The 57,671-nt window shown below is 64.6% G+C and carries 41 protein-coding genes (1 of these 41 running past the window's edge); 27 read left to right on the top strand and 14 right to left on the bottom strand.

Translation table 11 applies throughout. From position 1 onward, the window contains the following. Positions 1–73: 73 nt before the first annotated feature. Entirely contained in the window at positions 74–1,063 is a 990-nt protein-coding gene (fcl, locus tag VWZ87_RS01975; protein ID WP_374015687.1) for a GDP-L-fucose synthase, read from the top strand. Between the two features lie 126 nt (positions 1,064–1,189). Next, positions 1,190–2,611, top strand: coding sequence for a mannose-1-phosphate guanylyltransferase/mannose-6-phosphate isomerase (locus VWZ87_RS01980; protein WP_416535208.1), 1,422 nt, complete (start codon positions 1,190–1,192; stop codon positions 2,609–2,611). 16 nt (positions 2,612–2,627) lie between these two features. On the opposite strand, the gene VWZ87_RS01985 is transcribed toward VWZ87_RS01980, so the two are convergent. After that, positions 2,628–3,896, bottom strand: a complete 1,269-nt coding sequence (locus VWZ87_RS01985; RefSeq protein ID WP_416535209.1) for a DUF2793 domain-containing protein — start codon at positions 3,894–3,896, stop codon at positions 2,628–2,630. A 278-nt stretch (positions 3,897–4,174) separates the two neighbouring features. Here VWZ87_RS01985 and VWZ87_RS01990 point away from each other — a divergent pair, with 278 nt between their 5' ends. After that, complete coding sequence (locus VWZ87_RS01990; RefSeq protein ID WP_416535210.1) at positions 4,175–6,361, top strand: calcium-binding protein; 2,187 nt, start codon at positions 4,175–4,177, stop codon at positions 6,359–6,361. A gap of 95 nt (positions 6,362–6,456) precedes the next feature. On the opposite strand, the gene VWZ87_RS01995 is transcribed toward VWZ87_RS01990, so the two are convergent. Beyond that, positions 6,457–7,803: a M10 family metallopeptidase gene (locus VWZ87_RS01995; protein ID WP_416535211.1), complete on the bottom strand. Its 1,347-nt coding sequence runs from the start codon at positions 7,801–7,803 to the stop codon at positions 6,457–6,459. Between the two features lie 425 nt (positions 7,804–8,228). Further along, positions 8,229–9,680 carry a M10 family metallopeptidase C-terminal domain-containing protein gene (locus tag VWZ87_RS02000; RefSeq protein WP_416535212.1) on the bottom strand — a complete coding sequence of 484 codons (1,452 nt, stop codon included), beginning with the start codon at positions 9,678–9,680 and terminating at the stop codon, positions 8,229–8,231. A 211-nt stretch (positions 9,681–9,891) separates the two neighbouring features. On the opposite strand from VWZ87_RS02000, the gene rfbC reads away from it, so the two are divergent. The 5 genes from rfbC (at position 9,892) to rfbA (ending at position 13,814) form a co-directional block, all read left to right on the top strand. Next, on the top strand, positions 9,892–10,446 hold the full coding sequence (gene rfbC / locus VWZ87_RS02005) for a dTDP-4-dehydrorhamnose 3,5-epimerase (RefSeq protein ID WP_416535213.1): 555 nt from the start codon (positions 9,892–9,894) through the stop codon (positions 10,444–10,446). A gap of 3 nt (positions 10,447–10,449) precedes the next feature. Continuing rightward, positions 10,450–11,502, top strand: a complete 1,053-nt coding sequence (gene rfbB, locus VWZ87_RS02010; protein WP_416535214.1) for a dTDP-glucose 4,6-dehydratase — start codon at positions 10,450–10,452, stop codon at positions 11,500–11,502. 124 nt (positions 11,503–11,626) lie between these two features. Continuing rightward, positions 11,627–12,100, top strand: a complete 474-nt coding sequence (locus VWZ87_RS02015; protein ID WP_416535215.1) for a metal-dependent hydrolase — start codon at positions 11,627–11,629, stop codon at positions 12,098–12,100. Continuing rightward, a complete protein-coding gene (gene rfbD, locus VWZ87_RS02020) occupies positions 12,097–12,945 on the top strand; it encodes a dTDP-4-dehydrorhamnose reductase (RefSeq protein WP_340547816.1) in 849 nt (282 codons plus the stop codon). The genes VWZ87_RS02015 and rfbD overlap by 4 nt, the downstream gene beginning before the upstream one ends. Next, entirely contained in the window at positions 12,942–13,814 is an 873-nt protein-coding gene (gene rfbA, locus VWZ87_RS02025) for a glucose-1-phosphate thymidylyltransferase RfbA (RefSeq protein ID WP_340547817.1), read from the top strand. The genes rfbD and rfbA overlap by 4 nt, the downstream gene beginning before the upstream one ends. A gap of 51 nt (positions 13,815–13,865) precedes the next feature. Here rfbA and VWZ87_RS02030 read toward each other — a convergent pair whose 3' ends face one another. Beyond that, positions 13,866–15,005, bottom strand: a complete 1,140-nt coding sequence (locus VWZ87_RS02030; RefSeq protein WP_340547819.1) for a polysaccharide biosynthesis/export family protein — start codon at positions 15,003–15,005, stop codon at positions 13,866–13,868. Between the two features lie 98 nt (positions 15,006–15,103). Between VWZ87_RS02030 and VWZ87_RS02035 the strand changes: the two genes are divergently transcribed. From VWZ87_RS02035 to VWZ87_RS02060, 6 genes are all read left to right on the top strand, one after another. Next, a complete protein-coding gene (locus VWZ87_RS02035; protein WP_416535216.1) occupies positions 15,104–16,084 on the top strand; it encodes an NAD-dependent epimerase/dehydratase family protein in 981 nt (326 codons plus the stop codon). Beyond that, on the top strand, positions 16,081–16,692 hold the full coding sequence (locus VWZ87_RS02040; RefSeq protein WP_416535217.1) for a sugar transferase: 612 nt from the start codon (positions 16,081–16,083) through the stop codon (positions 16,690–16,692). Before VWZ87_RS02035 ends, VWZ87_RS02040 begins: the two co-directional genes overlap by 4 nt. 509 nt (positions 16,693–17,201) lie before the next feature. Then, complete coding sequence (locus tag VWZ87_RS02045; RefSeq protein WP_340547822.1) at positions 17,202–19,076, top strand: polysaccharide biosynthesis protein; 1,875 nt, start codon at positions 17,202–17,204, stop codon at positions 19,074–19,076. Positions 19,077–19,423: 347 nt separating this feature from the next. Beyond that, the gene (locus tag VWZ87_RS02050; protein ID WP_416535236.1) at positions 19,424–21,598 is read left to right on the top strand and encodes a YjbH domain-containing protein; all 2,175 of its coding nucleotides are present in this window, start codon (positions 19,424–19,426) and stop codon (positions 21,596–21,598) included. Continuing rightward, on the top strand, positions 21,595–22,332 hold the full coding sequence (locus tag VWZ87_RS02055; RefSeq protein ID WP_416535218.1) for a YjbF family lipoprotein: 738 nt from the start codon (positions 21,595–21,597) through the stop codon (positions 22,330–22,332). Before VWZ87_RS02050 ends, VWZ87_RS02055 begins: the two co-directional genes overlap by 4 nt. Positions 22,333–22,513: 181 nt before the next feature. After that, positions 22,514–22,720, top strand: coding sequence for a hypothetical protein (locus VWZ87_RS02060; protein ID WP_340547824.1), 207 nt, complete (start codon positions 22,514–22,516; stop codon positions 22,718–22,720). Between the two features lie 184 nt (positions 22,721–22,904). Here the strand turns inward: VWZ87_RS02060 and VWZ87_RS02065 are convergent, their stop codons facing one another. The 5 genes from VWZ87_RS02065 to VWZ87_RS02085 all read right to left on the bottom strand — a co-directional run bounded on the left by VWZ87_RS02065 (position 22,905) and on the right by VWZ87_RS02085 (position 32,027). Further along, complete coding sequence (locus VWZ87_RS02065) at positions 22,905–23,660, bottom strand: amino acid ABC transporter ATP-binding protein (RefSeq protein WP_416535219.1); 756 nt, start codon at positions 23,658–23,660, stop codon at positions 22,905–22,907. Then, the gene (locus tag VWZ87_RS02070; RefSeq protein ID WP_340547826.1) at positions 23,657–24,331 is read right to left on the bottom strand and encodes an amino acid ABC transporter permease; all 675 of its coding nucleotides are present in this window, start codon (positions 24,329–24,331) and stop codon (positions 23,657–23,659) included. The genes VWZ87_RS02065 and VWZ87_RS02070 overlap by 4 nt, the downstream gene beginning before the upstream one ends. A gap of 8 nt (positions 24,332–24,339) precedes the next feature. Continuing rightward, on the bottom strand, positions 24,340–25,071 hold the full coding sequence (locus VWZ87_RS02075; RefSeq protein WP_416535237.1) for an amino acid ABC transporter substrate-binding protein: 732 nt from the start codon (positions 25,069–25,071) through the stop codon (positions 24,340–24,342). A gap of 283 nt (positions 25,072–25,354) precedes the next feature. Continuing rightward, positions 25,355–29,602, bottom strand: coding sequence for a non-ribosomal peptide synthetase (locus tag VWZ87_RS02080; protein ID WP_416535220.1), 4,248 nt, complete (start codon positions 29,600–29,602; stop codon positions 25,355–25,357). A 415-nt stretch (positions 29,603–30,017) separates the two neighbouring features. Continuing rightward, complete coding sequence (locus VWZ87_RS02085) at positions 30,018–32,027, bottom strand: polysaccharide pyruvyl transferase family protein (RefSeq protein WP_416535221.1); 2,010 nt, start codon at positions 32,025–32,027, stop codon at positions 30,018–30,020. Between the two features lie 315 nt (positions 32,028–32,342). On the opposite strand from VWZ87_RS02085, the gene VWZ87_RS02090 reads away from it, so the two are divergent. Further along, positions 32,343–33,587, top strand: a complete 1,245-nt coding sequence (locus VWZ87_RS02090; RefSeq protein ID WP_340547830.1) for a glycosyltransferase family 4 protein — start codon at positions 32,343–32,345, stop codon at positions 33,585–33,587. A gap of 147 nt (positions 33,588–33,734) precedes the next feature. Here VWZ87_RS02090 and VWZ87_RS02095 read toward each other — a convergent pair whose 3' ends face one another. Next, complete coding sequence (locus VWZ87_RS02095) at positions 33,735–34,511, bottom strand: helix-turn-helix transcriptional regulator (RefSeq protein WP_416535222.1); 777 nt, start codon at positions 34,509–34,511, stop codon at positions 33,735–33,737. A gap of 1,025 nt (positions 34,512–35,536) precedes the next feature. On the opposite strand from VWZ87_RS02095, the gene VWZ87_RS02100 reads away from it, so the two are divergent. From VWZ87_RS02100 to VWZ87_RS02120, 5 genes are all read left to right on the top strand, one after another. Next, positions 35,537–36,730 carry a helix-turn-helix transcriptional regulator gene (locus VWZ87_RS02100; protein ID WP_416535223.1) on the top strand — a complete coding sequence of 398 codons (1,194 nt, stop codon included), beginning with the start codon at positions 35,537–35,539 and terminating at the stop codon, positions 36,728–36,730. Next, entirely contained in the window at positions 36,727–37,542 is an 816-nt protein-coding gene (locus VWZ87_RS02105; protein ID WP_340547834.1) for a hypothetical protein, read from the top strand. Before VWZ87_RS02100 ends, VWZ87_RS02105 begins: the two co-directional genes overlap by 4 nt. Before the next feature lie 405 nt (positions 37,543–37,947). Then, entirely contained in the window at positions 37,948–40,272 is a 2,325-nt protein-coding gene (locus VWZ87_RS02110; protein ID WP_416535224.1) for a calcium-binding protein, read from the top strand. A 162-nt stretch (positions 40,273–40,434) separates the two neighbouring features. Next, on the top strand, positions 40,435–42,201 hold the full coding sequence (locus VWZ87_RS02115; protein WP_416535225.1) for a type I secretion system permease/ATPase: 1,767 nt from the start codon (positions 40,435–40,437) through the stop codon (positions 42,199–42,201). Continuing rightward, positions 42,198–43,601 (top strand): HlyD family type I secretion periplasmic adaptor subunit, encoded by a 1,404-nt coding sequence (locus VWZ87_RS02120; protein WP_416535226.1) that lies wholly within the window; start codon positions 42,198–42,200, stop codon positions 43,599–43,601. Before VWZ87_RS02115 ends, VWZ87_RS02120 begins: the two co-directional genes overlap by 4 nt. Before the next feature lie 242 nt (positions 43,602–43,843). Here the strand turns inward: VWZ87_RS02120 and VWZ87_RS02125 are convergent, their stop codons facing one another. After that, positions 43,844–44,860 carry a replication initiator protein A gene (locus tag VWZ87_RS02125; protein ID WP_340547838.1) on the bottom strand — a complete coding sequence of 339 codons (1,017 nt, stop codon included), beginning with the start codon at positions 44,858–44,860 and terminating at the stop codon, positions 43,844–43,846. Between the two features lie 497 nt (positions 44,861–45,357). Between VWZ87_RS02125 and VWZ87_RS02130 the strand changes: the two genes are divergently transcribed. Both VWZ87_RS02130 and VWZ87_RS02135 read left to right on the top strand, forming a co-directional pair. Next, positions 45,358–46,773, top strand: a complete 1,416-nt coding sequence (locus VWZ87_RS02130) for an AAA family ATPase (RefSeq protein ID WP_340547839.1) — start codon at positions 45,358–45,360, stop codon at positions 46,771–46,773. A 101-nt stretch (positions 46,774–46,874) separates the two neighbouring features. Next, the gene (locus tag VWZ87_RS02135) at positions 46,875–48,002 is read left to right on the top strand and encodes a ParB/RepB/Spo0J family partition protein (RefSeq protein ID WP_416535227.1); all 1,128 of its coding nucleotides are present in this window, start codon (positions 46,875–46,877) and stop codon (positions 48,000–48,002) included. Between the two features lie 82 nt (positions 48,003–48,084). Here VWZ87_RS02135 and VWZ87_RS02140 read toward each other — a convergent pair whose 3' ends face one another. Both VWZ87_RS02140 and VWZ87_RS02145 read right to left on the bottom strand, forming a co-directional pair. Next, the gene (locus VWZ87_RS02140; protein WP_260107657.1) at positions 48,085–49,389 is read right to left on the bottom strand and encodes a UDP-glucose dehydrogenase family protein; all 1,305 of its coding nucleotides are present in this window, start codon (positions 49,387–49,389) and stop codon (positions 48,085–48,087) included. A gap of 334 nt (positions 49,390–49,723) precedes the next feature. Further along, entirely contained in the window at positions 49,724–50,734 is a 1,011-nt protein-coding gene (locus VWZ87_RS02145; protein ID WP_416535228.1) for an NAD-dependent epimerase/dehydratase family protein, read from the bottom strand. 153 nt (positions 50,735–50,887) lie between these two features. Here VWZ87_RS02145 and VWZ87_RS02150 point away from each other — a divergent pair, with 153 nt between their 5' ends. Next, on the top strand, positions 50,888–51,928 hold the full coding sequence (locus VWZ87_RS02150) for a glycosyltransferase (protein WP_416535229.1): 1,041 nt from the start codon (positions 50,888–50,890) through the stop codon (positions 51,926–51,928). A gap of 12 nt (positions 51,929–51,940) precedes the next feature. On the opposite strand, the gene VWZ87_RS02155 is transcribed toward VWZ87_RS02150, so the two are convergent. Further along, positions 51,941–52,849 (bottom strand): ABC transporter permease, encoded by a 909-nt coding sequence (locus VWZ87_RS02155; RefSeq protein WP_416535230.1) that lies wholly within the window; start codon positions 52,847–52,849, stop codon positions 51,941–51,943. 116 nt (positions 52,850–52,965) lie between these two features. Between VWZ87_RS02155 and VWZ87_RS02160 the strand changes: the two genes are divergently transcribed. The 4 genes from VWZ87_RS02160 to VWZ87_RS02175 form a co-directional block, all read left to right on the top strand. Continuing rightward, positions 52,966–54,396, top strand: coding sequence for a sugar transporter (locus VWZ87_RS02160; RefSeq protein ID WP_416535231.1), 1,431 nt, complete (start codon positions 52,966–52,968; stop codon positions 54,394–54,396). Positions 54,397–54,413: 17 nt separating this feature from the next. Then, complete coding sequence (locus VWZ87_RS02165) at positions 54,414–55,070, top strand: ABC transporter ATP-binding protein (protein ID WP_340547845.1); 657 nt, start codon at positions 54,414–54,416, stop codon at positions 55,068–55,070. A gap of 159 nt (positions 55,071–55,229) precedes the next feature. Further along, the gene (gene glf, locus VWZ87_RS02170; RefSeq protein WP_416535232.1) at positions 55,230–56,393 is read left to right on the top strand and encodes a UDP-galactopyranose mutase; all 1,164 of its coding nucleotides are present in this window, start codon (positions 55,230–55,232) and stop codon (positions 56,391–56,393) included. 141 nt (positions 56,394–56,534) lie between these two features. Beyond that, positions 56,535–57,671 carry the 5' portion of a hypothetical protein gene (locus VWZ87_RS02175; protein ID WP_340547847.1) on the top strand. 162 nt of this gene lie beyond the right edge of the window, so only the first 1,137 of its 1,299 coding nucleotides appear in the window; the start codon lies at positions 56,535–56,537; the stop codon falls past the right edge of the window.

Here is a 57,671-nt window from a genome sequence, read left to right on the forward strand (position 1 = left end):
AAAACCGCCCGCCGCCACGCCCTGCTGAAAGAACACGGCATGGACCTGCCGGTCAGCACCGAGGGCTGAGGATATGGGCACCAGCGCTGTGAAAATCTATGTGGCCGGCCACCGTGGCATGGTGGGGGGCGCCATCCTGCGCCGCTTGCAGGCGCGCCGCGCGGCCGGAGACGACATCCAGCTGATCACCCGGACCAGCGCCGAGCTGGATCTGACCGATCAGGCCATGGTGCAGGCTTTTTTTGCCGCAGAACGCCCCGATCAGGTGGTGCTGGCGGCGGCCAAAGTGGGCGGCATCCATGCCAATAACACCTATCCGGCGGATTTCATTTATGAAAACCTGATGATCGAATGCAATGTGATCCATGCCGCCCATCAGCATGGGGTTGAGCGGCTGTTGCAGCTGGGATCCAGCTGCATCTATCCCAAACATGCCCCCCAGCCGATGGCCGAAGCGGCGCTGCTGACGGATCGGCTGGAGGCCACCAATGAGCCCTATGCCATTGCCAAGATCGCGGGCATCAAGCTCTGCGAAAGTTACAACCGCCAATATGGTCGCGACTACCGCTCGGTGATGCCGACCAATCTTTATGGGCCGGGCGACAATTTCCACCCCGAAAACAGCCATGTTCTGCCGGCGCTCATTCGCCGTTTTGATGCGGCGGTACGGGCGGGCGAGGATCATGTGACGATCTGGGGCACCGGCACGCCGCGGCGCGAATTCCTGCATGTGGATGACATGGCGGCGGCCTCGCTGTTTGTGCTGGATCTGGACCCGGCGACCTACCAGCGCGAAACCAGCCCGATGCTGAGCCATATCAACGTCGGCTGCGGGCAGGATATCTCGATCCTGGAGCTGGCCGAGATGGTGGCCGGGGTGGTGGGCTTTGACGGCGAGATCCGGACCAACCCGGAACAGCCCGACGGCACCCCGCGCAAGCTGATGGATGTCTCGCGGCTGGCCCGGCTGGGCTGGCAGGCCGAGATTGCGCTGCGCGACGGGATTGCCCAGACCTATGCGTGGTATCTGCAGCAGGATCCGGAGCGGTTGCGCAGCAAATGACCAGCCCGCTGGCCATCGCCGCAAAAAAGGCCCAGAAAAGACAGGGAGATGGCCTGAAAAATGGGCAGACATTTGCCTCAAACAGGTCAGACTAAGACCCGCAGACCGGTCGGAAAGGGACAGCTCATGATCACCCCCATTCTTCTGTGCGGCGGCTCGGGCACACGGCTGTGGCCGCTGTCGCGCAAAAGCTACCCAAAGCAATTTGTGCCCCTGGTCGGGGAGACCACGCTGTTTCAGGCCTCCGCCCTGCGCCTGTCGGGCGAGGGGTTTGCGGCTCCGATGGTGCTGACCAATTCCGATTTCCGCTTCATTGTCACCGAACAGCTGGCCGAGGCGGGCATTGATCCGGGCGCCATCCTGATCGAACCGGCGGGACGCAACACCGCGCCTGCGGTGCTGGCGGCGGCCCTCTGGCTGCGGGCGCGCGACCCGGAGGGGCTGATGCTGGTGGCGCCCTCGGATCATGTGGTGCCCGATGCGGCGGCCTTTCGTGCGGCGGTGGCGGCGGCGGAACCGGCGGCGCGGGCAGGCCAGCTGGTCACCTTCGGGATCAAACCGGACCGGGCCGAGACCGGCTATGGCTATCTCGAACTGGATGGCGATCCCGGTGATTTCAGCCCCAAGGTGATCGGCCTGAAACGCTTTGTCGAGAAACCGGATCTGGCCACCGCCGAGGATATGCTGGCCTCCGGTCAGTTCCTGTGGAACGCAGGCATCTTCCTGTTCTCGGTGAAGGCGATCATCGCCGCCTTTGAGACCCATGCGCCGGATCTGATGGCGCCGGTGCAGGACGCCGTGGAGCAGGGGGAGCCGGATCTGGGCTTTCTGCGGCTGGACCCGGCGGCCTGGGACGGGGCCGCGGATATCTCCATCGACTATGCGGTGATGGAGCGGGCAGAGAATCTCGCCGTGGTGCCCTATGCGGGCGGCTGGTCCGATCTGGGGGGCTGGGATGCGGTCTGGCGCGAAAGCGGGCCGGATGGCGATGGCATTGTCACCCAGGGCCGCGCCACCGCCATTGAGTGCAGCAACAGCCTGCTGCGCTCGGAGGATGACGGGCTGGAGGTTGTCGGCATCGGGCTGAAAGACGTGATTGCCGTGGCAATGCCCGATGCGGTGCTTGTTGCGCATGCCTCCCGCGCGCAGGACGTCAAACAGGCGGTCAGCGCGCTGAAGGCGAAATCCGCCCGCCAGGCCGAGGCCTTCCCCAAGGATCACCGGCCCTGGGGCTGGTTTGAGAGCCTGGTGGTGGGCGAACGGTTCCAGGTGAAACGCATCCATGTCCACCCCGGCGCGGCGCTCAGCCTGCAGAGCCATCACCACCGTTCGGAACATTGGATCGTGGTCGAAGGCACCGCCAAGGTGACGGTGGATGACAGGGTACAGCTGGTGAGCGAAAACCAGTCGGTCTATATTCCCTTGGGCGCGGTGCACCGGATGGAGAACCCCGGCAAGGTGCCGATGGTCCTCATCGAGGTGCAGACCGGCAGCTATCTCGGCGAGGATGACATCATCCGCTACGAGGATATCTACGCCCGCAAGTGACAACCGCCTGCCCTGGCTAACGGATCAGCCATTCCTCCAGCCCTTCGGCGGGGGTGTCCTGGCTGGTGGGCAGGGCGCGCAGGCGGATCCAGCGGGGATCGGTGGGCTGGCCTGTGCGCAGGCGCAGCCGGCCCAGAAGCCCGACCATGGCCCATTCCGCACGTTCGGCGCGGCTGCGATAGGGGCGGGTGGGGTCATAGGCCGGGTTGAGGCAGGGCGCGCCGCCGGCATCGCGCAGCATGGCGCCAAAGCCATCGCGCAGGCTGCGACCCTGCCAGCGCCCGCCGTCGTCATTGCCGAGGATCGACGGGGTTGTGGAAATCACCCCGATCGGCGTCTCGCCGGGGCTTGCGGCGCGGATCCGGTCACCCGCCATCACCACCGCGAGGCCGCGCCGGTCTTCTCCGTCCGGGTTGCCATCCTCCCATTCGAAGAATTCCGCATAATCCGCGCCACCGCCGGTCCAGGCGCCATCGCAATAGCCATTGCCATTCTGGGCCAGGCGGAACATCGCGCCGCTGCCATCGCCGGCGGTCAGATAATCCTGCGAACTGCCCGTCGCGGTGAGCGCCAGAAGCGTGCTGTCATCGCCGCTGATCTCCAGACGGGCACCGGGATCATAGGTGCCAAAGCCGGCACGTCCATTGGCGGATTTCAGCACCATGGCGGCCTCCCAATTGCTGCCATCGGGAGAGAGTTTCACGGTGAAATCGGTATTGCCCGCCAGCCCCATCTCGGCATGGCCTGTCCAGTTCGACTGAAACAGCAGGCTGGCGGTATCGCTGCCCGAGGCCTTGTTGATCTTCAGCTGATGGCCGCCGCCATCATGGCTGAGCAGGCTGGCGGGGCTGCGCAGGGACAGGCGGTTGGTGGCATCGGCATCGGTGGCAATGCCCAGCTGGTCGAGCCGGTCGCCGCTCAGCGGCGGCAGCTGCCATTGGGTGCCATCCCAGACCCGCAGCGCCTGATCCGCCGGCACCCAGGCGCGCCAGCCGGGCTGTGGCGTCAGGAACTGCCAGGCGGCATCCTGCCAGATCGCCAGCCGCCCGCCCTGTCCGGCCCAGGCATCGGCCGGGCTGTCGGCCAGCCCATAGGCCGCACCTTCGGCCGGGGTTGCGGGCGGGGTGGTGGCGTCAATGGCCTCCAGCCGCAGCTGCACCAGCGCATCCAGCATGCGCAGCGCCTCGTTATGGGTCACATGTTTCTGCGCCTGGGCGGGCATCAGATAGGGCAGGGCAAGAAGAGGGGTGGTCTGGGGCAGGGTGTCTGGGGTGATGTCTGGCATTCTGGCGGCTCCTGATCGCGGGGATGGCGCCAGAATGCCCCAGTCGGATCACCCGGCCCCTAAGGGGGCGCGCGCCCGCTCTGCAACACCCCTTTTGCGGGGGGGTGACTGTTTCCTCCGCGCCTGACCGTGGGGATTGTCTTCAATATGTAAACAATAGCCGCGTTTCTGCCCCATTCCCGTCCGCTCTGCCGCCGCCTCTCCCCGTGAGGCTGATCCTGCCCCCGGAAATGCAACTCCGGCGGGTCTGGTGATCAGGTAGCGCGGGAGCAACACAGATGGATCTACGATTTGCAGGACGGTTCGGAGCCAATGATCTGCTGCTGGACAGCGATCTGCGCGATCTGGAAATCCATCAGGGCACCAATGGCGCGGTGCAGCTGTTTGCGGTCAGCGGGCTGAATGGCGGCATTGCCAGCTACAGCCTGGGAGGCGGCACGCCGGTTCTGCGCGATACGGTCTATCATCGCGCGCTGGGGCTGGCGGGGGGCGAGGCGACCCTGGCCGAGATCGGCGGCGAGACGCGTTTGCTGGTCGAGGGCAGCACCCGCAGCGCCCTGGCGTTTCATCAGATCGGCGGCAATGGCCAGCTGTCGGCGCAGCAGCAGGACAGCCTGCCGGGGGCGGGGGCTGCGGGGCTGGACGCCACGGTGGTTGGCAGCCTTGGCAGCGGGGGATCGGTGGTCTACGGGCTGGCCAATGGCCGGCTGAGCGGCTGGCAGCTGGGGGCGGGCGGCGCGGAGGTGGCCAAGGCGGGCGGCGCGGCGGCCTATGACCGCCCCGGCGCGGTGGCGCTGGAGCTGGCGGACCTGGGCGGCGGCGCGCAGCTGCTGTTGCTGGCCGACCGGATTGAACAGGGGCTGCTGAGCTACCGGATCGATCCGCAGAGCGGCGCTTTGCAGGTGGCCGACAGCCTTGGCGCGGCGGATGGGCTGGGGCTGGCCGAACCGACCGCGGTGGAGAGCTTCTCCGCCTTTGGCAGCAGCTGGGCGGTGCTGGCGGCGGCGGGCAGCGGCTCGCTCAGCCTGATTGCGCTGGGGCGCGATGGTCAGATGACCCTGAGCGATCATGTGCTGGACACCGCCGCCACCCGTTTTGGCGGGGTCACCGCGCTGGAGGTGGTCGAGGTCGCCGGCGAGATGCTGGTGCTGGCGGCAGGCAGCGACGACGGTCTGGCGCTGTTTCGGATCCTGCCGGAGGGCCAGCTGGTGCATGTCACGAGCCTCGCCCATGCCAGCAATGCCGGCGAGGCCGGGCTGGGGCTGGAGAATGTCACCGCGCTGGCGGCGGCGGTGGTGGGGGGGGATCTGCAGATCTTTGCCAGCTCCGGCACGGCCGAGGGGCTGTCGCAGTTCACCCTGCCGCTGGCAGAGCTGGGCGATGTGATCACCACCGCCGGCGGCCGGATCAGCGGCACCGGCGCGGCGGATGTGCTGGCGGGCGGCATCGGTGCAGTGCTGAGCGGCGGCGCGGGGGCGGATGTCTTCGTGCTGCGCCCGGCCGAGGAGGGGCGCAGTGGCAGCCTGCACATCAGTGATTTCGAGACCGGGCAGGACAGTCTGGATCTGTCGGGGTTTGACGGGCTGCGCAGCCTGGATGGGCTGCAGATCCGCAGCCGCAGCGATGGCGCCGTGATCACCCATCAGGCAGCGGATGGCAGCCGCACCGAGGTTGTGGTGCAAAGCGCCGATGGCGGCAGTCTGGATGCGGCGGATCTTTTTGCCGGGGGGTTTGTCTTTGCCGACCGGATGCTGCCCCCCGCAGAGGCACCGGATCCGATGCGCTATGGCAGCGGCGGCGCCGACCGGATTGCTGCGCGCAGCGTCGGCGATCAGATCAACGGGCTGGGGGGCAATGACACGCTGCTGGGTGGCGACGGGCGCGACAGTCTCTGGGGCGATGCGGGCCATGACCGGCTGCTGGGCGGTCAGGGCGGCGACCGTTTGCGCGGCGGGGCGGGCAATGACGTGCTGCTGGGGCAGGGTGCGCGCGATCTTCTGGTGGGCGGGGCTGGCCGTGACACGCTGGATGGCGGACGCGGCGGCGACCGGCTGCTGGGCGGATCCGATGCGGATCTGCTGCGCGGCGGCGGCCAGAACGACCTGTTGCGCGGCGGTGCCCAGGGCGACCGGCTGCTGGGCCAGAGCGGCCGGGACAAGCTGTTTGGCCAGAAGGGCAATGACACGCTGGATGGCGGCGGCGGCAATGATCTTCTGGTGGGCGGCCAGGGTGCCGATGTCTTTGTCTTTGGGGCGGGCCACGGCAGCGACAGGATCCGCGATTTCACGCAAGGAGTGGATGTGATCCACCTTGGACGTCTGGCGCGGGCGGGCATCGCCGAGGATCTGGGGGATCTGCGCCTGCAGCAGCAGGGCGAGGATACGCTGATCCAGACCGGGGCGGGGGAGATCCTGCTGCTCGATCAGATCGCCGCAGACCTGACGGCCGATGACTTTATCTTCTGATCCGCTATCGGCTGTCGGAAATAGGCAGAGGGCCGCCCCAAGAGCAGGTTCCCGGACGTGCCCGGAACCTGCTCAGAGCTTGACGGGCCGGGCCCTCAGAACAGGATATCATCCGCCCTGAGATCCTCGAACGCGGTGTTCTGCAGGGTCAGGGACCAGCCGTTGTCATCCCGGATCACCAGATCGGCGTTGCGGATCTCGAGGTGATCCTCGCGCAGATCGGCAAAATCCAGCACCCCGGTGGCGGCGGACATGTCGATGCGATCTTCGGCCTGAAAATCAATCACCACATCGGCCCCTTGTGAGAACACAAAGACATCGGCGCCCTGGCCTCCTGCCATGCGGTCATTGCCTTCGCCGCCCTCCAGCCTGTCCTGCCCGGCGCCGCCTTTCAGCGTGTCACGCCCGGCGTTGCCGACCAGCGTATTGGCGGCCTCATTGCCGATCAGCAGGTCATCACCAGCCCCGCCCCAGGCGTCCTCGATCAGGTTGACGGTGCGCCCGTCTACCTGGACCGCGGCGGCCATGGCGACATTGTTCTCAAGGCTGCCGATGGTGGAATACTGCCCCGGGCGCAGGTCGATCCGGCTGTTGCTGCCAAGATCGGAGGCGTCGATCAGATCCGCGCCGCCGGCATCCCAGATGGTCAGGCTGACATTACGCGCCACCCCATCCGCACCGCGCAGCGTCATCTCATCCGCCCCGTATTGATAGGCCTGGCCGCCACGCCCGTCGCCGGCCCCGAAATAGCTGGTGGCATCGGTGCGGGTGCTTGTATTGGCGCCATAAAGCGCCTGCAGCGCCTGCATGTCCCAGAGCATCGGGGTCAGCGCCCAGCCCTGCGCGTCATAGCTCAGATCCGCCTCGCCCGGATGGGCGACATAGGACATCACCGTGAACTGGCCGTTGGTGTCGGGGTTGTCGGGCTGCTCATTGGGATGACGCAGCCCCAGCGCATGGCCCAGCTCATGCAGATAGGTGTTCCAGCTGGTATGCCCCAGTATCGGGCCGATGCCCGGCACATATTGATTGGGGTTGCTGCTGTTGATCCAGAGATCCCCGGCCATAGAGGCCTCCGTGCCCAGATCATCTGCATCGGGAAAATTGGCGACAAAGCCAAAGAGACCGGTGTTGTCAAACCCGTAGCTGGCAAAGGCGATATCCAGCACATCCCCGGGTCCGGCAGGGGTGAGATTGACATTGGCGACCTCGTTCCAGGCTGCCACTGACTGTAGCATCAGCGCCTGTTGCCGCGCATCCATCGCAACAGAGGCGCTGGCCGGGATATAGCCTGCCCTGACAGCATAGTCGTCAAAGGCCGGGTCATAGGGGTAATAGCCTGGCACCTGGCTCACAAAGCCATAAGAGATCGTGTCATCCCCGTCGTGCCAGCCATCGGTGTTGCTGACCAAAAGGGCGCGGTAATCCTGATATAACGGCATGGGATCTGCTTTCCATCTGTAATGAAACAAGACTCACGTTAAACGTGCATATTGTAGATAAAGATCTCGCAATAGTAGATTTTTTGCCAGAGGCGGCATTCCCTTGGGTCACTCAGGGGAAAGGGGCACGGTGCCGCACCCCGCAAGGACGGCCGCGCGGTGGTACCCATGGCGGGCAGAGATCCGCACCTGGAACAGAGGCGTCAGAAATCCGCCTCTTTGTCCCTCCACCGTGGGATATCCGGGACACTGAGGGGAGGGCAGATTATAAGAGAAGCCCGCTCTGGCAGCGTGCGCGCAGGGGAGCCCAGCAGAGCGCATCCCTGCAGATTGAGGACAGGGGCCTGCCGGCTGATGCTTTCATCTTCTGACAGAAGGTCTGGCGATAGAGGGATCGGTGCTGAAGGCGGCGGTCCGAGGCGCCCTCAGAACAGGAAATCATCCGCCGCAAGATCACCGAATGCCGTGTTGAGCAGGGTCAGGGACTGGCCGTCCTGATCCCGGATCACCAGATTTGCGCCGTCTTCCTCAAGGTGGTTGTCGCGCAGATCGGCAAAATCCAGCACCCCGGTGGCAGCAGCCATGTCGATCCGGTCGTTGCCCTGAAAATCAATCACCACATCGGCCCCTTGTGAGAACACAAAGACATCCGCGCCCCGTCCCCCGGCCATGCGGTCATTGCCGCCGCCGCCTTCCAGCGTATCCTGCCCGGCGCCGCCTTTCAGCGTGTCGCGTCCGCGCCCGCCCTCCAGCAGGTCATGGCCTTTGCCGCCCTGCAGCCGGTCGCTGCCTTGCCCGCCGATCAGCACATCGCTGTTGCGTGCCCCGGCCAGCGTGTCACGCCCGGCGTTGCCGACCAGCGTATTGGCGGCGCCATTGCCGATCAGATGGTCATTGCCGACCCCGCCCCAGGCGTCCTCGATCAGGTTGACGGTGCGCCCGTCTACCCGGACCGCGGCGGCCATGGCGACATTGTTCTCAAGGCTGCCGATGGTGGAATACTGCCCCGGGCGCAGGTCGATCCGGCTGTTGCTGCCAAGATCGGAGGCGTCGATCAGATCCGCGCCGCCGGCATCCCAGATGGTCAGGCTGACATTGCGCGCCACCCCATCCGCACCGCGCAGCGTCATCTCATCCGCCCCGTATTGATAGGCCTGGCCGCCACGCCCGTCGCCGGCCCCGAAATAGCTGGTGGCATCGGTGCGGGTGCTTGTATTGGCGCCATAAAGCGCCTGCAGCGCCTGCATGTCCCAGAGCATCGGGGTCAGCGCCCAGCCCTGCGCGTTATAGCTCAGATCCGCCTCGCCCGGATGGGCGACATAGGACATCACCGTGAACTGGCCGTTGGTGTCGGGGTTGTCGGGCTGCTCATTGGGATGACGCAGCCCCAGCGCATGGCCCAGCTCATGCAGATAGGTGTTCCAGCTGGTATGCCCCAGTATCGGGCCGATGTTTGGCACATATTGATCGGGGTTGCTGTTGTTGATCCAGAGATCCCCGGCCAGCGATGGGGTACGGCCCAGATCAGCCGGTTCGGGAAAATCGGAAATGAAGCCGAACAGCCCGTCATCGGCGAAATGGGCACTGGCAAAGGTCAGATCCGCCATCCCGCCCTCGGCGGGCATCAGGTTGAGATTGGCCACCTCGTTCCAGGCTGCGACCGCCTGCAACATCATTTGCCGTTCGGCGGGGTCCATGTTCACCGTCGCCCCCTCGGGCAGGTATTCTCCGCCGACGTCATAATCTCCCCAGATCGGGTCATAGTCGTAATAATCCGGCACCGAGGTGATGAACTGATAGCGAATGACGCCGGAGCCATCATGCCAGCCGGTGGCGTCATCTATCAAAACTGCGCGGTAATCCTGATATGTCGGCATATCATCCCTGCCTGCTATGAGCCCGTTTCCGGGGAGCCTAGCAGGGCGCTGTGTCCAAACCTTTAATTGTTCATGAAATCCCATATGGGCCCGCTGTCAGGCAGCCGCAGAGTGGGTTGGGACCACAATATGTGCCTTTCCCGTGGCATCACCGGCGTCTGGGCGTTAGGACAGAGGACAGGACCACGGCAGCAGATCGGGGGGAGAGGACATGCAGATTGAGGACACGGACCTGCCGGGGGTGAAGATCCTGACACCGGCGCGGTTTGGCGATGCACGGGGGTTTTTCTCCGAATGCTGGAACCGGGCGCGGATGGCCGAGGCGGGGCTCAATTTCGATTTTGTGCAGGACAATCATTCGCTGTCGATGGAGCCGGGCACCCTGCGCGGGCTGCATTTCCAGGCGCCGCCCCATGCCCAGGCCAAGCTGGTGCGCTGCGGCCAGGGGGCGCTGTTTGATGTGGCGGTGGATATCCGCAAGGGCTCGCCCACCTATGGGCGCTGGACCGGGGTGGAGCTGTCGGCGGAAAACGGGCGCCAGCTGCTGATCCCGGCCGGGTTCCTGCATGGGTTCATCACCCGCCTGCCGCATACCGAGGTGCTGTATAAATGCAATGATTACTACGCGCCGGAGTGTGACGGCGGGGTGGCCTGGGACAGCTGCGGCATCACCTGGGGGTTTGACGGCAGCCCGGTCCTGTCCGACAAGGACGCCAGGGCGCCCCGGTTTGAAGATTTCGACAGCCCCTTCGTGTGGGAAGGATAAGAGATGAAGATTTTGGTGACAGGTGGGGCGGGTTTCATCGGCTCGGCCGTCGTCCGACTGGCGGTGGCGCGCGGCCATCAGGTGGTGAACCTCGATGCGCTGACCTATGCCGCCTGTCTGGACAATGTGGCGGTTGTGGCGGACAGCCCGCTTTATGCCTTTGAGCAGGTCGATATCCGTGATCGCGCCGCATTAGACACTGTTTTTGCCCGACATCACCCGGATGTGGTGATGCATCTGGCCGCGGAATCCCATGTCGACCGCTCCATCGACGGCCCCGGGGATTTCATCGAGACCAATATCACCGGCACCTATCAGATGCTGGAAGCGGCGCGGAAATACTGGAGCGAGGCGGGCCGCCCGGAGGCCTTCCGGTTCCATCACATCTCCACCGATGAGGTCTATGGCAGCCTGCCTGCCGACCCTGATGTGCTGTTCACCGAAGAGACCGGCTATGATCCGCGCTCGCCCTATTCCGCGAGCAAAGCCGCCAGCGATCATCTGGTGCGCGCCTGGCACGAGACCTATGGGCTGCCGGTGGTGCTGACCAATTGTTCGAACAACTACGGTCCCTTTCATTTCCCCGAAAAGCTGATCCCGGTGGTGATCCTCAATGCGCTGGCAGGCAGGCCGCTGCCGATCTATGGCGATGGCTCCAATGTGCGCGACTGGCTTTATGTGGAGGATCACGCCGATGCGCTGCTCTTGGTGGTGTCCGAGGGGCGCGTGGGGCGCAGCTACAATATCGGCGGCGAGAATGAGCGGAGCAATCTGGAGCTGGTCGAGACGCTCTGTGCGATCCTCGACGAGAAACGGCCCCGGGATGACGGGGGATCTTACAAGGACCAGATCACATTTGTGACCGACCGGCCGGGCCATGATGCCCGCTATGCTATCGACCCTTCCCGTATCCGCGATGAACTGGGCTGGCGGCCCAGCGTCACCGTGGAGGAAGGGCTGGCGCGCACGGTGCAATGGTATCTCGACAATGAGGCCTGGTGGCGCGCGCTGCAAAGCCGCGACGGGGTCGGCCAGCGGTTGGGGACGGGAAAGTGACGGCAGATAGACCACAAAGGGCAGCGCCCGAGCCTGGGCGGGTGCGAAGCGCCCTCCCGTGGGGAGGGTCGGGCGCTGCCCGGCCTAACGGTCGGGCGGTATTTCTTCCGTATAGCGCTCCCTCATGCTGACCGCGCATCTGCCCTCCGGCTATGTTCTGGCACGGCTGGCGCCTGAGAAGCACCGGCTGCTGATGCCCGCCGCGCTCATTGGCGCGGTGCTGCCGGATTTTGACATGCTGTGGTTCCATTTCGTGGATCAGGGCAGCATTCATCATCACCGCTATTGGGTCCATGTGCCCGCTTTCTGGGGGGCTATTGCGGCTCTGGTTCTGCCGGTTTTGGCCTTGTTTGCCCGCCCCCTGCTGCTCCCGGCGTTGGTGTTCTTTGCCGCCCTCTTCCTGCATATGGTGTTGGACACCATCGGTGGCGGCATCCTGTGGGGCGCGCCGCTTAATGATCATCTCTATACGCTGGTGGAGATACCAGCCAGCCAGCCTCATTGGGTTTTGTCCTTTCTGCTGCATTGGACCTTTGTTCTGGAACTGGCTATCTGGGCTACAGCCTTGTATCTATGGCATAAAGGAAGCCGTATATGATCCTCGTTTTTGGCAAGACCGGCCAGGTGGCGCGGGAACTGGCGGCGCATGATGATATTCTCTGCCTCGGCCGCGATCAGGCGGATCTCACGGATCCTGCGGCCTGCGCCGAGATGATCCGCGCCCATGCCCCTGCCGCGGTGATCAATGCGGCGGCCTATACGGTTGTGGACCGGGCCGAGGCGGAAGAGGACCTGGCCACGGTGATCAATGGCAGCACCCCCGGCGTCATGGCCGAGACCTGCGCCATGCTGGGCATTCCCTTTGTCACCCTCTCCACCGATTATGTTTTCGACGGCAAGGGCAGCAGCCCCTGGCACCCGGATGAGCCGGTGGCGCCGGTCAATGCCTATGGGCGGTCCAAACAGGCCGGGGAGGCCGCCGTGCGCCTGGCCGGGGGGGCTTATGTGATCCTGCGCACCTCCTGGGTGGTCTCGGCCCATGGCAGCAATTTCGTCAAGACCATGCTGCGGCTCGGCCAGGACCGCGACCGGATGCGTGTGGTGGCCGACCAGATCGGCGCGCCGACCCCGGCCCGGGCCATTGCGGCGGCCTGCGTGGAGATCGCCCGCCAGCTGATGACGGCGCCGGAAAAATCCGGCACCTATCATTTTGCAGGCCAGCCCGAGACCAGCTGGGCCGGGGTCGCCACCGAGATTTTCGCCGAGGCGAAACTCCCCTGTGCGGTGGCGGAAATTCCCAGTACGGCCTATCCGACCCCGGCGCGGCGACCGTTGAACTCACGGCTGGATTGCAGCACGCTGGAGAAGGTCTTTGGCATCACACGCCCGGATTGGCGGGCCGGGCTGAGGGATATTCTGAAGGATCTGGGAGCGCAGGCATGACAGCACGTAAGGGTATCATTCTGGCCGGTGGCTCGGGCACGCGGCTTTATCCGATCACCATGGCGGTCAGCAAACAGCTCTTGCCGCTCTATGACAAGCCGATGATTTATTATCCCCTGTCGGTCTTGATGCTGGCGGGCATCCGCGAGATCTGCGTGATCACCACGCCGCAGGATCAGGATCAGTTCACCCGGCTTCTGGGCGATGGCAGCCAGTGGGGCGTTCATCTCACCTATGTGGAGCAACCCAGCCCGGACGGTCTGGCACAGGCCTTTGTGCTGGCCGAAGAGTTCCTGGCCGGCGCCCCCTCGGCGCTGGTGCTGGGGGACAATGTGTTCTTTGGCCATGGCCTGCCGAAACTGCTGGCGGCGGCGGATGCGCAGACCAGCGGCGGCACCGTCTTTGGCTATCACGTGGCCGATCCCGAACGCTATGGCGTGGTGGATTTCGACGCCGAGGGCCGCGCCCGCGAGATCATCGAAAAACCCGCTGTGCCGCCGTCGAACTATGCGGTGACGGGGCTGTATTTCCTGGACGGCAGCGCGCCGCAGCGGGCGCGGCAGGTCACCCCCAGCCCGCGCGGCGAGCTGGAGATCACCGATCTGTTGCAGATGTATCTGGACGAAGGCGCCCTCCGGGTGGAGACCATGGGCCGCGGCTATGCCTGGCTGGACACCGGCACCCATGGCTCGCTGCTGGATGCCGGCAATTTCGTGCGCACCCTGCAGGAGCGCCAGGGGTTGCAGACCGGCTGCCCCGAGGAAATCGCCTATGAGGCGGGCTGGATCAGCGCCGACCAGCTGCGCACCCGCGCCGAGATGTTCGCCAAAAACGCCTATGGTGCCTATCTGGAACGGCTGCTGGACTGATCAGAGCGCGACACGGCTCCGCCTCAGGCCGGGCGCAGCAGCAGGCGCCGATCAGAGCACCCCGGCGCGGCTGAAGACGCCGAAGAAATTGCCGATGATATTGGAGATGGTCAGCGCGTCGTTCACTGGTGCCTCGGTGGCGATCAGCAGGTCGCCGGAATTGATCTGGAAGCGGCGGGCCGAGAACAACCCGTCGGCCGATGTGAGATCAAGGGTAAAGACCACCCGCGCCTGGCGCGGGCCGCGCTGACCGGGGGCAAGCGCACTGTCGGGGTATTCGCGCAGCACCAGCAGGCCCTGCGGATCGGCGCGGCTGTCCTGAAACCCGCCGGCAACCGACATCGCATCCATCGCCGACATCTGATCCTTGGTGAATGTGTGCAGATCCTCACGGCCGGTGGCGCCAAAGGACAGGAAATAGCGCGCATCCTCTTCCACAAACACCCGGTCACCGCCGCGCAGCAGCGTGTCGCGGCGCGGATCATTGAGCAGGGCCTCCACCGAGGTGCCATAGATGCTGCTGCCGCGCACCAGGCGGATCTGCGGGTTGTTGAGGCTGGCACTGATGCCACCGCCAGCCGCGATCAGCCCCATCACCGTGTAATTGCGATCGGGCATCGGGTAGGTGCCGGGGGTGGTGACGCCGCTGACCAGATCCACCGAATTACTGCGGCCTTCGGTCATATCGAGCTGCAGCTGGGCTGAGGGAACAATGGTTTCCAGCTCGCGCTGCAGTTTTTCACGGGCCAGATCCGGGGTCAGCCCGTTGACGTTCACATTGCCCACATAGGGCATGAAGATGCTGCCATTGGCCGCCACCGTCACATCCTGCAGCTGCACCATTTTCTCATCCGGGGTGGTCAGCAGGGAATTGTCGCTGCTGTCCCAGATCCGCAGGGTCAGCAGGTCGCCGGGCTGGATGATCTGGGTCTTGGCGCCTCGGGTGGCGCCGATCCATTTCAGCGGGCGCTTGCCGCTCTGGCCGCCGCCGCTTTGCGGTCCGGTTTCGGGCCAATGCGCCACGGTGGGCAGAAAGGCGCGGGTCACCGGATAAAGGGCAAAATCGGCATCCGCATCATCGGCGGTTTTCAGGATCTCTTCGCTGGCGGGAGCGCCACCGGGCAGGCGGCCACAGGCGGCCGGCAACAGGGCAAGCCCAAGAGCGGCAAGCAGGAGGGTGAGGCGGCGCATGAGAGTCCTTGTCCGAAAACGGCTTGATTTTTGTTCTCCGCAAGATACTGGGCATGCAGACTGCGTCAACCGCAAGGGCAACGGTAACAGGGGGGCTGATGCGTTTTCCACCCATATTGATCCCCGTATTGGCTCCGGTATTGATCATGGGCGCCTCGGGGCGGATCGGCGGGCTCCTGCACAGCCAGTGGAGCGGGCCGGAGCAGGGGCTGCGCTGGCAGCGCCGCCGCCCGCCTGTCGGGACCGGTCCCGACGGCCGGGGCTGGCATGTTTTCGAGCCGCTGGCAGAGCCCGAAGCGCTGCTGCAGGCGGCGGTGGGCTGTGCGGCGATCCTCTGCCTGGCGGGGCCGGTGCCCGGCGGCACGGCGGGCGGCGATCTGAGGGCGGGCCAGCTGGTGCAGCATCGCGACCTGGCGCTGGCTGCGCTGGAGGCCTCCGCGCGGGCGCGCGACGCAGGAGCAGGGGCAGGGGCGCCACGGGTGCTGCTGGCCTCTTCGGCGGCGGTCTATGGCGCGACCCCCGGCCCGCTGCGGGAAGACACCCCGCTGGCGCCGCTGGCCCCCTATGGCGTCGCCAAGGCCGAGATGGAACAGGCCGCCTGCGCCCGCGCCACAGAGCTGGGACTGGATGTCACCCTGCTCAGGATTGGCAATATTGCCGGCTTTGATGCCATTCTTGGTGGCTGGCGGGCCGGGTTCCGCCTGGATCAATTTGCCGATGGGCAGACGCCGCGGCGCAGCTATATCGGCCCGCGGACCCTGGCCGAGGTGCTGGCCGCCCTGATCGCCAGCCCGGCGCTGCCACAGGTGCTGAACATCGCCCAGCCCGGGCTGGTGGCAATGGGCGATCTGTTGCAGGCGGCGGGGCTGGAGTTTGCCCGCAGGCCCGCGCCGGGTGACGCCATTGCCGAGGTGCAGCTTGACGTCAGCCGGCTGATCGGGCTTTTGACGCCAGAGCCTGCACCCGCCGCAGATCTGCCAGCTTGCCTGCCTGTTGCCACAGCGGCTGATCTGGTGGCCGAGGCGCGCGGACTGGGCCTGTTGTCCCCTTCCGTTTCCGATAAGGATCCCCGCATATGACCTGGCGCAAACGCCTCTTTGATCTCTTCTTTGCCAGCCTTCTGGTGGTGGTGCTGGGCCCGGTGCTGCTGGCGCTGCTGGCCTGGCTGCTGCTGAAGGAAGGCCGCCCGCTGTTTTATGTGGCCGAGCGGATGAAGGGCGTCGATCAGCCCTTTGCCTTGTGGAAACTGCGCACCATGCAGGTGGTGGACCAGGATACCGGCGTCTCCGGCGGCGACAAATCGGCCCGCATCACCAAAACAGGCGCCTGGCTGCGCGCCCGGCGGCTGGATGAGTTTCCGCAGCTGTGGAACATCCTCAAGGGGGATCTGTCCTTTGTCGGGCCGCGCCCGCCGCTGCGCCAATATGTCGAGGCCAATCCCGACCTCTATGCCCGGGTGCTGAAATCGCGCCCCGGCGTCACCGGCCTGGCCTCGATCACCTATCACCGGCATGAGGCCGCCCTGCTGGCGCGCTGCACCACCGCCGAGGAAACCGATCAGGTCTATTCCCGCCTCTGCGTGCCGATGAAGGCGCGGCTGGACCTGATCTACCAGCGCCACCAGAGCATGTGCTACGATTTTGACCTGGTGTTTCAGACTATCGGCAACCTGTTCCGGCGCGGCTGAGAACAGGTCTGCGGGGATCCGATGATTCGCCCCCCGGAGCGGCCGTTTCCCGCCGGACGGGCCCATATCGCCCCCCCGGAGCGGCAGGGGACCCGCCACCTCCGCCACTCCGGCGGCACCGGGGCCTTCAGAACCGGCATCAAGGCTCGGGGCAGGTCACCGGCGCGGCAAAACGGGCAAATCACCGGGCAAATCACCGGCAGGCGGCGCTTTTTTGCTGGTTGCGGTTTTGTATTAGCCCCTAAATGGGTCTAAAGTGATCTCCGGATGACCTTTGGATGTTTCAGGCTGGATTTCCTGGACAGGGCCCGAAGGTTGGACCAAAGAAACATAGGCCCGCAGCCAGAGAGACCCAGCGCATGAGGGTCCGGGGACCTGCTGCGGGGATTGATAAAAACACATTTGAAACGATGTGCATCGGGGTGACTTCGGCGCGACATCGGGACATATCGACGGGCCGCCCCGGACTGCAGGCGGCCACCGGGGACTGGAAGCGGGGACGGCCAGGGATGTTCAATCTGATCAGTGCGCTGTCACGCAAACAGAAATCCTATATCTTTCTCACCATTGATCTCACCCTGATCCCGCTGGCGCTGTTCCTGACCTTTCTGGTGCTGCCGCTGCCGGGATCGGCGCTGGCCACCTTGGCGGCCATGCTGCCGGTGCTGCCCTATGTGCTGGCGCTGGCGGCGGCGGTGGCGCTGTGGCTGGGGCTGCCCAAGGTGCAGCTCAACGCCTATGAGCGCCATGCCGTCGGGCTGACCGCGCTGCTGGCCTCGATCACCGCCGCAGCCACGGCGGGGCTCACGCTGCTGTTTGGTCCGGATCTGCCGCCCGGCACCCATGTGGTTTTTGCCACCACCTATTTTCTCTGCCTGCTGGCCGCGCGGGCGCTGCTCTATCAGGTGGTGGTGGCGATCTACCGGCGCGCCCAGCCGCGCTGCCGGGTGCTGATCTACGGGGCCGGCACCACCGGCGCCCAGCTGGCCCAGGCGCTGAAGGCCCATGACGGCATTGATCCTGTCGCCTTTGTCGATGACAATACCTCGCTGCAGGGGGTGACGCTGGTGGGGCTGCCGGTGTTCCCGCCCGCCCGCATCGCCGAGCTGGCCGAGGCCCGCCAGGTCAAACGGGTGCTGCTGGCGATGCCCTCGCAGAGCCAGCCGAAACAGGCCCAGATCATTCAGCGCCTGCAGCGGATCGGGCTGGAGGTACAGGCGCTGCCCTCCTTTGCCCAGCTCATCGGCGAAGAGGCGCTGGTGGACAAGCTGACACCCGTCGCGCCGCAGAATTTCCTCGGTCGGGCCACCCGCGATGTGCCCCTGCAGGAGGCCAGCGGGTCCTATCAGAACCGGGTGGTGCTGGTCTCCGGCGCCGGCGGGTCCATCGGCTCCGAACTCTGCCGTCAGGTGCTGGCCTGCCGGCCGCGCAAACTGGTGCTCTACGAGCTGTCGGAACTGGCGCTTTACACCATCCATCAGGAGCTGGAGCAGCAGCTGGAAGGCACCGGTATCGACCTGGTGCCGGTGCTGGGCTCGGTCACCGATCCGCGCCAGGTGCGCATGGTGCTGGCCGATCACGGCGTGCAGGTGGTGCTGCATGCGGCGGCCTATAAACATGTGCCGCTGGTGGAGGCCAACCCGCTGCCCGGTCTGGCCAATAATGTCTTTGGCACGCAAACCCTGGCCCGCGCGGCGGCGCGCAGCGGGGTGGAACGCTTTATCCTGATTTCCTCGGACAAGGCGGTGCGCCCGACCAATGTGATGGGCGCCTCCAAGCGGATGGCGGAACTGGTGGTGCAGGATCTGGCCACCCGCAATCCCGGCACCATCTTCACCATGGTGCGCTTTGGCAATGTGCTCGGCTCCTCGGGGTCGGTGGTGCCGCTGTTTCAGGAGCAGATCAGCCGCGGCGGGCCGGTCACCGTCACCGATCCGCGCGTCAAACGCTATTTCATGACCATCCGCGAGGCGGTGCAGCTGGTGCTTCAGGCCGGCGCCGAGGCGCTGGGTGGCGAGGTGTTTGTGCTGGATATGGGCGAGCCGATCTCGATCCTGCAGCTGGCCCGTCAGGTCATCGAAAGTGCCGGCTATTCGGTGCGCGACGATGAGGATCCCGACGGCGATATCGCCATCGAGATCATCGGGCTGCGCCCCGGCGAAAAGATGCAGGAAGAGCTGACGCTGAGTTCGGACCTGATCACCACCCGCCATCAGAAGATCTTCTGCGCCCGTGAGGCGGTGCTGTCGGAAATCGAGGTCGCCGCGCTGATCCGCGGATTGCGCCAGGCAGTGGCAGCAGGAGACGAAGGCGCGGCCCGGGCGCTGATCAAACGCTGGGTCGAGGGCTACCGCACCCCCGAAGAGGCGCGCAAGACCTCCTGACGACCCGGTGTCCTGTCACATCGCCCGTCGCGCTGACGGACAGCGCCGACAACCGGGGATGGCAACTGGGGGCGGGAACTGGGGAGCGGTCATCGGGAGGAATGCGCAGACACTATAGTTTGCCGGTCACAGGTCGATCTCCGGCAGGCGTCGGCGCTGGCCAGATCGTTGATCCGCCTGCGGCTTTTGTGGTCTAACCGGGCCAACCGCGCCCCCGGGGCGCAGAGCTGCGGATCGGCCCGCCGATTCTCGGACCCTCCGAAGCCCCGACCAGACAACAAGGCAGCCCGCCCGTGATCTTTGCTCTTCGATCTTTCCGCGCTTCGGTGCTTCTGCCCTCTGCCTGTGTGGCTGTGCTGGGTCTCAGTCCGGGTCTGGGTGCAGGGGCCGCACAGGCGCAGGATGCGCTCACCGCGCCCAAGCCGGAGGCCCCGCGCTTCAAACCGCTGCCCGCCCCCAGCCTCAATTTCTACGGCTCCCCCGGTCTGGTGGACATGCCAAGCGCCGAAATGCTGCCGGACGGGCAGTTTGCCGCCACCTATTCCTGGTTTGGCGGTCAGGCCCGCTACAATCTGACCTTTCAGGCCACGCCCTGGCTCAGCGCCGCGTTCCGCTACAATGGCATCCAGACCAATGGCGCGCAGATTGCCGGCTTCTCCACCTATTATGACCGCGGCTTTGACGTGCGGCTGCGGCTGCTGCGCGAGGGGCGCTATCGTCCGGCCGTGACCCTGGGCCTGCAGGATTTTGCCGGCACCGGGATTTATGCCGGCGAATATATCGTCGCCACCAAGAATTTTGACACCCCCGCCCTCAGCCATCGCAGCGGGGCCGGACGGCTGAAGCTGACCGCCGGTCTGGGCTGGGGACGCCTGGGCACCAGCGGATCCATCGGCAGCCTGGCCGGCAGCAGACCGGGGTTCACGGCCGGCAGTACCGGCGGTGAACTGTCCTATGACCAGTGGTTTCGCGGCGAGATGGCGCCTTTTGCAGGTATCGAATGGCTGCCCAATGACCGCTGGGGGCTGAAGGCGGAATATTCCTCCGATGCCTATGTGCTGGAGACCGGCGCTCCGAATGTGTTTGAGCGCAAATCCTCCTTCAGCTTCGGCGCCGAATACCAGGCCAGACCGGGGCTGCGGCTGGGGGCCTATTACCTCTATGGCTCGGAACTGGGGGTGACCGCGCAGATCCAGCTCAATCCGAAACACCCCCCCCAGCCGATGCGGGTGAGCGCGCCGGTGCCGGTGGCGCCGCGCAGCAGCTGGGCCACCGAGGAGGCCCATTGGAGCCGCGACTGGGCCCGGAGCACCCGCGCCAAGACCACCCTGCGGGATCTGATGAGCGCGGCGCTGCAACAGGATGGGCTCATTCTTGAAGCGCTGACCCTGCCCGCAGATGGCACCGAGGCCGAGCTGCGCTATCGCAATCCCCGCTACCGCGCCCAGACCCTGGCCATCGGCCGCGCCGCCCGCGCCATGGCACGGCTGCTGCCGCCCTCGGTGGAGACGCTGAAAATCGTGCCGATGCGCGGTGGGCTGGCGCTGTCGCAGGTGGTGATCCGGCGCAGCGATCTGGAGGCGCTGGAACATCACCCCGACGCCACCGAGGCGCTCTGGGCGGTGACCGGCCTGCAGGAGGCAGGCCCGCTGGCCGGGGAGGCGCTGGTCGCGCAGGATCTCTACCCGGCGTTTTCCACCTCCATCAGCCCCTATACCGCGCCGTCCTATTTTGACCCGGATCTGCCGTTCCGGCTGGATGTGGGGGTGGATCTGAAGGCCTCTTATGCGCCCGCCCCGGGCTGGCGCATCGCGGGCACCCTCCGCCAGCGGGTCTGGGGCAATGTGGCAGACGGGCGCGCCTCCAATTCGGTGCTGCCACGGGTGCGGACAGATGCGAGGGAATATGCCCAATTCGGCACCACGCTGAAAAACCTCTATGTCACGAAGCAATGGCAGATGGGGCGGGATCTCTATGCCCGCAGCACCGTCGGTCTGTTTGAAAGCATGTTTGGCGGCGTCTCGGGAGAGCTGCTGTGGAAACCGGTCTCCAGCCGTCTGGCGCTTGGGATTGAGACCAACTACGTGGTGCAGCGCGATTACGATCAGCGGCTGTCGTTTCGCGATTACAAGACCTTCACCGGCCATGCCTCGGCCTATTACCAGCTCGACAAAGGCTACCATGTGCAGGTGGATGCCGGGCGCTATCTGGCCGGCGATTATGGCGCCACCTTCAGCCTGGACCGCGAATTTGCCAATGGCTGGCGGGTCGGCGGCTTTTTTACCCTCACCGATGTCTCCTCCGAGGATTTTGGCGAAGGCTCCTTTGACAAGGGCTTCCGCTTCAGCATCCCGCTGGACTGGCTTCTGGGCAAACCCAGCCGCAATACATTTGGCATGGTGGTGCGCCCGACCCAGCGGGATGGTGGCCAGCGGGTGCATGTCCCCGACCGGCTTTATGGACAAATCCGCGAGGCCCACCGCGCGCAGCTGACCCGGCAACGGGCGAGGATCTGGGAATGATGATGTCTGCAACGGGTCACCCCCGGGGGCGTCTGGCCCCGTTTGTCGCCCTGCTGGGGCTGCTGGCGCTGACCGCCTGCAGCCGCGGACCGGACGCGCCGCCCCTGCAGGTCGAACTGTTGCGCAACCTGTCGGACCGGGTTGGCGCCCGGCTGTCCGGGGGCCGGGCGGATCCGGCCGCGCGCCCGCCGCTGACCCGCGCCGGTCTGGATGAGATCAAGGACCCCTATATCGAGGTCACCATCGAGAAAAACGGCGTCTTTGCCTATCTGTCGCGCCAGCAGCTGCGCCGCGATGACAGCCTCGGCACGGTGGCGGTCTGGCGCACCGAGGATAATATCAGCCTGACCCTGCGCAACGGCGTTCTGGTGGCCACCCGCAACCTTGGCAATGACATCCTGTCCAGCTCCGCCCTGGTGGCGGGGGAGACCGGTGGACCTCTGCGCAGCGGCGCCCGGCGCTATCATATCCGCGGGCTCGACAATGGCGCCTGGCAGCTCGACATGCTCTGCAGCCGCCGCGATCTCGGGGCTGATCCGGTTGTCATTGTGGAGCTGCGCTACCCGACCCGCCACATCGAGGAACGCTGCCAGCCCAGCCAGCCGGGGCGCGGCGGCGAGATCGTCAATGACTACTGGGTAGATTCGCGCAGCGGCCGGGTCTGGCAATCACGCCAATGGGCCGGTGCCAATGTCGGCTATCTGCGCATCCGTCAGCTGACCACCGGCGGCTGATCCGGCCCCGGAGGCTATGAAAAACAGGCGGTTTTAGAGCAGATCCGCCAAAATGAGCGATATCTCGGCAACGTCGGAAAAAAAATTCCAGTCCCCGGGATATTGCTGCTAAAAGCTGCGTTGAATTCAAAGGGTAACTCACCTACTCTCAGCTCAACGGTCTCCAAAGGAGTTTTGGATTATGAACAAGTTCTTCGCAGCACTCGCCCTGGCCACCCTGGCCGCAACCACCACCGCCTCCGCTCAGGAAGAAGGCACCCCGACCCTGCTCGGCGGTACCGGCCTTGAGCAGGGCACTCTGATTGCAGGCGGCGTTGCCGCTGCGGTCATTCTGGGTGTGATCCTGAACGACGACGACGAAACCAGCACCACCACCACCACCAACTGATCGCTTGCGATCTGATGGGGTGCGGCAGGATCTGACCTCCGCCCGGCGCGCCTGAGCAGGGCAGGGTGTGGATCCCAGGCTGACAGCGTCTCAGGAATACCCATCTTCGCGATGGAAAAAAGCGGGCCACTGGCCCGCTTTTTGCGTCTGGATCGTCTGCGATTGATGTCTCCGACGGCGGGCGTCACCCCACCCGGCGCAGAAAGGCCCTTGTGCGCGGATCCTGTGGCGCGTCAAAGATCTGCGCCGGCGGGCCCTGTTCGACAATCCGCCCACCTTCCATGAAGACCACGCGATCGGCGATCTCACGGGCAAACTGCATCTCATGGGTGACGATCAGCATGGTCTGGCGCTCTTCGGCGACCTTGCGCATCAGCGCCAGCACCTCGCCCACCCATTCGGGATCCAGCGCCGAGGTCGGCTCGTCAAACAGCATCAGCTCGGCCCCCAGCGCCATCGCGCGGCCAATGCCGACGCGCTGCTGCTGGCCGCCCGACAGGCTGGCGGGATAGGCATCGGCCTTCTCCGCCAGACCGGTCTCCGCCAGGATCTTCAGCGCGCGGGCGCGGGCTGTGTCGCGGGGCTGCTTCTGAACGGTGACCAGCGCCTCCATGATGTTTTCCGCCGCCGTCTTATTGGCAAACAGCGCATAGTTCTGAAACACGAACCCCGTGCGCCGGCGCAGGGCCAGGATCTCTGCCTTGCTGGCGCGGGCGGCATCCACCGCCAGATCCCCAATGCGGATCAGACCGGCATCGGGGGCATCGAGGAAATTCAGGCAGCGCAGCAGCGTCGATTTGCCGGTGCCCGACGGGCCGATGATGACGATACGCTCGCCGGGCTGGATGGTCAGATCGATGCCATCCAGCACCACCGCGTCGCCAAATGTCTTGCGCAGCCCGGTGATGGAAATCGCGGTGTCGGATCTTGCATCGCTCATCGTGCATAGGCCTTGTTCAGATGGGTCTCCAAGAGCCGCTGCGCCAGCGACAGCGCCTCCACCAGAATCCAGTAGATCACCGCCACCACCAGGAAGGCCTCGAAATAGAGGAAACTGCCTGCGGCCTCTTTCTGGGTCGCCCCCATCATTTCAGTGACCCCCAGCGTAAAGGCAAGCGAAGTGCCCTTGATCATGTCGATGAAGTAATTGACCAGCGTCGGCGCCGCGATCCGGGCCGCCTGCGGCAGCACGATACGGCGCATCATCTGGCCGCGGGTCATGCCGATCGACTGCGCCGCCTCCCATTGGCTGCGATCGACGCCAAGGATGGCGGCGCGGATGCTTTCGGCCATATAGGCAGCAAAATGCAGGGTCAGCCCCATGATTGCCGCGGTGACCCCGTCAATCTGGGTCAGCACCGACAACACCTGCGGCAGCCCGTAGTAGAACAGGAACAGCTGCACCAGAAGCGGCGTGCCGCGAAAGAAGCTGATGAACAGCACCACCAGCTGGTCCAGCACCGGGATCCGCAGCACCCGCTCCACCGCCAAGAGGGACGCCAGCACCAGTGCCAGCGCCATGGCCACCACCGCCATGAACAGCGTCAGCGGCACATAGCTCAGCAGCACCGGCACCAGCCCCAGCATATAGGCGAGGTCCAACCCCTGCATTTACCGGCTCACTTCTCGACTGCTGCGGTGGCAACCGTGATATCGGTGCCGAACCATGTCTGCGAGATCTCGGCCAGCCTGCCGCTGTCGCGCAGCCGGGTCAGCGCCGCATCCACACGGTCGCGCAGCGCCAGCCCCGCCTCGTCCTGACGGAACGGCAGGGCATTGCGGATCTCGGAGAAGGGCGCGCCGGCCAGCGCCAGCGGCAGCGGGCTTTCCTGGATCAGCTGGGCCGAGGACACCCGGTCCATCACAAAGGCATCGACCCGCCCCAGTGCTGTATCCTGGGCGATATTGGCCTCATAGGTCTTGATCTCGATCTTGTCGGCCTCCGGCAGGTTGCGCAGCAGCTCCTCGAAGTTGGAGCCGAGGTTCACCGCCACAGTCTTGCCCGCCAGATCAGCAGGGCCTGCGATACTGTCCTCATTGCCGCGTTTCACCACCACCTGGGCGCCATCAATGACATAGGCTTGGGTAAAGGCGAATTTGGCGCTGCGCTCGGGCGTGATGGTGATCTGGTTGGCGATGGTGTCGATACGCCCGGCATCCAGCGCGCCGATCAGCCCGGAGAAGGACATGGTGACAAATTCCACCTCAAGGCCGGTTTCCTCGGCCACCGCATTCATCACATCCACTTCAAACCCCTGCAGCACATCCTGCCGCACGAAGGTAAAGGGGAAATAGCCGCCCGACATGCCCACCCGCAGCGTGTCGGAGGCAAGGGCTGAGGAGGCGGACATCAGGCTCGCGGCGATGGCCGCAGTGCGGGCAAGCCGGACAAATGGTTTCATCATGACAAGGGAATCCTTTTGAGTTCGGCCCCGACCTAATCCCCCTGCGGCCGGGGACCAAGATGTCGCAGGCCCGGAAATGACAAATAAGCCCGCCTGTTCGCAGCCAGACGGCAGGCAGAGAACCAGCCTACGGAACAGACGCCGCAAAGCGGGAACTTGTTCCCTTGTTGGGTCGATTTTCTCGGGTTTGTTCCGATCCGGGCCGGAATGCGCCCGGATCTGATCGGGATCAGCCGGTTTTCCCACCTGCCGAATGCGCCATCAGGCGCGCCATGTGGCGGGCCAGCTGCTGCACATTGGGTGGCTGCAGGATCGACAGATGTGATCCCGGCACCTCGATCAGCTCAAACCCGGCCTCGGCCACCGGCGCCCAGCCCAGCCCCTGGGCCAGCCCTTCGGAGCTGTCAAAAAGATCGTCGCCGGCCCGGAACACGGTCAGCGGCGTGGCCAGCGGCTCCGGCGCGTAATGTTCCACCGACTGCTGGTTTGCCGCGATCAGCGCGTCGATCGTCAGCTTGCCGCCGCCGGTCCACTCCAGCCGCCGCCGCTCAAAGGAATTGCGCAGGGTCTCAATCCGATTGGCCACGATATGGCGCAGATAGGCAGGCCCCATACGCCGGAGCAGCTGCAGATGGGCGCCCAGCCTGGCCCGGCCCTGCACCCGGCTGCGCCCGGCCGGCCCTTCGGCATCAAACAGCGCCACCAGCCCCAGCTCGCGCCCCGCCGCCAGCAGCTGACGCGCCAGTTCAAAGGCGAAATAACTGCCCAGAGACACCGCCGCCAGATGCACAACCCCGCTGGGGTAATGGGTCTGGATCTCGTCCAGATACATCTTGGCGGTGGTCCGCACCCCGGTGGGGGTGTCATCATCCAGCAGGCCGATACTCAGCCCGTAGACCGGCTGGTCGGGGCCAAGGGCACGGGCCAGCGGGCGATAGAATTCCTCGTTGCGGCCCAGCACATGCACGCCAAACAGCGGCGGCCGCGCCGCGCCATCCTGGATGATCACCAGATGATCGGGCAGGCTGTGGCCTTCCGGTGTTTCCGTCGCGCCGGTCTGTTCCCCGTTCTGCTCCGCCTCCAGCGCCGCCGCCAGGGCGCGGGGGCTGGGGGTCAGATGCAGCGCCGCCAGGCTCAGCCGCTGGCCCAGATCCGCCTCGATCCGGCCAATCAGCCGCATCGCCAGCAGCGAATGGCCGCCGCGGTCATAAAAACTGTCATCCGCCGCCAGATCGGGCTGGCCCAGAATATCGGCCATCATCTCCGTCAGCTGCCGGGCCAGCGGCGAGGGCGGGGCAGAGGTGTCAACCGCCGCTCCGGCGTCCCGCCGCAGACGCAGACCGAGCGCCCCTGCGGCCTGCTCCGGGGCGGGCAGGGCGGCCATGTCGATCTTGCCCCCTGCGGTGCGTGGAAACTCTGCCAGCGCCACCAGCGCCGGGCGCATATGGGCGGGCAGATCGCGCTGCACCACCTGCTGCAACGGGCCGAGATCCCATTGGCCATCGCCCGTCTGCGCCACGCCCCGGACCCAGCAGCAGAGCTGCGCCGCAGGCCCATCCTTGCCCCGGACCGCCGCCAGCGCCTGCACCCCGGGACAGGCGCGCTCCAGCACCTGTTCGACATGGCGCAGATCAATGCGAAAGCCGCGCAGCTTGACCTGCCGGTCCTGCCGCCCGAGAAAGGCCAGCGTGCCATCCCCCCGCCAGGCAGCGCGATCCCCGGTGCGATAGATCCGCGCCGCCGCGCGCTCTGCTGCAAAGGGGTCGGGCCGGAACGCCTGCGCGGTGTCCTCGGGGCGGCCGATATAACCATCGCTCACCGCCAGGCCGCCAATCCACAGATCCCCGGCCACCCCTGCGGGGGCCAGGCTGCCATCAGCGGCCAGCACATAGGCGCGGGCATGGGCGGTGGGGCGGCCGATGGGCACATCCTCCTCCGCATCAACCGGGCCGCCCGGATCATGCAGCGTGCAGGTGATGGTGGTTTCCGTCGGCCCGTAGCCATTGAGCCAGCGCACCCCCGGCGCCAGCTGCTGCCAGCGCGCCAGCGCCTGCGGGCTGACCTGCTCCCCGCCGACGATCACCAGCCGCACCGAGGGCGGCAGGCTGCGGCCACTGTCGGCCATCACATCGCACAGCACATGCCAGAAGGCGGTCGGCAGGTTCAGCACCGTCAGCTCCAGCGCCGCCACCCGGTCCAGAAACAGCCCCGGCGCGCCGATCATATCGGGCGCGCGCAGCACCACGCAGGCGCCAGCCAGGAGGCTGGGCAGCACCTCCTCGATGGCGACATCAAAGGACAGGCTGGCAAATTGCAGCATCCGGTCGCTGGCCTGGAGGTCAAAGGCGGCGGTGATGGCGCTGGCATGGGCCAGAAGCGCCCGCATCGGCACCCGCACCCCCTTGGGTTTGCCGGTGGACCCGGAGGTATAGATCACATAGGCCAGCCGCGCCGGATCCGGCGCGGGGCGGATCGGCGCTGCGGACCGGGGCTGCGCCTGCCCGGCCCCGGGCGGGATCCAGACCAGCCCGTTTGAGGTCAGCGCCGTCTCATGTTGAGGAGCCTGATCGGCGGATTCACCCATGTCAGAGCCTGAAACGGTGCCATGATCCGGCCCGCCGATGCCCAGCCGGGTGCCGCTGTCCTCCAGCATATGGGCCATCACCGCCGCCGGGTAGGTGGGGTCCACCGGCAGAAAGGCGGCGCCAACCTTCAGCACCGCCAGCATCGCAATGATGAACTCCGGGCTGCGCGGCAGGCAGATGGCAATGATATCGCCGGCCTCCGCCCCCTGCGCCTGCAGAACCCCCGCCAGCTGATCGGCGCGGGCCTGCAGATCGGCATGGCTCAACACCGCGCCCTCGGGCGCCATCTGCAGCGCCGGGGCCTCAGGCGCCCGCGCCGCCGTGGCCTCCAGCCGGGTTGCCATACAGGGCGGGGCCGCTGCCATATCCTGCGCCAGCCTCTGCGCCAGCGCCGGATCCGGGCGGCCCTGTCGCACCAGCTGCGTGACCTCCGCCTCCGGCAGCATCCCCAGATCGCGCAGGGCCATGCCCGCGGGCGCCATGGCGAGGCTCTGCAACAGCTGGCACAGGTGATCCAGCATCCGCTCCACCTGTGTGCCCGGCAGCACCTCGGGATCATATTCCAGCATCAGCAGCGGCTGTTCATCGCCATAGACCGCCAGGGTCAGCGGCATCGCGCCCTCTTCGCGCAGTTCCACCCGGCGGTGCCGCCAGGGGGTCTGCGGATCGGCGCCGCCGAGGCTGCGCATCCGCTCGTTCAGACTGTCGCGTTCGAACATCACCATGCTGTCAAACAGCGGCACGCTGCCCGGCAGCCCGCACCAGCCGCGCATATCCGCCAGCGCGGCATGTTCATGATCGCGCAGCGCCACCGCATCGCGGCGCAGGCGCGCCAGCAGCCCGTCAACCGTCTCGCCCCCCGACAGATGCAGATACAGCGGCACCGTATTGATCAGGCAGCCCACCGTGCGCCCGCAGCCCTCCAGAAGATAGCGCCCCGATCGGGTGACCCCGAAGAGCGCCGTTTCCCGCCCGCTCCAGCGCGCCACCAGAAGCCCCCAGGCGGCATGGACCATATTGGCCAGGGTGGCCGCGCCGCCGCCCTCTGTCGCCGTGACCGCGCCTGCGCGCTGCATGAGGGCGCGGCGCAGCTCGGCCGGCAGATGTCGCTGCAGGATCCGCTTGCGCCCGGGGCTGTCCTGCGGTGTGTCGGCCGGCAGATCCGCCAGCCGGGCAATCTGATTGGGGGTTTCGAACCCCTTGAGGTGATCCTGGAAAAACGCCCGGCTTTCCGCCCGCCCCGAGACCTCCGCCACGGCCGGGCTGAAGGCGTCAAAACCGGTCACCGGCGCGGTCTCGGCAGGCAGATCGCCCGCGCTCAGCGCCGCAAAGACGTCCTCCAGCACCACCGCCATGCTGCGGCCATCGACCAGCACGTGGTGGATGGTCCAGACCATCACCGACCGCTCAGGCCCCAGCCGCGCCAGCAGCACCCGCCAGGACACCGCCTGCTCCAGCGCGCAGCCCCGGTTGCGATCCTCGGCCAGGAACCGTTCCAGCCGGGCGGTCTGATCCTCCGCCCCCAGCCCCTGCCAGTCCTCGGTCTCCACCGTGACCTGCGCCGCGGCCACGGCCACCGGCGCCACCTGCAGCACCGGCTGCGGGCGGCCCTGCCACAGCACCGCGCTGCGCAGCACCGGATGGCGGGCGCAGACCTGCTGCCAGGCCGCCTGCAGCGCCTCGGGCGCGGGCGCCTCGGCGTCCAGATGCACCACGATCTGTTCCAGATTGACCCAAGGTCGGCCGGCAGCCGCGCTTTCATAAAGCAGCCCCTGCTGCATCGGCGTCAGGGGGATATCCCGCGCCCCGTCCACCACAGACGCTGCCTGAAGATCCGTCTCGCCCATCGCAGATGTCGAGCCAGGCTTAGCTGCCTGTGAAGTACCGGTCATGATGCCCCCTACCTGGCATCGGGCCTGGGCCAACCCGCGCCATACTTTCGATCCTGTGCCGCGCCCAGGTGGTCTGGGTATCACGTCACTCTTAACATCCACCTGTCTGCGGCCCTTCCGGCCCGGCCTCCGATGATGCCGACCGCAGGGCCAAAGGCTACCAGATCAAACGGCAGACGAGCAATAAAACACCACCCGGCCACGATCACATCTCCGTCTGATCCGGCAAGATAGGGAATTTGTCGCACCCCGGTTCGGAATGTGCTCCGGGTGTAAAAAGCTTTTTAATCAATCTTATGTTAAATTATTGCACATTCACCGCGTCGCGGCGATATATTCAGCGGGCAGATGTGACAAAGGCCGCCTGACAGGCGGCCTTTGTATCTGGGTTCGGCATGACACCAGCAGCAGCGGATCATTCCGCCGGGGTTTTCTGGGCAACCAGCTCCCCCAGCACCTGCTCCAGCGCCGCCGCGTCGCCGCCGCGCAGGCAGGTCAGCACGGTCCGGGGCAGACGGCGCTTGGCGCGCAGCAAAGGGGTCACCGGGCGCTTGCTGTCATGGGACAGCTCGGCGTTGATCAGCCGCGATCCGGCCGCCGCGCGCAGCCGCTCCACATGAGCCAGATCCAGCGGATGATCGCCGTGGATGGCATAGATCCGGGCCGCCCGGTCACAGCCGCTGCAGCCATCGCGGTAGCCACTGCTCCAGTCCAGCTTGCGCGCCGCCGGGAAACGGGTCTCTCCGGGGATCAGATCCTCGGCCAGGGTGGTGATCGGCTGCAGCGCCACCACGTTTTCCGCGCCGATCAGGTCGGCAAAGGCCATGGCGCCAAAGGCCCCCATACCGGAGCCCAGCACATGCACCTTGTCAAACCCAGCCATCCAGGCGCGGGTGTCCGGTGCCCGGAAATACTGTTCCAGATCCAGCGGACGGTACCAGTTCTGCTGATGCGGCAAGACCGACAGCACCGCATAGCCGGATTTGATCAGGAAACGCTCGCCAAAGCCCGGACGCAAGGGATCCTTGCGGTCCAGCGCCTGGCCTGCCCCTTCAAAGGTGACAACCAGCTCCCGCGCGCCCTCCGGATGCAGCCGCCGCATGGCATAAGACGGGGTCAGCGTGGTGGTGGGCCACAGCCCCTCTGGCAGCGCTTCTTCGGGGGCCTTCTGGCTGCGGATAGCGCCCAGATGGCCTTGCCGGTCCACCGCAGGCACCGGCTGCGGCTCGTCGGGCACGATGGTGTCGACCTCCAGCCCGTGTTCGGCCAGCGCCGCCACATATTCGGCATGCCGCTGGCGATAGGTCGCCTTCATCGTGTCCAGCATCTCGGGCGACAGATATTCATCCAGCGTCGCCTTCAGCCCCTTGCGCATGAATTTCTGCGTGTTCAGCGCCGGCAGGCCGAAATGTTCGGTCAGCTCGGCCACCCGGTTGTCATGCTTGAGGAAAATCGCCGGCTGACCCGCCTGCAGGGCCGCCACGCCACCGTGGAACCGGTCACCGATATAGACATCATGCAGCATCGCCGCCTGCCGCCAGGCGCCAGCCTCGGAGAAGTAATAATAGCGGTTGAAATCGACCTTATGGCCGCATTTGCGGCTCAGCCAGCGATTGAGCATCTCGGGCTGGGCAATATTATTGCCCTCATTATAGCCAAACCGGTCCGTGATGAATTTACCATAGGCAAAGATCTCATCCTGGAACACATAAGAGGCGTCGATCTTGTCGAACGCCTTGGCCAGTTCGGTGCCGCGTTCAACGATGGCGCCGTCGCGCATGGAGAAATGGCCTGCGGTCATCACATTGGCCTGACGCCCCTTGGCCTGGGCCGCGGCCCCGTCGATGGCCATGATCGACTGCGGATAGACATAGAGACTGGGGCAGCCCAGCACGGTGGTGTTCTCCAGCCCGTTGTTGGCCAGCCACTCTGCCGTCTGGGTGCCGCGCACCCCAAACAGATTGGCCCGTTCATTGAGCAGCGCCAGAAGATCGCGGTTGCCCGGCAGCAGGTCCTCAAACGCATGGCTGCCCTGCATCCCGGCCCCCAGCACCACAAAAGGCACCCGCCCATCCAGCGCCTCCAGCGCGGTAAACAGCCGGATACCATCGTGATTGGGGCGGATGAAATTGGCCAGTGACACCACGATCATGTCGAAATGCTCGGCGATGGTCTCGGCATAGCCCTCACCGAGGTTCTTCTGCAGATTGGCGATATTGCCCACCGCCGACCCATCCGGGTCCTTGCGCAGGCTGCGCGCCGGGGCTTCGGCATGGATGATATTGCCGCGATTCCCGGTCAGCCGATGCGCCGGTTTCAGACCGAACAATGTGTCCGTCACCGTCGGCGGCACCCCCAGGATACTGGAGAGTGCCGGATCCGGACGGTGGACCGAAAGCACGGGAGCGTGGAAAAGGATTCTCATATATCACCAGATGTTACTCGCCATAGCCTCCACAAACGGATGGTATGGCCTATTGAAAATAGGGGATCGGCAACCGCGCTTTGGCGTCTCCGGCGGCCGCAGCCCCCGGGATTGCTGCGTTGCGCGCATGTTAGCGCCATGACCTCTGGGGACAAGCCCGGAAAACCCGGCAGAGGCCCCTGGTGGTGAAACCCTGCCCATGGGGGCGCCCCGCGCACCCGCGCGCCTGGACATACTGGACGCCCGGCCAGATCTCCCCGCCCGCGCCCCGCCGAAAGGGTTGCGCCTGCCGCCCTCTCGCGGCATGGATAGGGGATGAAATTTCTCTTTGTGCACCAGAACATGCCCGGCCAGTACCGGGAGATGATCCAGTGGCTGGCCGATCAGGGCGAGCATGAGATCGTGTTTTTGACCCAGCGGAATGATGTGAAGCTGCCCGGGGTCACCACCGCAACCTACAGCAGCCATCACCAGCCTGCCGCCGATGCCTACGGGCTGTCCAAGGACTGGGAGGCGGCAGCCGGCAATGGCATTGGCGCCGCCCTCGCCGCGCGCCAGCTGGAGGCCAGGGAAGGCTTCAAGCCCGATATCATCATTGGCCACACTGGCTGGGGGGAGCTGACCTTCATGAAAGAGGTCTGGCCGGATGTGCCGATCATCGGCTTCTTTGAATATTTCTACCGCACCACTGGCGGGCTGGTTGGCTTTGACCCGGAAAATCCCCCCGGCGAACACGCAGGGTTCTTTGCCCATGCCCGCAACACCGTGCCCTTTGCCAATATCGAGGTGGTCGATCTGGGCCACAGCCCGACCTACTGGCAGCGCGACCGCTTCCCCAAGAGCTTTCACGACAAGATCTACGTCAGCCATGACGGCATCCGCACCGACCGGCTGCAGCCGGACCCACAGGCCAGCATCGGCCTCGGCCGCCTGCCCCGGCCGCTCAGCCGCGACGATGAGGTGATCACCTATATCGCCCGCAATATGGAACGCGCCCGTGGTTTTCACGTGATGATGCGCGCCCTGCCCAAGATCCTGTCGGAACGCCCCAATGCGCGGATCCTGATGATCGGCGGCAATGAGACCTCCTATGGGCGCGAAAGCACCCATCCCGCAGGGCTGCGCGGCGAGATGGAGGATGAGCTGGGCGACAGCGTCGACTGGAGCCGGGTGCATTTCCTCGGCCGGGTGCCTTACAGCGATCTGTGCAAGATCATCCGCATCAGCCGCTGCCACATCTATCTGACCATGCCCTTTGTGCTCAGCTGGTCGTTGCTGGAATCGATGTCGATGCAGGCCACTGTCGTCGCCGCCGATGTGGAGCCGGTGCGCGAGGCGGTGACCCATAATGAGACCGGCATGCTGGTGGATTTCTTTGATCCCGGCGCGCTGGCCGATCAGGTGGTGGATGTGCTGGCCAATCCCGGCGCCTATGCCCATCTCGGCCCCAATGCCCGCGCCCATGTGGTGGAAACCTACGATTTCCTGACCCGCTGCATGCCCGAGCACGCCCGCCAGATCAACGCGCTGCTGCCTGCGGGCAAACAGCTGAAGATCTGACACCCGGGCCGGCAACCGCCCAGTCTGTAACAGTTCGGTCCGCAGCAGAGTATCCGGGGATGATCTGCGTCGACCCGGGATCCAGCCCCCCAGCATGGATCCATGGCCGACGCAGCCCCGACCTGCCCGGCCCACCAGATGGTGGGATCAGGACAGGAATTGCTCCGACGCCCAGATCGCGGCCTGGGTGCGGTTCTTGGCACCGACCTTGCGAAAACAGGTGCGCAGATGCACCTTCACCGTGGCCTCGCAGATGCCCAGCTCATTGGCGATGGATTTATTGGTGGCGCCGTCGATCAGCTTGGTCAGGATCAGCCATTCGCGTCCCGACAGCCCGCGCGCCGCAGCCGAGGCCGGCATCCGGCGCAGGTCCACTGGCAGGGGATCGGCCGGAACACCGTTGGGTTTCCCCTTGTTAGAGCCTGCCCCAGACAGGCTCCCATTGACCCGACCGTCCAGGGTCACCGCCGCAAAATCCGCAGAGGCGCCGAGGGTTTCCGCCGCCTGGTCGCCGCTGGATGTGGTCACATCCGCCGCCCGCAGCGCCGCGGAAATATCCGATGGCACGATCCGATAGCCGCTTTGCACCACCCGCAGCGCCGCAATCAGCGCCTCGGCCGATTTGCGTTGCGGGATCACCGCCTCGGCATAGGCGCTGAGCGCATTCTGCATGCTGGTGGAACATTCGCGCCCCATGATCAGGATCAGCAGAGAGGCGTCATTGCCCTCTTTGAACTGGCGCAATTCCTCCACCAGCTCCGGTCCGGTTTCATGGCTGTAATATAAAACCAGATCATCCACCCCCAGCCCGGAGAGCGTCGAAAGCTCATCGCAGCAGGTGCCGATCTGGTAGTCGTTGCTCTGGCAAATGGCGAGGAACATGTCGCGTAACAAGCGACTTTCGCCCACAATATGAACAGGCATGATATACCCCCATACTCTTAAAAAAACTGATCCACACACGATCAGATGGTCTCAATGAATGATCTCCGGAACAGGGAGGTCACCGGGCTTTTCTGCGGGTTTGGAACACCCCGCCCTGGCCCTCGCGGTGCTGTTGCGACCCCCGTCACAGATGGCACCCCGGTGTTGTCTTATGTCTTGTGTTTTTGTCCTTTCGATCAGATGAGCGCCGCATTGCGACCCGGCCGACCAAGGGAACGCCTCAGCCGCCTGCCCGCAGGCCATCTCTCAGCTCCCCGCTGCAGCCCCCCCTATCACGGGGAAGTTTCACAGGGCCTGCTGTTCAGGCGGGCCTCCTCCAGGCCAGCCCCCTAAAATGCCGGGGCCAAATATCACGCCCCCCTGCCTCCAAATTGCAGCCCGTATCAGCGCTGCACCGCTATGCGGCACTCCAAAATAGCCCGAATCCATCCGTTTTTGTCAAAAAACTTACCCATTGGCGAAATGTTGGCGCCACCAGAACCAAAGCCTAAAGTATTGTTTTCGATATATGCTTTTGTTTTATCAACAAGAATATCCTCAGGGCGGGCAAATCCAAAGATGTGCGAATTCCTTAATTATGATCCGCCTCGGGCCGGTTTCTACAACCTAATGGTGTTCAATCTTCGCGAATCCTACCGCAGGAGATGGAATCACCCTTCCTTTGTTGCGCCCCCGCCCGGATCCTTACCCCCTCCGAGGTAGTTCTCCTTGAGCCCTTCACTCAGGCGGCGGATCTTTGCCAATATATAATCATTTGAAAAATAATAATATTATGGAAGATACCGAATTGGCTCTTCGCCGTGACTTGTGGCTTACCCTGCGTCACCACACCAGATATTGATTAAAACTCAACCCTCTGTGGGTTCGCCCGTTGGTTGATCGCAAGGACAGCCCAAACCAACAGCGAATCGTCACATCCGAAGGGGTACGCCCTCTGCACAATTTGACGGCACCGGCGATATGCTAGGCTGGGACATATTCGTTTTGATATGCCGGGGGGCAATATGAATGTGTTCGGGGGCGCCGTGATCCACACGGGCGAGATCGCTTTTGCGCGATCGTTTCAAAGACAAGTTTCATCCATCACCACCACCGCCATTGCCGAGATCGACTGCACCGGGCCTGCCCGTCTGCTGGTGACCACATGTCTTGTGACCAGCGGCGACGGGGCCAGCAGCGACGGGGGCAGCGGTGCCGGATCCGCATCACGATCCGCAGCCGGGTCGCGGCCGAAACCGCCCAGGGAGGATCTTCGCTCCCTGCTGCGCAGCGGGCCGCTGATCCATTGCACCCAGCTGCATGATCCGCAGAGCCATCCCAACGCCTGGCCCGACTGGCTGGATCCCGCTGCCCTGCGTGCGGATGGCTCTGGCCACAGATCTGGCCGCTGGGTGGTGTTTGCCTGCCGTTTTGCCGATGGCAGCGAAGACCGGGTCGCGCTGCATCTGGAAGGCAGCCAGCATGACAGCCATTGCGCCGATATCCTGCCTGCCATCTGGCCGCTCACCCGCGAGGATGTGCTGCGCGAGATGCTCGCCGGCACACCGGCGCCGGAGCTGGCCCTGGAGGCCTCCGAAACCTCCGAAGCGATGCTCTGGACAATTTCCACCAAAAGCGACAGCTCGGTTCTGGTGCTGGACAGCTCGGGCCGACTGCTGGATTGCAATGGGGCCGGCTGCGACATGCTGGCGGCAGGCAATCTGCTGTGCAACAGCGACGGCGTGCTGCGCTGTGCCAACAGCCGGGAAACCCGGGCGTTTTACGCAGCCGTGCAGGAATGCGCGCGCACCCCGACCCAAGCAGCCGCCGGATCCCATGTGCCCGGCGGCGGGGCCAGCCAGGAGCTGATCCTGTTTCTGCAGGATGCCAGCTCGGGAATGCGGCTGCCGGTCTCGCTGACCTGCTATCTCTGTGCCGACACCCGGCGCGCGCTGGTGGTGGCGATCCTGCCGCGCCAGCCCGATCAGCAGCGGATCGAGATGCTGGCGCAGAAAATGGGGCTGTCGCCCTGCGAGGCCCGGGTTGCGGCGCTGATCCAGCTGGGGCTGTCCAACCGCGAGGCTGCGCATATTGCGGGCATCAAGGAACAGACCTTCAACACCTATGCCAAGCGGGTGATGTCCAAGCTTGAGGTGGCCGGGCGCACGGAAATGGCGCAGCGGCTGACCTGGCAGGCCTCTCTGGGGAGAGCGTCATGAACAAGGTAACCCATGAAAGCCTCACCCAGGGGCCACCCGCACCGGTCGCGCCAACCGCGGCCTCGATCGGCGCCGCAGCCCTGGCCGCCCAGGATCGCCGCGCGGCAGACCCCACCACAGGATCGACCACGGATGCGACCAGAAACACCGGCAAGGCCAAGTCGGCAGCCGGATCAGAAACCGCAGCCGAACCGGCATCAGATATCGAGATGGAGAGCACCACGGATCAGACCACGCAGAACACCGACAAGCCGCGCCCCGACGGGGAGCCGGCCCATGCAGAAGCCACATCGGAGGCCGCCGCCCACAGGCTCGCCCCGGCGGATCTGGACCAGCTGGCCGCCCATCTGCGCGGCGGCCCCCAGCCTCTGGCCGGGCGCGGCGATCTCATTGAGCTGCACAAGCGGATCACGGCGATGTTCGCCACCCTCAACGACGGGCTGGGTGAGATCTACACCCGGAAGGCCGAGGCGGATCGCAAGGCGCTGAGCGCGCGCATCGACACGCTGGAGGAGGCGGTGAACCGGATGGAAGGGGCGCTGCGGATCGAGCTGGAGCCGGTGCTGCGCAACAGTTTTGCCAGGGTGCTGGCCGACAGCTCCGCCCACCGCCGCAGCCTGCGGCAGCGGCTGGCACGCGGGCTTGGCCAGGGCGGATATCTTGCGCTGATCCTGGCGCTCGGGCTGGCGGCGGGCACGCTCTATCACAGCCGGATTTCCGCCGCTGCCGGCACGGCCTGGAGCGAGGCGCAGATCCATTGGGCCAGCCTTGTCCGTTTTGTTGAAACCACCAGAGAAGATCCGGGCCAATAAGCAGGGAGACGGCCTGGCGATATCTGCAAATAATAGACTCTAACAAAGGATAAAGAGTCTTTCTCTTTCGGGGGTGCGACATCCCTCCGGGCTGGACTGCTGTCCCAAATCCCCGGCCCGGAAAAGATGCGTCGGACGGCTTTGGTGCCTGTCCCACATATCTCGCAGAAGAGCCCGCCGGGCATCTGATGCCGCACCCCCGGAAATCGACAATTTGAGGAAAATTTGTCCCCATTTGGGGGCATCCACCCCACCCGATTTGCGATGCAATCACCATCAGAGACCCAAGCGGTCTTTTGGTACTGGTCAGGTCCCACACCCAATTTCCCCTGGCCAGATTTCTAAAGGGGGTCGCGTCGGGGGGCGCATCACACTCCCGGTATATTAATTAGGAGGATGTTTAAGATGGGTAGACCAGACGAAGGCTCACCATGGGAAGAGTGTAATCCAGACTGCGAGATCATCTTTGACGAGGACAATAAATTCAGTCCCAATTACAATGATGGCACCACGGAACGTGGCGGTCGCGATGGCAATGTCATCAATCTGAACGACCATGATGCCGGTGACAACGCCGCAGCTGGCGGCGGCAATGATGCGGTCTATGGCAACGAGCGCAACAACCGGCTCGATGGTCAGTCCGGCCAGGACTATATCGAAGGCCGCGGCGGCAATGACGCCATCAATGGTGATGGTGGCAATGATACCCTTTACGGGGGCAATGGCACCAACGCGACCCGCGACGGCAACGACTGGATCGATGGCGGCGATGGCTGCGATTACATCGATGGCGAAAACGGCAATGACTCGCTGCTGGGCGGCAAGGATCAGGATACGGTCTTTGGCGGCAATGGCGACGACCAGATCTTTGGGGATGAAGGCGGCAAGGGCGATGGCTCCGGCGACGCCGGCGATTACCTCTATGGGGATCTGGGCGACGACTGCATGGACGGCGAAGGCGGCGACGACTGCATGTGGGGTGACCGCGGCGGCCGCGCTGGCGAATCCATCTATGACGGCGACGACACCATGTATGGCCGCGGCGGCAATGACCGGATGAACGGTCAGGGCGGCGACGACCGTATGGCCGGTGGTCTGGGCGACGACCTGGTGATCGGCGGCTCCGGCGATGACGAGATGTTCGGCGACGAACGTCAGTCCCAGGGCGACGATCTCGACTTTGGCTCTGACAGCGGTCCGGTTGGCAAAGGCCCCAATGAAGACGGCAATGACTGCATGCTGGGTGGCGATGGCCATGACACCATGGATGGTCAGGGTGGCATGGACACCATGTTCGGCGAAACCGGCGACGATCTGATGCAGGGCGGCCGCGGCCGTGACCTGATGGATGGTGGCGAAGGCCGTGACGACGTCAATGGCGATGCCGGCAAGGACACTCTCCGCGGCGGCAGCAACAATGACGTGCTCGAAGGTGGTGCCCAGGGCGATTTGATCTTTGGTGACCATGCCCGGGTCAAGGGCTATGGCGACATCGATTGGGATTGCTGCGACGACGACCCCAAAACATCGGTCGAGGCCTCAGCGCATACCAGCGATGAAACCGATCTGCGTCCCGTCGACTGCCCGGACTGCTACACACCGCAGGACGGTGGCGAAGCCGGCAATGACCGCATCCGCGGTGGCTCCGGCCATGACACCATGTTCGGCGAAGAGGGCAATGACGTCATCATCGGCGGCCGTGGTTTCGACCTCGGATATGGGGGTATCGGTCGTGACCGTCTTTATGGCAACCAGGGCAATGACACCCTCTATGGCAACGAAGGCGATGACTGCGTCCACGGCAATGTCGGCGACGACGTGCTGTTCGGCAACTCCGGCAACGACACCGTCAAAGGCGGCGATGGCGATGACCTGATCTACGGCAACAACCAGGCCGATACGCTCTATGGCGATGCCGGCAATGACACTATGTATGGCGGTCATGGCAATGACCTGATGCATGGTGGCACTGGCAATGACGTCATGAGCGGCGGCGACGGCGAAGACACCGTCAACGGCGATGATGGCGACGATCTGCTGATGGGCGACAACCGTGCCGACGAACTGAATGGCGGCGACGGCGATGACGTCCTTCTGGGCGGCAACGGTGGCGATGACCTGAACGGCGACAATGGCAACGACTGCCTCTATGGCGAAGTTGGCAATGACGATCTGGACGGTGGCCGTGGCCATGACTTCCTGGATGGCGGTGAAGGCAATGACACCCTCTACGGCGGCGACGGCAACTTCAACGACTACCTGAAAGGTGGCGCGGGAGATGACGATCTGACCGGTGGCAACGGCAAGGATGTCTTCATCATCGACCTGACCTGGGACGGGGCTTCCTTCAGCTCCGGCGATGGCATCGACTGCATCAATGACTTTGACATTGATGAGGACCACGATGTGCTGGCCTTCCGCGTCACCAATATCGACGCTGGTGCAGGCACCTCGTCAGAGGCGGCCTTTGGCGCCCTGAATGGCGTGGCCAGTGTTTCGGATGATGGCACCGACACCACCATTTCTGTTGGTGGCGCCACCGTGGTCATCAAGGGTCTGACCAATGCCAATGGCTACACCTCCCTGGGACAGGACGCCCTGCCCTCTGGCGGTGTTGGCATCAATGCGGTCGGCACCGGCGACGCCGGCAGCTACGAGCCGATCCGGGTCGTGGCCAGCGATGACGGCTTTGATGACAGCTATGACAACATCTGGGGTCATACGCTCTGAGCCATAAGGAATGATCCTCCCGGGTGGCGGCCGCCACCCGGGGGGGTCTAGCCCTGGTTCAGGACAGCGATTTGGTCCCCGGCCAAGGATTGCCACCTTGGACCAGGGCGCTGATCTGCCAGCTTCAGAAACTTCACATCGTGCAACCGGGGGGTCACGGGTATGAAGACGAAACGGGTCTTTGACGGACAGCGGGGTGTTATCACCTCAATTTTTGTAGCGAGTATCTTTGTTAACCTGCTTGTCCTGACAGCGCCGCTGTACATGTTGCAACTGTTTGCCCGGGTCATGGCTTCGGGCAGCATGCCAACCTTGATTGCTTTGACCACCGGCGCGGCAATCGCGCTGGTGTTCTTCTTTCTCTTTGATGTCATTCGCCAGCGCCTCGTCGCCCGCCTCGGCTCGCGGCTGGAGGCCCGGCTGAGCCCGGTTGTCCTGCAAGGGATGATCAGCGGCAACCTGCCCGCGCCTCTGCGCACGGCGGAACCGATCCGCGACATTCAGGATCTGCGCGGCTTTGTCACCAGCCCGGTGTTCATTGCGCTCCTGGATGCGCCCTGGTCGCTGCTGTTCATCGGGCTGATCTTTCTGTTCAGCCCGATCCTGGGGCTGGTCTCGGTGGTGGGTCTGCTGATCCTGCTGGGGCTTGGCGTGCTGAGCGAGGTCTTTGCCCGCGCGCCCGGCAAGACCTCCGAGGAGGCCGCCCGCGAAACCAATGCCGCGGTTGAGGAGATGATGGTCAATGCCGAGATCATCCACGCCATGGGCAAGACCTCTGCCCAGATCGGCCGCTGGCGGGGGCGCGCCTTTACCGCCATTCTCTTTGGCACATTGGTCACCGACCGGGTGGCGCTGATGACCTCGCTGGCCAAGGCCACCCGCATGGGTCTGCAGATCGCCGTGCTTGGCGTGGGCGTGGTGCTGGTGATCAACAACCAGCTGACACCGGGGCTGATGATTGCTTCCTCGATCCTGCTGGGCCGGGCCGCCGCCCCGGTGGAGCAATCCATCGCCGGCTGGCGTGCCCTGCTCAAGGCCCGCAGCGCCATGGAACGGCTGAACCTCCTGCTGGCCCATGCCGAAGACACCAGCGACCGGATGGAACTGCCCGATCCCACCGGGCGGCTGTCGGTGGAAAATGCCACCGTGGTGCTGCCGGGGCGGCAGGATCCGCTGCTTCTCGACATCACCCTGTCGCTGCAACCGGGCCATGCGCTGGGGCTGATCGGCCCGTCGGGTGCGGGCAAGACCACATTGGCGCGGGCGCTGGTGGGGCTGCAACCGCTGGTGCGGGGCCATGTGCGCATCGATGATGCCGCCCTCACCGATTGGGACCCCGAACAGATCGGCCGCCATATCGGCTTTCTGCCGCAGCAGGTGGAGCTGTTCCGCGGCACCGTGGCCGAGAATATCGCCATGATGGACCCGACATCGAAACCCTCCGATGTGGTGGCCGCCGCCAAACTGGCCCGCGTGCATGAGCTGATCCTGGCCCTGCCCGGCGGCTATAACGCCGAAGTCGGCCCGCGCGGCGGGTTCCTCTCCGCAGGGCAGCGTCAGCGGATTGGCCTGGCTCGCGCCTTCTTTGGCGATCGCAAGCTGATCGTGCTGGATGAGCCCAATGCCAATCTCGACCCCGAAGGCGAAGAGGCCCTGGCCGCCGCCATCGAGGAGGTCTGCACCCGTGGTGCCATCGTGGTGGTGGTGACGCATCGGCTCAACCTGTTGCGGCGGGTCAGCCATGCCGCCCTGATACAGGAAGGGCGGATTGCCCGCTTTGGCGAGGCCCGTCAGATCATCGAAGCCGCCGCCCAGCCGATGAGCCGGGCCCAGAGCGATCCCAAGGTGACCAATCTCGCACCGCGCCGGGCGGCGGCCCGGACGGACACCGATGCAGAGGCCAGCACCGCAGAAGGAGCCCAGTCATGAGCCGCAGCAACAGCCGGGAGCTGGCCCCGCGCGCCGCCAGCGAGATTGAAATAAACCGGGGCTTTCAGGACCTGATGCCCGATGGCTTCACCCTGCCCCGCACCCCGCCGACCCGCGTGCGCCAATTGGTGCTGTGGATGCTGGTCTGCGGCTTTGGCCTGTTTGGCGGTTTGGTGTTCTGGGCGACCAGGGCCGAGCTGACCAGCGCCGTGGTCGCCCCCGGGGAATTCACCGTGGATGGCGACCGGCTCAGCGTACAGCATCTGGAGGGCGGCATCGTCCGCGAGATCAATGTGGCCGAGGGCGATATGGTTGCCGAGGGCGATGTGATCGCGGTGCTGGACGGGCGCCGGATGCGCGCCAACCGCGCCATCCTGACCAGCCAGATGGCCAGTCTTCTGGCCCAGCAGGCGCGGCTTCAGGCGGAGCTGGCCCAGGCTGATCAGATCGAGATCCCGGCCGAGCTGGACCAGCTGATTGCCGAGGATCCAGAGCTGGTCTCGCTGTTTGAGGTGCAGCGCGATGTCTTCGCCAGCAACCGCGCCTTGTATGAAGGTCAGGTGCAGATCCTGCGCGACCGGATTGCGCAGCTGGGCAAACAGCTCATCGGGCGGCAGGCGCGGCTGACCGCGGTCGAGGATCAGCTGACCCTGATCAGGGGCGAGGTCGCCGATCTGCACAAGCTCTATGAAAAAGGCCTGGTTCCCAAGACCCGGCTCAGCGACCGGCTGTTGCAGGAAACCGGGCTGATGGGCACGTTTGGCGCGCTGGAAAGCGACAGCGAAAACCTTCAGGAGCGTGTCGCCGAAACCGAGGAGCGCATTCTGCAGGTGCACCGCGACACGGTGAACCGGATCTCCAGCGAAACCCAGCTGGTGCAGGAGCGTATTCTGGACCTGCGCCAGCGGCTGGATGCGGCGGAGGATGTGATCGAACGCCAGACCATCCGCGCGCCGCAGGCCGGCCGGGTGGTGGAGCTCTCCATCAATACGCTGGGCCAGGTGCTGAACCCGGGCCAGAATGTGCTGGAGCTGGTGCCCTCGGGCAGCGATCTGATTGTCGTGACCCGCGTCTCGCCCACCGATATCGACGAGGTGGTGACCGGTGGCCGGGCCCGCGTGCAGCTCACCGCCTATAGTTTCCGCTCCACCCCGCCGGTCCGGGGCGAGGTGGTGATGGTGGCGGCCGACAGCATTGCCGATCTCAACAGCGGCATTCCCTATTACCGCGTTCACATCCGCATTCCGCCCGAAGAGCTGGCGGCGCTGCCCAACGTCAAGACCCTGCCCGGCATGCCGGCCCAGGCGATGATCGAAACCGGGCGGCAGACCTTGGCGGATTACCTGCTCAGCCCGGTGCTGCGCAGCATGTCGAACGCGTTGAGAGAGGGGAATGGCTGATCAGGGATGCGCGGCCGGTAAGACGTCTGGCGTTTCATACCTGGGGGGGACCTGATCAGACTTCCTTTCGCCCGTCCGGCCTCTGGCCGGGCGGGTCTTTATCTGGGCAGACCGCCGGCAGGCATCGCCGTGCAAATTAGGTCCGGTTCGGACCAAATGTTTCGCACGCGAAACATTTAGACAATAATGCTGACCTATTTAAAAAAGCAAACCCGTCTCTGACACGGGGCTTTTCCCCTGCCCTATTCCGTGGCGCGTTTCTTCACCCAGCCCAGAAAGGCCGCATCGGGGCGGCGCAACCGCGGCGCGCCGGAGCGCACCCACATTTCGCGCCAGTCGGCCTCCAGCGCATAGACGTCAATGCCGGGGATCAGGCTGCGGGCCTGTTCCAGCGCGCGCGCACTCAGCACCGGCGGGCGCTGGCTGTTGTCCAGCACCGCATGTTTCTGGGAAAAGCGGATCAGATCCCCCGGCAGCTCTTCCATCGCGTAATCCGGCAGCGGCTGGGCGGTGATCATGTCGCGCAGCATCTTGCGGAACACCCGGCGCGGGCTGGCGGAGCCGGATTTCTTCAACAGCGTCTCCACCGAGATCTGCCAGCTGTCCTGACGGCCGCAATGTTTGCGCGCCAGCTCATAGATGCGCCGCTCCAGCGGTTTGCGGAGACGGAAGTAATCGCGGCTGAGGGTCAGCACCGATTTCGACAGCACCGCGCGATAGATCCATTCGCTGAGCGTCACCACCACATTGACCATCCGCCCGCCGCGCGCCTTGCGCACGATCTCCCAGCTCTCGATCAGGCCAAAGCCGCTGGTGACCTCCTGCCCGCCGGTGACGATATTGGTGGTGATGCGGGTGCCCGCCAGCCGCTCGAACGCCTCGCGCAGGCGGCGGTAGGCATCGCCCGAGGTCTCGCGGTTGGTCGCCACCAGCAGATCATGGGCGGTGAGATGCAGCGTGCGGCTGACCTGCCGGCCGGCATTCACCGCCGCCATCAGCTGGCTGATGCAGAAGATCAGGATGTCCTTGTCATGGATCGTCGCCAGCCCTTTGACCGAGGGCACCACGGTGATCTCCGCACCATTATGTTCATAGTTCAGGATGCGCCGGTCCGGTCTTGTGCCGAGCGAGAACAGCGGATGTTCCATCGAGGCGAGATCGTTTTTCGGGATCGCATCGAAGATATCGCAGAGAAAGAAATCCCCCCCCTGCGCCGCGCTGCCCCCTGCGGTCATCTGGCCCGAAATCTGGCCTGCCATATTGCTGTCCCGTCTGCTCTGCCCGCCCCCCGCTTATCCGGGCCTTATGGCCTCTTTCGGGGTGACTCGCGTCTTCGTGGTTTTGATTACGCCCACCCTAAAGTTATCCACACCACTTCTCAACGGGGGTTCGGAGTCACTGCTTCGGGGGTTCAGAGTCAGTCTTTCGGGGTTTCGGAATCGCAGCAGCCCGAAAATCGGCTCCAGAGGCCAATGAAAAAAGGGCTTTGCCGCCACTGGTGTTGCGCCTTAACTTATATATAACTCAATTATAACAGGTAGAAAAAATCGACAGGGCAGAAATTGCCCCGGTCCCGCCCCGGATCCCGCCGGTTTCTTTTGCCGCAACCCCCGGATTTGCTTAGAAAATTCAAAACAGATGCGCATATATCTTTCATGTGCGCTGTTTTATGCTATCATCTCCAAAAGGCCGCACATCAAACAGGGAGCCCTACAGGATCCCTGCACCGGCGGACCCAGGCAGAGGCGTGAGAGCAATGGCACGAGACATCCAGAAGAAAGATCCAGGCCGCAATGCGGCCGGGCTGCCCCCCTATTTCAACATCGACCCCGACGCCGCCCTGGGCGATCTGGAGGCCCCCACCAGCACCGGCGGCTTTGCCGATATCGCCGAGGCCTGCGCGCGCGGCCGGGCCGATCTCTCCAGCCGGGGCATGAACGAAGAGGGCCGCAAGGAGCTGCGCCTGTTCTCCACCTGGGAGATCACCCGCTATCTGATCCCGGTCGCCCAGGCCCATTTCCGCCGGGTGCTGAAGGCCAACCCAGATCTGCCGCAGGGCCGCTCCGAGACCGAAGGTGGCGCCAAATGGTTCACCCTCGACGAGGTGCTGCGCCTGCGCGCGCATTTTGCCGCCCAGGGCTCCAAGGCGAAGGATTACCAGCCCTACCGCCCCGAAGGGCTGCCCGCCAAGATGGTCGCTGTCGCCAACTTCAAGGGCGGCGTCGGCAAGACCTCCACAGCGGCCCATCTGGCGATGTCAGCGGCGCTGGATGGCTACAAGGTGCTGGTGATTGATCTTGATAGCCAGGGTTCGATGACCTCGATCTTTGGTGGCCGCGTGGAGGATGAATGGCAGACCGCCTTTCCGCTCCTGGCGCGCCATTACGGCGATCACCTGCGCCTGGAAAACCAGCGCCGTCTGGATCGCGGCGATGCGCCCCAGCCGCTGGACGACAGCCTGTCGGCGGCGATGGGCATGACGGCAGCGGATGTGATCCAGCCCACCCATTGGCCCAATATCGATCTGATCGGCGCGCAGCTGAACCTCTACTGGGCGGAGTTCCAGATCCCGGTCTGGCGGATGGCCGCGCGCAGCTGGAAGCTCTGGGATGCGCTCACCGAGCGGCTGGAGGCTGATGGCGTGCTGGAGCAATACGACGTGATCTTCATCGACACGCCGCCGGCGCTTGGCTATCTCACCATCAACGGGCTGTCGGCGGCGGATATCCTTCTGGTGCCGATGGGCGCGTCGTTTCTGGAATTCGACAGTACGGGGCGGTTCTTCGATATGCTGCATTCCACCTTCGCCTCCATCGAGGAGGGCGAGAACCTGGCGGCACGCGCGCTGGGGCGGCCGGAGATCGCCTTTGAATGGGATGCGGTGCGCACGGTGATCACCCGCTATGACGGCGCCCAGCAGGGCGAGCTGGCGGCCTTGATGCAGGCCTATCTGGGGCCCACCCTGTCGCCGCACCGGCAGGATTACACCGCGCTGATCGGTCAGGCCGGCGAGCAGGTCAATGGCATCTACGAGGCCGATTACCGCGATTTCAACCGCGAGACCTACGCAAGGGGGCGCGAGACCTTTGACGCCACCTATGCGGCCTTCAAGCGGCTCCTGCTGGCGGTCTGGCGCCGGGATGAGTTGCAGATGCAGCGCGCGGCGCAGTAACGGGCTAAAAACGCAAAGCGCCTCATACTGCGACCCTGCACCCCCCAAAGGGCAAACAGGGCGTGCAGGGATCAGAACAGGCGCAGGAAGAGGACAGGCAGATGGCAAAACGCAAACGGCTTTCACCGGCACAGCCGACCTATCTCAGCACGGCACCTGAGAACAAATCCGCCCTCGGCGGCCCCGGTTCGCTGTCAGCGCCGCCGATTGCGCAGGTCGCCTCCGAAGCCGCCACAGAGGGCGCGCTGCAGGAGCTGACAGCGGTGCTGGAGACCGCCCGCGCCAAGGGGCTGATGATCGAGGAGATCGCGCTTGGCGCCATCGACGAGACCCATCTGGTGCGCGACCGGCTGGAGCAGGACGAGGAAGAGATGGGGGCGCTGGTCGGATCCCTGCGCGCCCGTGGCCAGCAGACCCCGATCGAGGTGGTCGCCCTGGGCGCGCAGGCCCCGGCGGGCAAGACCCATGGTCTGATCTCCGGCTGGCGCCGTCTGACCGCGATGCGCAGGCTATATGCCGAGAGCAATGATCCTGCCTTTGCCACCATCAAGGCGCTGGTGATCCAGCCCGACGGGGCCGAGGGCGCCTATGTGGCGATGGTCGAGGAAAACGAAATCCGGGTGAACCTCTCCCATTACGAACGCGCCCGCATTGCGGTGCGGGCGCTGCGCGAAGGGGTCTACAGCAGCCAGAAATACGCGCTGCAATCGCTCTTTGCCAATGCCACCCGCGCCAAACGCTCCAAGATCGGCAGCTTTGTCACCCTGGTCGAGGCGCTGGATGAGGAGCTGCTGTTTCCCACCGCCATCCGCGAGAAACTGGGGCTGGGGCTGGCGCGGGCCTTTGTGCAGGATCCGGGCTTTGCCGATGTGGTGGTCGCGGCCCTGCGCGCCACCGCCCGCCCCACGGCAGAGGCGGAACAGGCGCTGCTGAGCCAGCTGCTTGAGGCCCATGAGGGGAGTGAGATCGCGTCGGCAGATCCGCCGGAGGCGGCCCCTGCCCCGGTTCCGTCCTCTGCCCCGGGTTCCTCTCCGGGTCCTTCTCCGGTGCCACGGGTGCGCAGCCTGGATCCGGCGGACAGCATCGGCGCACATGAGCGGGTGAGCGTGCAGGCCGCCGCTGGCGTGCGGCTGGGATTCACCCCCGGCCAGCAGCGGATCGAACTTACCGGGACAGCGGTGGACAGCACCCTGATGGAGGATCTGAAGGCCTGGCTGCGCCACCGCTGAACAGAGTCTGAGGATGATATAAAAAGACCCTGATACAGCTGTATCAGGGTCTTTTTGTGTTTGGGGTGATGTCCGGGTGGGTTTAGCGGCCCACCCCGATATAGGTCTCGAACCCGGCGCGTTTGGCGGCTTTGGCGGTGTAGATATTGCGCAGATCCACCATCCGGGGCTGCGCCATCTTGCGCCCCAGCGCCTTCAGGTCGAGGGCGCGGAATTCATTCCATTCCGTCAGCAGCACCACCAGATCGGCATTGCGCACGGCCTTGTAGGGATCGTCTTCCCATTTGACACCGGGCAGCAGATCGCGGCCTTCGGCCTCGCCCTGCGGGTCGACCACCCGCACCTTGGCGCCGCCGCCGATCAGGGCCGGCACGATGGTGAGGCTGGGGGCCTCGCGCATGTCATCGGTATTGGGTTTGAAGGTGACGCCAAGCACCGCGATGGTCTTGCCGTTGAAACTGCCGTCACAGGCATCGCGCAGCTTCTCCAGCATCCGCGCCTTGACCTCCTGATTGACCCGCATCACCGTTTCGGTGATCTGCATCGGATAGGCGTGGTCCTGCCCGATGCGCGCCAGCGCGGCGGTGTCCTTCGGGAAACACGACCCGCCATAGCCGGGACCGGCATGCAGAAACTTATTGCCGATGCGCCCGTCCAGCCCGATGCCACGGGCGACCTCCTTTACATCGGCGCCCACCCGTTCACAGAGGCCTGCGATTTCATTCATGAAGGTGATCTTGGTCGCGAGAAACGCATTGGCGGCATATTTGATCATCTCGGCGCTTTCGAGATCGGTGGTGAGGATCGGGAAATCGCGCAAATATAATGGCCGGTAGATCTCGGCCATGACCTCGGCGGCGCGGTCGTTCTGCACGCCGACAACCACCCGGTCGGGGCGCATGAAATCATCAATCGCCGCCCCTTCGCGCAGGAATTCCGGATTGGAGGCGACGTCAAATTCCGCCGCCGGATTGGCTTTGGCAATCACCTGTTTCACCTGCCGGTTGGTGCCCAGGGGCACGGTCGATTTGGTGACCACCACGGTATAGCCCTGAAGGGCGGCGGCGATCTCCTCGCTGGCGGCCATCACATAGGTGAGATCGGCATGGCCATCGCCGCGCCGCGTGGGCGTGCCGACGGCGATGAACACCGCTTCGGCCTCGGCCACGGCGGCGGCCAGATCATCGGTAAAGGACAGCCGGCCCGCAGCCACATTGCGCGCCATCAGATCCTCCAGCCCCGGCTCGTAGATCGGCACCTCGCCGGCCTGCAGCCGCGCAATCTTGGCCGCATCCTTGTCGACACAGATCACATCATGGCCAAAGTCGGAAAAACAGACGCCGGAGACCAATCCGACATATCCGGTGCCAATCATTGCAATGCGCATGGGGGCGGTCCTTTGCTGTTGCCTCATATCCTCCGCTTGCAGGGGCGGAGTGTTGGGGATCAGACATATACGGGCGCGCGGGAAGCGGGAACCGGAATTTTGGTCAGGACTCAGGCTGATCAGGGTGCGGAAGTGGCCCAATGGGGCGGGGAGTGAAATAGGTCCGGTTCGGACCAAATGTTTCGCGTGCGAAACATTTGGTCAATCATACTGACCTAATTTAGGGAGAAGTCCTGATCCCGATTTCACAGAAATCGGGAGGCCTGCGGCGCGAGTATTTGGGGAAAGGTGACAGGTCAGAAGCGCATGTCGCGCCAGATCAACCCTGCCCGGATCAGCCTTGGGCGTCACCGTAATACGCCCGGTACCAGGCGACAAACCGCGCGACGCCTTCTGCGACGCTGACCTGCGGTTCATATCCGGTGAGCTGGCTCAGCAATGTGGTATCGGCCCAGGTGGCAGGCACATCGCCGGGCTGCATGTCCATCAGGTTTTTGCGGGCGGTGATCCCCAGCGCGGTTTCCAGCGCCGCGATATACTCCATCAGCGGCGTGGGTCTGGAGGCGCCGATATTGACCACCCGGAAGGGGGCGACAGGGCTGAGATTGTCCTGTTCCGAGACCGGCTGATCCCCCGGCACCGCGTCGATCAGCCCGGTGATGCCCGCAACCAGATCGTCGATATAGGTGAAATCCCGGCTCATCCTGCCGTGGTTATAGACATCGATCGCCTCACCGGCCTCTATCGCCCTGGTGAATTTGAACAGCGCCATATCGGGCCGGCCCCAGGGCCCATAGACGGTGAAAAACCTGAACATCGTGGTCGGCAGCCCGTAGAGATGGGCATAGGAATGCGCCATTGTCTCGCCTGCCTTCTTGGTGGCGGCATAAAAGGACATCTGGTGATCCGCCTGCTGGCGCTCATCAAAGGGCATCTGCGTGTTGGCACCATAAGCCGAGGAGGTGGAGGCGATCAGCATATGGGCGGGCGGATGGGCGCGGGCGGCCTCCAGCAGTTCAAAGGTGCCGATCAGATTGGCCTCAAGATAATCGCGCGGCGCATCGATGGAATGGCGCACCCCGGCCTGGGCGGCGAGATGGATCACCGCATCCGGTTTATGGGTGGCAAACAGCCCCATCAGGCGGCTGGGATCTTCCAGCTTGCCAATGATTGGCGTGAAGCCCGCGTAGTCCGCCAGCCGCGCATGGCGGCGTTTCTTCAGGGTGACGTCGTAATAGGGCGAGAGGCAATCCAGCCCAATGACATGCCAGCCTGCGGCGAGCAGCCGGTCTGCAAGGTGATAGCCGATAAAGCCGGCCGATCCGGTGATAAGAGCGGTTTTCATGCCCCTTAGGTGGCGGCTTGGGCGCGGGGTGTCAATGCGTCCTGCGGCGCGGGAAAGCGACCTGTGACCGGCAGGTGAATTGACAGCACGGTCTATTTATGAGCTTTGCGCCCTGAACCAGATCCGCCGCCGCCCACAGGAGCCTTTGCCACCGTGACTGAAACCCTGATCCCCGAGCCCGCGCATCAGGCTGCGGCCGCCGCTGGTGCTACCGCTGGTGCCGGACGTCTGGTGGCGGTGGTGGTCACCTATAATCGGCTTGCGAAACTCAAGGTGACATTGGCGCGGCTGCTGGACAGCCCGGGCGCGGAGCTGGCCGCTCTGGTGGTGGTGGACAATGCCTCTGATGATGGCACCGGCGACTGGCTGGCGACCTGGGGCGCGGATCATCCCCGCGCCGATGTGGTGCGCAGCGAGATCAATCGCGGCGGGGCTGGCGGTTTTGCCCTGGGGATGCAGCGCGCGATGGAGGCGCATGCCCCCGACTGGCTGGTGGTGATGGATGATGACGGCCGCCCGGAACCCGGCGGGCTGGCGGCGTTTCACGCCATGGGGCAGAGCGGTGAGCTGGCCCATTGGGACGCGGTGGCGGCGGCGGTCTATTTCCCAAGCGGCGAGATCTGCGAGATGAACCGCCCCTCGCGCAATCCGTTCTGGAGCCTGGGGCATTTCCTGTCCACCGCGCGCAAAGGGCGCGATGGGTTCCATATTCCGCGCAGCGCCTATGACGGCGGGCTGAGCGCGATTGATGTGACGTCTTTTGTGGGATTTTTCATCTCGGCGGCGGCGGTGCGGCGGGTGGGCTACCCGGATCCGGACCTGTTCATCTATGGTGATGATGCGCTTTATACGCTGGGGCTCAGTGCGGCGGGCGGGCGCATCTGCTTTGCCGCCGATGTGCGGTTCGAGCATGATTTCTCCACCTTCAGCAATGGCGACAGCGGCCAGCGCTTTCGCCCGCTGTGGAAGGTCTATTACCACCACCGCAATCTGCTGCTGCTTTATCGGCAGGCGGCGGGCTGGCTGTTCTGGCCGGTGCTGCTGCTGATCCTGCCGAAATGGATCCTGAAAGTGCGTCATCACCCCGGCGTGCGCCGCGCCTATCTGCGGCTCACCTGGCTGGCGGTGCGCGACGGGCTGCTGCGGCGTCTGGGGCGCCGCCATGCCGCGGTGCTGGCAGAGGCTCGCGAATAAATAAGGCGTAGATCAGCGGTTAAGGATCACCCGGTGATAGCGGCGCATCAGGATCAGGCCCAGGGCGGTCAGTGTCATGCCGATCAGCAGCACATAGGCATGGCTGACGTAATCGGCATTATAGGTGGGATAAAATCCGGTGCGCATCAGCCCGATGATATGCAGAAGCGGATTATACCACAGAATGTCCTGTGCCACCGGCGGCAGGTCCTCGTAGATATAGATCACGCCGGAGGCCAGGAACAGCGGCCGGGTGATGATCGACCAGGCCACATCCCACAGGGGAAACAGCCCCATCAGCACCGCATTCATGCAGCCGACCCCCAGCCCGAGGATCATGGCGAGGGCGATGGCTTCGACCAGGGGGGGCAGGTCGATGGCGGTGCGGCTGTCGATCACCGCGAGGATACCGGTCATCAGCAGGGTGGTGATGACAATGCTGGTCAGGCTGTTCAGCACAAACCGTGCCAGGATCGCATCCAGCCAGGTGACAGCGGGGTATCGCAGCAGGGGGCGGGAATAGGCAAGCGCCCGCGCAACGGTGCCGGAGAGAGTCTGATACAGGTTAAATGGCAGGAATCCGGTTGCGTAAAACAGCAGGAAACTGGTCCCGAGCGACGGCGTGCGGATCACCAGCGAGAAGCCCAGCGACAGGAACAGGATCGCGGCCAGGGGCTCCAGGATCCCCCAGAGATAGCCGCCGGGCGTGCGCCCGTAGCGCGTCGACATCTCGCGCAGCACCAGCGCGGCCACGGTGCGCAGCGTCGCCATGCTGCGGCGGTGGCGGCGATGCGGATTGGCGGCGGGGCTGGTGGGGATCTGGGCCGGCGTCTGGGCGGGAGCCTGTGCCGTAACCTGTGTCTTTGGCGGGCTTAACGGACGGGGCTGAGCCGGGGGCGCAGAAGAAGACAGGCTGGCCATGAACACCCCATGAATACCCATTGTGAAACGCGGATCGCGAGCGGTATTATGAGAGAAACAAAAGACAATGACAAACGGCTTGGGGCAGGGTGCTTTTGGGCCAGGACAGGTTGATCATGACACAGACGCCCCCGTCGTCCCTGACCGGACGCCCCGCTTCAGAAGAGGCGATATCAGAGGAGGCGGCTGCGGCAGATACCGCAGCAAGCACAGCAACCGGTACACCCGCGGCCTCTCCTGCTGCCACAGCATCGGACACGGCCCCGGATGCAGCAGAGGCCGCCGCCCCTGTCCAGCGGGTGCCGGATCCGGTCAAACAGCTGAAACGGGTACGGCGCAAGGCGCGCAAGGCCGAGGCCGCCGTGGCCGAGCTGGAGGCGCGTATCGCCGAGGCCGAGCAGCGCCCGGCCTATCCGCTGGCACGGCCTGCCAGCATGAAAAAACGCCACTGGGGGCTGGTGATCAGCTTTGTGGCCTTGGTGCTGGCGCCGCTCCTGGCGGTGATGATCTATCTCTGGACCTTTGCCGAGGATCAATATGCCTCCACCGCAGGCTTTACCGTGCGCAGCCAGGAAAGCAGTGGCGCCAATGATCTTCTGGGCGGGCTGGCGCAATTTACCGGCAACAGCAGCGCCTCGGACAGCGACATCCTCTATGAATTCATCCAGAGCCAGGAAATGGTGGCCGCGGTTGATGCGGCGGTGGACCTGCAGGGGCATTACAGTGCGCTCTGGCCGCGCGACTGGGCCTTTGCGCTCTGGCCGGAGGCGACGATCGAGGATCTGACCTGGTACTGGCAGCGCATTGTCGGGATCTCCTTTGACAGCGGCTCGGGGCTCATTGAGGTGCAGGCGCTGGCCTTTGACGCAGAAACCGCGCAGGCGATCACAAAAGCCATCGTCGCCGAGAGCCAGACCCGGATCAATGCGCTCAATGAACAGGCGCGCGCCGATGCGATGCGCTATGCCCGCGCCGATCTGGACGAGGCGCTGGAGCGGCTGAAGGCCGCGCGCCAGTTGCTGACCCAATTCCGCACCCGCACCCGGATCGTCGATCCCGAGGCCGATATCCAGGGCCGTATGGGGGTGATGAACAACCTTCAGCAGCAGCTGGCCGAGGCGCTGATCCAATATGATCTTCTGCGGGGCACGGTCAGCGAGGCGGATCCGCGGCTGACCAAGGCGCAGCAGCACATCGACGTCATTCGCGACCGCATCAATATCGAACGGCAGACCTTTACCTCTGACAATACCGACACCGGTGGTGTCGGTGAGGATTACCCGTCGCTGATTGCCGAATTCGAACGGCTGACGGTGGATCGCGAATATGCCGAGGAAAGCTACCGTGCCGCGCTGACGGCGCTGGAGGTGGCGCGCGATGATGCCGCCCGCCAGAGCCGCTATCTGGCGACCTATATCAACCCCACCCGTGCCACGGAGCCGGAATACCCGCGCCGCGCCGTGCTGGCGGCCCTGGCCGGGCTGTTCCTGCTGCTGACCTGGTCGATTCTGGCGCTGATCTATTATTCGATCCGCGACCGCAGCTGAGGCGAGAGGGCAGGGCAGTGATCCGGTTTGAAAATCTGACCAAGAGCTTCTGGCTCAAGGGGGAGCGGCGGGTTGTCATCGACAATCTGAACCTGACGCTGCCGACGGGCCGGTCGCTGGCGCTTCTGGGGCGCAACGGGGCGGGCAAATCCACCCTGCTGCAGCTGGTGGCGGGCACCATGCGCCCGGATCATGGCGAGATCATCTCCGATGGGTCGATCTCCTGGCCGGTGGGGCTGGCGGCGTCGTTTCATGGCGATCTGAGCGGGGCGGAGAACGTCCGTTTCATCGCCCGGATCTATGGGGTCGATACCGATGATCTGGTGGCATTTGTCGAGGATTTTGCCGAATTGGGCAAATTCTACCATATGCCGATGCGCAGCTATTCCTCGGGGATGCGGGCGCGGCTGACCTTTGGTGCGTCGATGGGGATCAAATTCGACACCTATCTGGTGGATGAGGTGACGGCGGTGGGCGATGCCGCCTTCAAGCGCAAGAGCCGCGATATCTTTACCGACCGGATGCGCCACTCCAGCGCCATTCTGGTCAATCATTCGATGCGCCAGCTGCGCCAGTTCTGCAATGCGGGGCTGGTTCTGGACAATGGCCGGCTGCGCTATTTCAGCGATCTGGATGAGGCCATTGCCGAGCATCACCGCCTGATGGCGGTCTGATGGCGGTCTGGCGGCGCTGCCCGATCTGCGGTTATGTCGTCGCAATATTCTGAAACAAAAGGGAAATGCGGCTCTTCGCCTGTGCGGAAACCGAACCTTGTGTGCCTCTGGATTGTTTGACAAAAAGGGCAGGGGACGCAAACAGGACGGGGTGCCGGGGTGAATATACTGATGGTGGGCGCAGGGCTTTCGGGCGCTGTGATCGGGCGGCATCTGGCCGAGGCAGGCCACAGGATCACGGTCATGGACAGCCGCAGCCATATCGGCGGCAATTGCCATACCGAGCGCGACGCCGAGACCGGCGTCATGGTGCATGTCTACGGGCCGCATATCTTTCACACCGATGACGGCGAGGTCTGGGACTATGTGAACCGTTTCGCGCGTTTCCTGCCCTATAAGAACCGGGTGAAGACCACCAGCCTGGACCCCGAGGGGCGGCGCGGCGTGTTCTCGCTGCCGGTGAACCTGCATACGATCAACCAGTTCTTCGGCAAGACCCTGCGCCCCGAAGAGGCGCATGATTTCATCACCGAAGAACAGGCCGATACCTCCATCACCGATCCGCAGACCTTTGAGGAACAGGCGCTGCGCTTTGTCGGGCGCGATCTTTATGAGGCGTTTTTCAAGGGCTATACGATCAAGCAATGGGGCGTGGCGCCAAGCGCGCTGCCGGCCTCGATCCTGAAGCGGCTGCCGGTGCGGTTCAACTACGACGACAATTACTTCTTCCACAAATATCAGGGCATGCCGGAGGACGGCTATACCGCGATGATCGCCAAAATCCTCGATCATCCGGGCATAACGGTCAAGTTAGAGACTGTTTTTGATCAGTCCCAGGCGGCAGATTTTGACCATGTGTTCTACTCCGGGCCGCTGGATGGGTATTTCGACTACCAGCTGGGGCGGCTTGGCTACCGGACGCTGGATTTCGAACGTTTTACCCATCAGGGCGATTATCAGGGCTGCGCGGTGATGAACTACGGCGAGGAAGAGGTGCCCTATACCCGCATCACCGAACACAAGCATTTTGCCCCCTGGGAAAGCCACGACGGCTCGGTCTGCTACCGCGAATATTCCCGCGCCGCAGAGCCCGAGGACATCCCCTATTACCCGATCCGCCAGGTCGAGGAGAAGGCGCTGCTGGGCGATTATGTGGCGCTGGCGGAACAGGCCCAAGGGGTGACCTTTGTCGGCCGTCTGGGCACCTATCGCTATCTCGATATGGATGTGACCATCCGCGAGGCGCTGGACACCGCCCGCGGGTTCCTGGCGGCTGAGGCGCAGAACGCACGAGTGCCTGCGTTCTTCGTGGCGCCGCTCTGAGCGGATCGGAGCGGATGTGACAGGCGGATGGGACAGGGCGGGCCGCTGCCGGGGCGGCGGCTTGGTCTGGACCCGTGCCGGATGTTAGAGTAGGGCTTGGGCGCTGGAAAACAAGGCTGATGCAGAAACGAGATGGAGCCGATGAGCGACAAGACCGGAGCCAGACCCAAGACGCTTGTGATTCACATCGGCGACCACAAGACCGGGACCACCACCATTCAGAACGCGCTGGCTGTTGGCAGCATTCAGCTGCATGACGCCAAGCTGCTGTACCCGGCCAAGCTCAACCATAATTACCTGACCGGGTTCATCACCAGCTATCGCAAGGGCACCCCCCTGCCCAAGCATCTTGAGGATCGCGATGGTCTGGAAGAGGTGGCGGCCCAGATTGCGGCCTCGGATGCGGATTATGCGGTGCTGTCCGCCGAGGCCTTTGAAAACATCCCGGCACCGGAATTCCACGATCTGGTCGAGACCTTCTTTCGCGGCTGCGCCGATCGTATCCATATCGTGGCCTATGTGCGCCCCCATGCGCAGCGGATCCTGTCGAGCTATGCCGAGCAGATCAAGATCGGCTGGTATCGCGACAGCATGCAGGACTTCTTTGACCACAATCTGCAAAATGGCCGGTTCCATTACGCGCCGCGCTTTGCCCAGTGGCGGGCGCTGTTCGGCGATGAGTTCACCCTGCGCCCGATGATCCGCAAGGAGCTGAAAAACGGTTCGGTACTGGATGATTTCGCCGAGGTGGCCTTTGACGGGCGGCCCTGCACGGTGGAGGAATTCGAGCCTGAAAACCAGGCCATGACCGTGCGCGAGCTGGCGCTGATGTATTTCCTGCAGGGCCAGTTCCAGGAGCAGGACCCCTGGCTGCGCCATACGCTGGGCTGGGAATTGTCGCGCCAGCTGGACCGTTCGCGCAGCGAGAGCGAGGCCAAGGTGCGCAAACTGGTGATGGCGCGGGATCTGGCCGAGGCCGCCACCGCCGCCTACCGCAGCGATGCCGAGATCATGGATCGCGAATTCTTTGGCGGCCGGCCGCTCCTGCGGAACGCGCTGCGCGACATGGAAAAACAATCCGCCCCGCGTGCGCCCTCGCTGGATCCGAGTCAGTTCTTCAGCCCCGAACATCTGCGCAATCTGACCGTCATGGCCAAGATCATCGAAGGTATGCTGGAACGGCAGGGCAAATGGCCCTCCTATTTCCACAGCCACCGGATCAAGGATATTGAGCGGCACAAGAATGCGCGTCTGGGGCTGGATGAAAATGGCGATCCG

This window comes from Phaeobacter sp. JH20_37, from assembly GCF_048056015.1.
Taxonomy (GTDB): Bacteria; Pseudomonadota; Alphaproteobacteria; order Rhodobacterales; family Rhodobacteraceae; genus Phaeobacter; species Phaeobacter bryozoorum.

Bases quoted from the DNA above. Each gene is read 5' to 3' on its own strand.
- fcl (WP_374015687.1), top strand. From the start codon at position 74: ATGGGCACCAGCGCTGTGAAAATCTATGTGGCCGGCCACCGTGGCATG.
- VWZ87_RS01980 (WP_416535208.1), top strand. From the start codon at position 1,190: ATGATCACCCCCATTCTTCTGTGCGGCGGCTCGGGCACACGGCTGTGG.
- VWZ87_RS01985 (WP_416535209.1), bottom strand. From the start codon at position 3,896: ATGCCAGACATCACCCCAGACACCCTGCCCCAGACCACCCCTCTTCTT.
- VWZ87_RS01990 (WP_416535210.1), top strand. From the start codon at position 4,175: ATGGATCTACGATTTGCAGGACGGTTCGGAGCCAATGATCTGCTGCTG.
- VWZ87_RS01995 (WP_416535211.1), bottom strand. From the start codon at position 7,803: ATGCCGTTATATCAGGATTACCGCGCCCTTTTGGTCAGCAACACCGAT.
- VWZ87_RS02000 (WP_416535212.1), bottom strand. From the start codon at position 9,680: ATGCCGACATATCAGGATTACCGCGCAGTTTTGATAGATGACGCCACC.
- rfbC (WP_416535213.1), top strand. From the start codon at position 9,892: ATGCAGATTGAGGACACGGACCTGCCGGGGGTGAAGATCCTGACACCG.
- rfbB (WP_416535214.1), top strand. From the start codon at position 10,450: ATGAAGATTTTGGTGACAGGTGGGGCGGGTTTCATCGGCTCGGCCGTC.
- VWZ87_RS02015 (WP_416535215.1), top strand. From the start codon at position 11,627: ATGCTGACCGCGCATCTGCCCTCCGGCTATGTTCTGGCACGGCTGGCG.
- rfbD (WP_340547816.1), top strand. From the start codon at position 12,097: ATGATCCTCGTTTTTGGCAAGACCGGCCAGGTGGCGCGGGAACTGGCG.
- rfbA (WP_340547817.1), top strand. From the start codon at position 12,942: ATGACAGCACGTAAGGGTATCATTCTGGCCGGTGGCTCGGGCACGCGG.
- VWZ87_RS02030 (WP_340547819.1), bottom strand. From the start codon at position 15,005: ATGCGCCGCCTCACCCTCCTGCTTGCCGCTCTTGGGCTTGCCCTGTTG.
- VWZ87_RS02035 (WP_416535216.1), top strand. From the start codon at position 15,104: ATGCGTTTTCCACCCATATTGATCCCCGTATTGGCTCCGGTATTGATC.
- VWZ87_RS02040 (WP_416535217.1), top strand. From the start codon at position 16,081: ATGACCTGGCGCAAACGCCTCTTTGATCTCTTCTTTGCCAGCCTTCTG.
- VWZ87_RS02045 (WP_340547822.1), top strand. From the start codon at position 17,202: ATGTTCAATCTGATCAGTGCGCTGTCACGCAAACAGAAATCCTATATC.
- VWZ87_RS02055 (WP_416535218.1), top strand. From the start codon at position 21,595: ATGATGATGTCTGCAACGGGTCACCCCCGGGGGCGTCTGGCCCCGTTT.
- VWZ87_RS02060 (WP_340547824.1), top strand. From the start codon at position 22,514: ATGAACAAGTTCTTCGCAGCACTCGCCCTGGCCACCCTGGCCGCAACC.
- VWZ87_RS02065 (WP_416535219.1), bottom strand. From the start codon at position 23,660: ATGAGCGATGCAAGATCCGACACCGCGATTTCCATCACCGGGCTGCGC.
- VWZ87_RS02070 (WP_340547826.1), bottom strand. From the start codon at position 24,331: ATGCAGGGGTTGGACCTCGCCTATATGCTGGGGCTGGTGCCGGTGCTG.
- VWZ87_RS02075 (WP_416535237.1), bottom strand. From the start codon at position 25,071: ATGTCCGCCTCCTCAGCCCTTGCCTCCGACACGCTGCGGGTGGGCATG.
- VWZ87_RS02080 (WP_416535220.1), bottom strand. From the start codon at position 29,602: ATGACCGGTACTTCACAGGCAGCTAAGCCTGGCTCGACATCTGCGATG.
- VWZ87_RS02085 (WP_416535221.1), bottom strand. From the start codon at position 32,027: ATGAGAATCCTTTTCCACGCTCCCGTGCTTTCGGTCCACCGTCCGGAT.
- VWZ87_RS02090 (WP_340547830.1), top strand. From the start codon at position 32,343: ATGAAATTTCTCTTTGTGCACCAGAACATGCCCGGCCAGTACCGGGAG.
- VWZ87_RS02095 (WP_416535222.1), bottom strand. From the start codon at position 34,511: ATGCCTGTTCATATTGTGGGCGAAAGTCGCTTGTTACGCGACATGTTC.
- VWZ87_RS02100 (WP_416535223.1), top strand. From the start codon at position 35,537: ATGAATGTGTTCGGGGGCGCCGTGATCCACACGGGCGAGATCGCTTTT.
- VWZ87_RS02105 (WP_340547834.1), top strand. From the start codon at position 36,727: ATGAACAAGGTAACCCATGAAAGCCTCACCCAGGGGCCACCCGCACCG.
- VWZ87_RS02110 (WP_416535224.1), top strand. From the start codon at position 37,948: ATGGGTAGACCAGACGAAGGCTCACCATGGGAAGAGTGTAATCCAGAC.
- VWZ87_RS02115 (WP_416535225.1), top strand. From the start codon at position 40,435: ATGAAGACGAAACGGGTCTTTGACGGACAGCGGGGTGTTATCACCTCA.
- VWZ87_RS02120 (WP_416535226.1), top strand. From the start codon at position 42,198: ATGAGCCGCAGCAACAGCCGGGAGCTGGCCCCGCGCGCCGCCAGCGAG.
- VWZ87_RS02125 (WP_340547838.1), bottom strand. From the start codon at position 44,860: ATGGCAGGCCAGATTTCGGGCCAGATGACCGCAGGGGGCAGCGCGGCG.
- VWZ87_RS02130 (WP_340547839.1), top strand. From the start codon at position 45,358: ATGGCACGAGACATCCAGAAGAAAGATCCAGGCCGCAATGCGGCCGGG.
- VWZ87_RS02135 (WP_416535227.1), top strand. From the start codon at position 46,875: ATGGCAAAACGCAAACGGCTTTCACCGGCACAGCCGACCTATCTCAGC.
- VWZ87_RS02140 (WP_260107657.1), bottom strand. From the start codon at position 49,389: ATGCGCATTGCAATGATTGGCACCGGATATGTCGGATTGGTCTCCGGC.
- VWZ87_RS02145 (WP_416535228.1), bottom strand. From the start codon at position 50,734: ATGAAAACCGCTCTTATCACCGGATCGGCCGGCTTTATCGGCTATCAC.
- VWZ87_RS02155 (WP_416535230.1), bottom strand. From the start codon at position 52,849: ATGGCCAGCCTGTCTTCTTCTGCGCCCCCGGCTCAGCCCCGTCCGTTA.
- VWZ87_RS02160 (WP_416535231.1), top strand. From the start codon at position 52,966: ATGACACAGACGCCCCCGTCGTCCCTGACCGGACGCCCCGCTTCAGAA.